The following is a 57,014-nucleotide window of genomic DNA, read 5'->3' as shown; positions in this document are numbered from 1 at the left end:
GTTGTGCAGGCAGGTGCCGCCGAGTTTGCCCTTCTCGACCAGCGCGACCTTCAGGCCCAGCTGGACGGCGCGCAGCGCGGTCGCGTAGCCGCCGCTGCCACCTCCGAGAATGACAATGTCGAAGGTCGCTTCGTTCGGCTCGCTCACGTCCAACTCCCAGGTCGCGTCGCTGCATCGGGGGTCACAGAGGTGTAACACGGACACACCCCACCTCGGTCATCTTGTCACCACTGGGCACAGGGTGCGTACCGAGGTGCCCAACGACACGTCATCGACACGTACCCTTGGCACCGTCGTCGATGACGCAACATGGGGGAGAGATCCGGTGGGCTTGTTCCGGCGCCGCAAACAGACGGCTGTGCCGAGCCATGACCGCGCTGCCAGTCGCGGCGATCTGGACCATTTGGAGAACTTCATCCGCAGTCGGCGCGGCGTCGAGGCGTACATCGAACCCCGCACGACGGTGACGGAGACCACTGTCATCCTGATCGCCGACGACGGGGAGTGGACCCGCCGGCGCATCGACGGCCCGGACGGCGCCCGGCGCTTCGCGTACCGGATGGGCATCCCCGTGTACGACGTCCGGCTGATGGGCTACCCGCAGCGGATGCGCGACTTCAACGAGCGCCGCAAACGTCGCCCCGAGCAGTACTGAACGTGCGGAAGGGCCACCTGCCAACGCAGGTGGCCCTTCCGGAAATCCGTCAGCCGTTGGCGGCGACGTCCTCGACAAGCTGCACCAGGGTGCGGACCGGGACGCCGGTGCCGCCCTTGGTCCAGTAGCCGGTCGGCTCGCCCGAGTGGTAGCCCGGCCCGGCGATGTCGATGTGCGCCCAGGCCACGTCGTCGGTCACGAACTCGCGCAGGAACACCCCGCCCTGCAGCATGTGACCGGCCCGGTCCATGCCGGCGTTGACCTGCGAGATGTCCGCCACGTCGGACTCCATGCCCTTGCGCACGTCGTCGGGCAGCGGCATCGGCCACGCCGGCTCGCCGACCGCGTCGCCGACCGCCTGGACCCGGTCGCACAGCTCCGGGGTGCCCATCACGCCGGCCATCCGCTTGCCCAGCGCGATCACCTGGCCGCCGGTCAGGGTGGAGGTCTCGAACAGGTAGTCGGTGCCGTCCGCGCAGGCGCGGGCCATGGCGTCACCCAGGACCATCCGGCCCTCGGCGTCGGTGTTGAGCACCTCGACGCGCTTGCCATTGAACATGGTGATCACGTCGCCCGGCCGGTAGCTGGTGCCCGACGGCATGTTCTCCGCCATCGGCAGGTACGCGCTGACCGCCACCGCCGGCTTCAGCGCGGCGATCGCCAGCATGGCCGCGCCGACCGCGGCAGCGCCCGCCATGTCGGACTTCATCTCCCACATGCCCTGCGCCGGCTTGATCGAGATGCCGCCGGTGTCGAAGGTGATCCCCTTGCCGACCAACGCGACCCGCTTGCCGTTGCCACCGCTCTGCGGGGTGTAGGTGAGCTTCACCAGCCGCGGCGGGGCTTCCGAACCCTGCCCGACCGCGACGATGCCGCCGTACCCGCCGGCGGCCAGCGCCGCCTCGTCCAGCACCTCGACACCGAGGCCCGCGGCACGGGCGGCCTCGGCGACCGCGTCGGCGAACGACGGCGGACGCAGCTCGTTCGGCGCGGTGTTCACCCAGTCCCGGCTGGTCCGGACCGCGCCCGCCACCGCCAGCGCCCGGGTGACCTCCGCCTGGGCGCCCGCGTCACCGGCGTCCGGCACCGCGATGAGCACCTCGGCGACCGGCTCCCGCCGGGTCGGCTGCGGGCGGGTCTTGTAGCCGGCGAACCGGTACCCGCCGAGCAGCGCACCCTCGGCGACCGCGCGCAGCTCCGCCGACGCGTCCGCGTCGTCCGGCAGCGGCAGGGACAGGGCGACCTTCGGAGCGCCGGCCAAGGCCCGGATCGCCGTACCGGCGGCCCGGCGCAGCGTCTCCGGGGCCGGGGCGGCACCCGACGGCTCCGGGCCGAGCCCGACCGCGACGACCAGCGGCGCGGTCACGGTGCCCAGCGTGGCCAGCTTGACGACCTCACCCGGCCCACCTGTCGCACCGAGCAGCGCGAGGGTCTCGGTCAGCTTGCCGTCGAAGGCGACGGCGATGCTCTCCGCGCCGCTGGCGAGCAGCAGGGTGCCGGCGAGGCCGCTGGTGGCGTCCTGCTCTCCGGTCTGGCTGTGCACGCCGATCACGATCGCGTCGACGGCGAGCTCGGCCGGGTCGGTGTCGACCAGGCTCAGGTTGGTGGTGCGGGGTGATGTCACTGAAGCTACTCCGGGCGGGCCGGGCCGGTCGCGGCGTCGCGTACCGGCGGTGAAGGTCTCCGGCGGAACCTACCCGCCGGACGTCATGGCTGTCCCGCCGACAGCGCCAGCGGGCTCCCGCCGATGCTAACCAGCCACGTTGCCCCCGGTAAGTTGCCACCCATGACCGACGTGACCTCCGACGCCGCCGCGACCCGGCTGCGCCGTTCCCCGCTGCACGAGCGGCACACCGCCGCCGGCGCCAAGTTCGCCCCCTTCGGGGGTTGGGAGATGCCGCTGGAGTACGCCGGCGGCGGTGTGCTCAAGGAGCACGCCGCGGTGCGGACCGCGGTGGGGGTCTTCGACGTGTCGCACCTGGGCAAGGCCCGGGTGAGCGGCCCCGGCGCGGCCGACTTCGTCAACGCCTGCCTCAGCAACGACCTGGGTCGGATCGGCCCCGGCCGGGCGCAGTACACGCTCTGCTGCGACGACGCCACCGGTGGTGTGGTGGACGACATCATCGCCTACCTGTACGCCGACGACCACGTCTTCCTCATCCCGAACGCCGCGAACACCGCCGAGGTCGTGCGCCGGTTGCGCGCCGCCGCGCCCGCGCAGGTCACCGTCACCGACGAGCACGAGGCGTACGCCGTACTGGCCGTCCAGGGCCCCCGCTCGGCCGGGCTGCTGGCCGCCCTCGACCTGCCCATCGAGCACGGCTACATGAGCTTCTCCGCCGCGAGCCTGGCCGGGATGGAGTTGACCGTCTGCCGTACCGGCTACACCGGCGAGTTGGGCTACGAGCTGGTGGTGCCGGCGGAGCACGCCGTGGCCGTCTGGGACGCGCTCTTCGCCGCGGGTGCGGCGTTCGAGCTGCGGGCCTGCGGCCTGGCCGCCCGGGACACGCTGCGTACCGAGATGGGCTATCCGCTGCACGGGCAGGACCTGTCCCTGGACATCAGCCCGGTGCAGGCCCGTTCCGGCTGGGCGGTCGGTTGGGACAAGCCGGCCTTCTGGGGCCGCGACGCGCTGCTCGCCGAGAAGGCCGCCGGCCCCCGGCGTACACTGCGCGGCCTGGTGTCCGTCGACCGCGCGATCCCGCGGCCCGGGATGACCCTGCACGTGGGAGACACCCAGGTCGGCGAGGTGACCAGCGGCACCTTCTCGCCGACCCGCAAGCAGGGCATTGCGCTGGCCCTGTTGAACACCGAGGCCAACCTGGCCGAGGGCGACGAGGTGGAGATCGACATCCGAGGCCGCCGAGCCCCCCTGAAGCTGACGAAGCCCCCCTTCGTAACCCCCTCAGTGAAGTAACCCGCCCCGCCCCGCCTCGGTGATCAAGAGGTTTGCGTCACGTCCGGACGAGATTCTGACGCAAACCTCTTGATCAACTGGAAAAGTGAGGGCTGGTCAGCGCGTGGGGGTTGGGGGTTCGCCGGAATCCAGGACGGCCTGGGTCCAGCCGCCTTCGATGACGCCGGTCGCGTCCAGGACCGCCCAGTCGACCACGTCGGTCGCCTCCACGACGACCGGTGCGCCGATGCGAACCGACGGGTCGGTGTTGGCGTCGCTGGCGCTCACGCCGACGATCCGCTCCGGGGCCTCCCACGAGGTGACGCCCGCCCAGACGTACTCCGGGCCGTCGTCGCCGGGCAGGCCGTACTTGACCACGAGCTGCGACTCGGCGGGAAGGTGGCCGGCGACGAAACGGGCGCGCGCGTCACCCAGCGCGGCCCGCGCGGTGGCGACCGCCCGGCTCATCGCGTCACCCGAGCGGGCGTAGCGCACGTCCGGCTGGATCCCGGAGAACAGGGTCGCGCAGGCGGCGGCGTAGTAGCGCCCGTCCGGACCCGGGTGCCCGGCCGGTGGGCGCAGGCTGAGGAACGAGTCGGCCTCCGGGTCGGTCGCCGGGTCCAGCTCCAGGCGCAGCAGCACCGGGGCGGTCGCGCCGTGCTGCTCCGGGTTGCCGTACGCGACCGCGATGTCGTGACCGGTGACGGTGGCGAGCACCGGGAGCTGCACGAACGCCGGCACCTCCTCGCCGGTGAGCCCGTCGGTCCAGTCCCGCAGCAGCCGGCGTGCCGCCCCGGTCATCACCGCACCCCAGGCGCGGGTGAGGTGGTCGGGCACCCCCTGGGTCTGCAACTCCAGCAGCCCGAAGCGGCGCAGCCCCTTGGTGGTGAACCAGAGCCCCTCGGTGTCCGACGAGTACGGCACCAGGACCCAGTCGACCAGCCGGATGCGGCCCTGCTCGTCGGGGAGTGAGCGCAACGCGGTCGCCGGGTCGAGGAACTGCAGGCCGAACACGTCCACCACGTCGCCGTCGACGGACTCCGCCACGGCAGCCGCGACCGCCCGGGCCGCCCACTCGTGCGCGGGCGGCCAACCCGGCCGGTACTCGGCCTGTACGACCACCAGGTGGGTCGCCGCGGCCAGCCGGGCCAGCTGCTCCTCGGTGGCGCCGAACGCGGTGAGCAGGTCCGGTGGCAGCTCGGGGAACTCGGTGATCGGCCGGGTGTCGACGCTCATCAGCGGGCTGTCCAGCATCTGCCTGGCCAGCCCGTGGACCGGCTCGGCCAGCCGGCCGGTCAGCGCCGCCACAGCGGTCTTCGCGCTGACCTTCGGCAGCCCCGCCATCGGCACCAGGTAGGTCGCGCTGAGCGACTCCGGCACCGGTACGGGCAGGAAGTCGTCCGTGATGAGCATTTCTGGTTCCCCCGGTGGCCGTGCCGGTGCTGTCGAGCCGAACGCTACCCGGCCTGCCGCGCCCGGTTCAGCCGGACAGCACCAGACCCAGGTAGACCAGCGTGGTGACCACCTCGACTGTCGCGCCGAGAACGTCCCCGGTTATCCCGCCGAGCCGGCGTACCACGTGGTTGAGCAGCAGTAACGCGACGGCGAGCGCGACGGCCACGGCCAGCGGCCCCTGCCACGGGCGGCCCGGCACCGCGCCGACCGCCAGCAGCGCGACGGCGACCGCGCCGGCGGTCAGGGCCAGCGGACCGACGGTGCCGGCCACGAGCGCGCCGAGCCCGTCCGGCCGGGCCGCCGGCACTCCCCGCCGGCAGGCCACCGTGACGCCGAGCCGCCCGGCGGCGGTCGCCGTGACCACCGCCGCGACGCACGCCGGCCAGGACCGCCCCGCCAGGTCGGCCAGCGCCGCCGCCTGCACCAGGAGTACGACCACCAGGGCGACCACCCCGAACGGGCCGACGTCCGGCTTCTTCATGATCTCCAGCGCGGCCGCGCCCCGCCGGTACGAGCCGAGCGCGTCCACGGTGTCGGCGAGCCCGTCCAGGTGCAGCCCTCGGGTGAGCAGCGCGCCGGCGCCGACCGTCACACCGGCGGCCACCAGTGGGGGAGCGACAGCGCCGGTCAGCAGCAGGACACCGGCCAGCAGGGCGCCGAGCAGCGCGCCGACCGTCGGGGCGAGCGCCATCGCGGTGCCGGCCACCGGGCGGTCGATCCGTCCGGCGCGCACCGGCAGCGTGGTGAACGTGGTGAGCGCGAGCCGGGTGCCCGCGAGGAACCGCGACTCAGCCGGCACGCCAGCCCGACGCCGGCTGCTCGTCCGCACCGGTGCTGGCCGGGCCCGGCCCGGCCGGTTCCGGTTCGGCGAAGTCGGGCTCGGCGAGGTCCGGGTCGCTGTCGTTCACGTACGGGTCGTTCACGGCGGGGTAGCTGGGCTGCGGCTCGTCGGCGGCCGGGTCCGTTTCGTCGTCGCCGCCGAGCGACGGGTGGACCGGCAGCGCGGCCGACAGCGCCAGCACCGAGCGCAGCAGCGGGAGCGCGACCAGCGCGTTCGCGCCCTCACCGAGATCCATCCGCAGGTCGAGCAGCGGGGTGAGGCCGAGCACGTCGGCGGCGAGCCGCACCGCCGGGTGCCCACCGTGGTCGGCGAGCAGGCACCAGTGCCGGGCCTGCCCGGCCAGGTCCCGGCTGACCATGCCGGCGGCCACCCCGACCGGCCCGTCGAGCAGCACCGGCACCCGGCGCGCGGTGGCACCGAGCAGCACACCGGTGGCGACCGCGATGTCGCCGCCGCCCAGTTCGGCCAGGATGTCCTTGGCGCCGCGCGACGAGCGGCGGGTGCGGTGCAGGGCGTCGCGTACCGCCGCGCAGCGGATCATCCACGCCGCGTCGTCGATCTCACCGGAGTCGGTGATCACCCGGCCCAGCACGGCGGGTGGCTCCGCGCCGGCCGTCGCCGCGAGCACCGCTGCGGCCGCCGCCTCGGTGCCGGCTCCGCACGCCCCCAGGACCAGCAGCTGTACGCTGGCGTCGGCCGCCTGTTCGGCCAGCCGCCAGCCGTAGCGCAGCGCGGACTCCACCTGATCGGGTGAGAGCGCCGGTTGGTCTTCCATCGGGGCGGAGGCCGGGGCGTCCACCACCTGGAGGCTGGCGCCACTCTCGGCGGCCAGCCGCGCCAACGCGCCCTTGCCCGCGCGGGCCTGCGCGGCTCGTCGCGCCGACTCACCGGCGATGGTGCCGGCCGACCCGCCGCCAGCGTGGTCGCCGTGCAGCAGCAACACCCGCACCGAGCTCCAGGCGCGGGGGGTCGAGGTGCCCTGGGTGCCGGCGGCGAAGCCGACCACCCGGTCGAGCACGCCCAGCCCGGCGCCCGGTACGTCCAGCGTGGCCAGCCGGTCCACCGCCTGTGGGCCCGCGTACTCGTCGGGCATCGGCAGCTCCATGCCGGGCTGGATGACCAGCCCGGTGGCCACCATCGGCAGTGCCATGGTCGGCGCGGCCCAGGGGTTGCCGGGCTCCTGGTTCGGGGCGGCCGGCGGCGCGTGCGTCAACACGTCGGGCAGCTGCACCTCGGGGGTGGGCTCGGCGTCGGCCAGGCTCGCGACGACCGGCGCGGTCACGCGGGCCGAAGCCGACGGCGCGGCGGCAGGGGCCGACTGGGCGATCGTGGTGGCGGCCGGCTTCAGCCAGACCGGCTGACCGGCGACGACCAGCGCCACCGCGTCGCAGGCGTCGGCGACCGCACGGTTGGCCGCGCCCAACGCGTCGGTGAACGCCCGGCCCAGCGGGGTGGTCGGCACCAACGACAGCCCCACCTCGGGGCTCACCAGCACCACCCGCGCCGCGCAGCCGCGCAGCGCCTCGGCCAGCTCGGCGATCGTTGCGACGTCGTCAGCGGGCTGGTGGTCCGGGTCGAGCAGCACCGTCACCCAGCCGCCCAGGTCGTCGACGAGCAGCGTCTCGTTCGGCTCGGCGGACTCGAGCACGTCGGCCAACCTGCGCGGGTCCTCGGTGGTCTCCTCGGTGGTCCAGCTGCCCGGCCGCCGGGCGCGGTGCGCCGCCAGCCGGGTGGCCCACTCGGTGTCTTCCGGGTCGCCCTCGGGCGCGGTGGCGACGTAGCGGACCACCGGCGCGTCGGTGACCAGGGACTCGGCGAACTCGGACTTGCCAGACCGGGTACCGCCGAGCACCAGGACCGTGTTCCACCCGTCTACGGACATGCCCGTACCTTAAGGCCGCCCGGGGTGGCGGTGCCTGCCGGCCCGGGTGCTCGCCGGTGATCAGTCGCAGTGTTCGAACCCGCTGCCGTAGCTGACCCCGCCGGTGGCACCGCCCCACTTCACGCACGTTCCTGCGGCGCTGGCCCGCACCGGCCCGGCGTAGTAGTCGAAGGACCCGCTGTCGGTGCTGCGTGCCCGCCCCTGCACCTCCAGGTACGCCGACGCCGCCGACTTCGTCCCGACCGCGGTGTCCTTGAGGGTGACCACGCAGTTGGTGCCGGTGCCGGAGTGGTACATCAGGAAGACCCGGCCCTTGCGCTGCCCGTCACCGCCGGTCAGGGTCGCCGAGTCGACCACCTGGTAGCCGCTGCCGCACGCCTGCGCCGCCGTGTACGGGTTGGGTCGGCTCGACGGGGTGCGACTGGGCGTCGGTCGGCTGCTGGCCGTACCGGTGGGGGTGCTCCCCGGCGCGGCGGTCCGGACCGGTTCGCCGCTGGTCGTCGCGGTGGTGGGGGTATCGGTCGGGTCGGCGGACGTGGTGCGGGCGTCGACCGGTGTCCCGCTGGGTCGGGGACCGGTGGCGATCGGGTCCCCGCCCGGCAGCGCGGCGTCGGTGACCGCCGCCGACTCGCCGGCCAGCGCGGGCGGCGGGTCCGCCGCGCCGCCTTCGGTGCCGGGCCGCAGTGCCGTCACGGCCACCGCGACGACCAGCGCGAGCAGGACGACCGCCCCGGCCCCGAGCAGCAGTGGCCGGCGTCGGGCGGTCGGCCCGGTCTCGAGCACGTCCTCCCGGGTCGGCCCCGGTTCGGTCGTCGGTTCGACCGCGAGGTTCGCCGGTGGGCGCAGGGCAGCCGGCACCGGCCCGGCCGGTGGGGTCGCCGCCACCGGCGACGCGGGGACCGGCACGGCGGGCGGGGTGGCGGCCGGGACGGCCGGGGTGGCGTTCGGGGCGAGCGGGACGCCGACCGCCCACGGTGGGCGGGCGGCGACCGGGATGCTGGCCAGGGTCGAGTCGCGGGCGTCGGCGGCGGCAGCGGACAGCTCGGCGGCGCTGCCGAACCGATCCGCGGGGCGCTTCCCCAGCGCGCGGGCCACCACGGCGGTGACCGCCGGTGGGGTCTCCGGCGGCAGCGGCGCCGGCTCCTCCTGGGCGTGCCGCAGCGCCACCGCGAGGGGATTGTCGCCGTGGAAGGGCGGCTGCCCGGCAAGGCAGAAGTACGCCACCGCGCCGAGCGCGTAGATGTCGGTGGCGGCCGAGACCGGCTGCCCGGTGGCCTGCTCGGGAGACATGTACGAGGCGGTGCCGAGCACCATGTTCGCGGCGGTGAGCCCCGCCATGGCGCGGGACCGGGCGATGCCGAAGTCGACCAGCACCACCGTGCCGTCAGCCTTAACCAGCAGGTTGCCCGGCTTCACGTCCCGGTGGACGATGCCGGCGAGGTGGGCGGTGTGCAGCGCCTCCGCGGCCTGTGACAGCACCGACATGGTGGTGGCCGCGTCCAACCGGCCCGCAGCGCGTACCCGGGCGGACAACGGCTCGCCCTCGACGTACTCCATGACCAGGTAGTCGACCCGGCTGCCGTCGGCGAGCGCGGCCTGCCCCACGTCGTGCACCGGGACCACACCGGGATGCCGCAGCGCCGCCAGCATCCGCGCCTCGGCCCGGAACCGGGCGGTGAACTCGGGATCGGAGACCAGCGACGGCAGCAGCACCTTCACCGCCACCTCGCGTTCCAGCAGCACGTCCGTGCCTCGCCAGACCGCGCCCATCCCGCCCGTCGCCACCCGCTCGCCCAGCCGGTAACGGTCGCCGAGCAGCACTCCCCGAGTCAACACCGAGCCACCGTACCGGCCGCCGCCAACCGGATTGATCCACCTGCGGGTCCCGCCGGGGGCTAGCGAGCGGCCGTTGCGCGCCGGGCCGACTACGCTGGCGGGGGTTCGTCCCACGGGGACTTCAGCGGCGAGGGGAGACGCGGCATGGCGTGGAGCTGGCGGTACGAGGGCACGGACGGTCAGACGGTCGAGGGGCCGGCGGAATCGTTCGGCAGCCAGGCCGACGCCGAATCCTGGATCGGTCAGACCTGGCGGGAGCTCGCGGCGTCCGGCGTCACCTCGGTCGCACTGATGGAGGACGACCGGGTGGACTACCGGATGAGCCTGCTGCCCACGGCCGAGTGATGGCCTACGACCGGCCGGGTGCCGACGGGCTGGTCCTCGGCGTGCCCAAGGCGGCTTTCCGGCCCAGCCCGGTCTTCCTCGGCCTGGTCGCTCTCTTCGTGGCCGGCGGGGTGCTGGCCTGGAACGGGTACGGCAATGCCCGGTTCAACGTGTTCCTCTTCGTGGTGTCCGGCTGGCTGGTGTCGCTCTGCCTGCACGAGTACGCCCACGCGGTGGTCGCCTACCGGGCCGGCGACCGGGACATCGCCCACCGGGGCTATCTGACGCTCAACCCGCTGAAATACACGCACCCGCTGCTGTCGATCGTGTTGCCGGTGGTGGTGGTGCTGCTCGGCGGCATCGGCCTGCCCGGCGGCGCGGTCTGGGTGGACCGGCACGCCATCCCGGGTCGACTGCGGCACACCCTGGTCAGCCTCGCCGGCCCGGCGACCAACGTGTTGTTCGCGCTGGTGCTGGTGGCGGCGGTGCGGATCGGCACCCAGTCGGCGGGTGGCCCGGTAGAGTTCTGGGCCGGGGTGGCGCTGCTCGCCTTCCTGCAGATCACCGCGAGCGTGCTCAACCTGCTGCCGGTGCCTGGTCTGGACGGCGGCAACATGATCCAGCCGTGGCTCAACCCGCAGTGGCGCAAGATGTACGACCTGTTCGCCCCGTACGGCTTCATCCTGCTCTTCGCGCTGCTGTGGAACCCGCGCATCGGCGGCTGGTTCTTCGACGGGGTCTTCGCGGTCGGCGACGCCCTGGGCCTGCCGTCCTGGCTCTATGCCACCGGCCTGGACCTGATCCGCTTCTGGCAGGGCTGAGCTGACCGGCAGGGCTGAGCTGACCGCAACCGGCTGAGCTGACCGGGCCGGCCGGCGCGAACCTCTCGCGTCGGCCGACCCGGAGCGGCGTCAGGGACGCTGCGCGGGGGACTCGGTCTTCGACGGGTCCCGCTCGGTGACCGGCTCGACGATCTCGTCGATCGCCTTGAGCAGCGCGGAGTCGAGCTTGACCCCGGCCGCCTTCACGTTGTCGTACACCTGCTCGGGACGCGACGCGCCGATGATCGCCGACGAGACGTTCGGGTTCTGCAGGACCCACGCCACCGCGAGCTGGGCCATGCTCAGCCCGGCCTGCTCGGCGATCGGCTTGAGCTGCTGCACCCGGGTCAGCACGTCGTCGTTCATGAACCGGGAGATGAAGCCCGCGCCGGACTTCTCGTCGGTCGCGCGCGAACCGGCCGGCGGCGGCTGCCCCGGCAGGTACTTGCCGGAGAGCACGCCCTGCGCCATCGGCGACCAGACGATCTGCCCGATGCCCAGCTCCTCGCTGGCCGGCAAGACCTCGGCCTCGATGACCCGCCAGAGCATCGAATATTGCGGCTGGTTGGAGACCAGCGGGATGTGCAGCTCCCGGGCGAGCGGGTGCGCGGCGCGCAGTTGCGCGGCGCTCCACTCGGAGACGCCGATGTAGTGCGCCTTGCCGGAGTGCACGACGTCGGCGAACGCCTCCATCGTCTCTTCCAGCGGCGTGCTGCTGTCGTACCGGTGGGCCTGGTAGAGATCGACGTAGTCGGTGCGCAGCCGCCGCAGCGAGCCGTTGATCGACTCCATGATGTGCTTGCGGGAGAGGCCACGGTCGTTACGGCCCGGCCCGGTCGGCCAGTAGACCTTGGTGAAGATCTCCAGCCCTTCGCGGCGCTCGTTCTGCAACGCCCGACCGAGCACGTCCTCGGCCCGGGTGCCGGCGTACACGTCGGCCGTGTCGAAGGTGGTGATTCCCGCGTCGAGTGCGGCCTGGACGCAGGCGAAGGCCGCGTCCTCCTCGACCTGTGAACCGTGGGTGATCCAGTTGCCGTACGAGATCTCGCTGACCATCAGGCCGGAACGGCCCAGGTGTCGGAATTCCATGTACCGACCCTAACTCCGGTGGATCACGACCGTCGACCGGCCACTCAGAGCACCGGATTGGCGTCGGTCAGTAGCCGGTCGATCTCCTCCAGCACCTCGTCGCGATCGCGGTGCACCGGGTCGATCAGAGGCAGGCCGCGCCGGTCCAGCGCACCCCACCGCCCGGTCTCGTTGCCGAACAGGAACGCCACCGGGTGAATGACCAGCATCGGGTGCGTCGGGGGGACCAGCACCGCATTGGTGCGGTCCACCACACCGCGCCGGCCCGCCACGTCGACCACGGCGAGCCCCTCGTCGGTGAAACCGTGGACCTGCTGGCCGTCGGCCAACTCGGTGACGAACCCGTGGTAGCGGGTCGGCACGACGATCCGGCCGGTCCGGTCCACCGCTCCCCAACCCTCGCGACGTACCGCGGCCAACCCGCGGCGGAACGGTCGTACCTCGGCGAAGTTGGGCGGCACCTGCACGGTGCCGGTCGCGTCGATCGCCGTCCACCCGCCCTCACCGACCACCCAGGCCAGGCCGTCGCTGAACGGGTGCGCCGCCCGGTAGGACGGCGGGATCACCGTCGTACCGAGCAGGTTGATCAACGACCACCGGTCGGTGTCGGGCCGGCGGACCCAGGCCAACCCGTCGTGGAACGGCTGCGCCTCGGCGTACCGGGCGGGGATGACCATTTCGCCGTCCTGGCCGGTGTAACCCCACAGCGGCCCGTCGCGGTCCGGCACCGGGGGTCGGTCACGGTCGAGCACCTCGTCCCGACTCCGGGGGTACGGCCCGAAGCCGTCCGCCGTGGCCCGGACGCTGACCGCGTCGAGGGCCACCCGGACCCGGTGCAGCAGTTCGGCGTCGCCGGCACCGCGCAGGTTGAGCGCCTGCTCGAAGTGCTCGCAGGCCTCCATGAGCCGTCCCTGGTCGTAACACGACCGCCCGGCGTGCTCGTGCAGCGCGGCCCGCAACCGGTCGGGAAGCTCGACCGAGTTGGCCTGGGCGAAGAGCTGGTCGGCCTCGGCGAAGTTGCCGCGCCAGCGCAGGACGTGCGCCAACCGGGCCTGGGCCAGCGCGGTCCGGCGCAGCTCGCCGGTGGCCTCGGCATAGGTGAGGGCGAGCCGACCATCGGCCAGCGCGTCGTCCAGGTCGCCGAGGATCCGCGAGGCCACCGCCCGGAGGCTCAGCAACCGGGCCCGGGCGCGGTTGTCGTTCGCCGAGCCCAGCTTCTCGGTCAGTCGCCGCCGAATGGCCCGCAGGTCGTCCGGTTCGGTCAGCTCCTCGCGCAGCGTCACCGGGTCCAACCGCCAGCGGTACGCGGCCAGGACCTGCTCCGGGTCGCCCGGGTCGGCCAGCGACGGGCGGGCCACCGCCGGCGCGGTGTCGACGGGTGGTGCGGACACCGGCGCGCTGTCCCCGCTGAAGCCGTTCCTCGGGCCGGGGACGGCCGAGGCGGGTGGCGCGGACATCGGCATGGGTGGCGCGGAGACGGGCGGCGCGAATGCAGGTGGCGCGGAGACGGGCGGCGCGGAGACGGGTGGCGCGAAGGCAGGTGGCGCGGACGTCGGCATTGTCGAAGCGGGTGGCGCGGAGACGGGCGCTGCCGGCATGGGCGCGGGGGAGGTCGGCCCTTCGGAGACGGGCGCCGCGTCGGGCGGTGGCATCGACGCGGGCGGTGCGGACACCGGCGCCAGGAAGGTCGGTTCTGCCGGCACGGGCGGCGCGGACACGGGCGCCGCAGCGAACGGTGACGCGGGCGGTGCCGAGACCGGGGGCGCGGAGACCGGGGGCGCGGGCGGTGCGGAGACCGGCGCTGGCGGTGCGGATACGGGTGCTGAGGCGACCGGTGGCGCGGACACAGGTGGCGCGAAGGTCGAGGGTGCGGGTGGTGCGGATACGGGTGTCGTGGCGACCGGCGGTGCGGACACAGGTGGCCCGGACACAGGTGGCGCGAAGGCCGGTGGCGCGGAGACCGGGGTTGCGGGCGGTGCGGAGACCGGCGGTGCCGAGACGGGTTCGTGCACGCCGTCGTCAGCTGTCTCGGGTCGGGACGGCGGCACAACGGGGAACGACCAGTCGTCGGCCGGCGACACGTCCGTCGGTCCTGTGCTGCTTTGACCGTCCGGCGCGTACCCCGAATGGTCGTGTGTCGTGGCCTCGTCCGTCGGGTCGTGCTCTATCGGGGCGGTGTCCTCGGTGGGACGAGTGGCGACGTCCTCGTGCTGGTGGTGCGGCAGCGTCGTGGCAGGGGTGCCGGAGACCGGCCGGTCGCCCTCCAGCGAACCCGGCTCGGCGGCCGACGGTGTGTCGTCTGGGTCGTCCGCCCAGGTGTGGGTGGCACCGGTGGTCGGGTCCGCGGGTGGCGCGGAGATCGGCTCCGGGAGGTCGGCCGAGGTCGACCCGACTGCGGGCTCGCGGGACGGAGCGTCGTGAGCGAGGGATGTGGGTGTCGACGGGTCCCGGTCTGTCGTGGCCGACGCCGAGAGGTCGAGGTTGTCGGCCGACTCCTCGTCGACCGAGGCGGACGACGGTGGCGCCTCGCTGTGCTCGGGCTCGGCCTGCTGAGCGGGGCTGAACCACGCGTCCGGCCCACGGGCGGCCGAGACCTCGTCGGACTGCCGAACGGGCGCCACCGGCTCTTCCGAGGGCGGCGGGGGCACGTAGCGGCGCGGTGTGCCGGGGGCCAGCGGGAGCGCCAGGTCGACGTCCTCCACGGAGGGCGCCGGGGCCGCAGGGGGCGGGGTGGCTGGGCTCGGCGTGGCAGGGGTGGGTGGTGTCGGGGCCGGCCGGGTGGCCGGCGGTGCCTGCATCTGCCAGGCGGGCGGCGGCGCGACCGGCGGGCGGGCGTCCGCCGTGGGGGCCTGCCGCTCGGACGAGGAAGGCCACTGCGGCGAGTGCGGGTGCTCCGGCGAGTGCGGGTGCTCCCGCGAGCCCGTCTGGGCCGGCGAGTGCGGGTGGTCCGATGGGAGCGGGCGCTCCGGCGGGACCGGCCGGCGGTCGGTCGGCGCGCCGGTGTCCACCGGGTCGTCGACCCGTCGACGGTCCAGGTCCTCGCCGCGCCGTTGGTCCACCGGGCGGTCTCCGACGTCCGGACCGGGGTAACGCGGCGGCGGGGCGGGGTGCGGCCCGGCAGCCGGCGTCGGGTCGGCCGGCGTTCGGCGCTCAGGTGACAGCGGGGTGTCCGACCGTTCGTCGGAGACAGGCGGGTCCACCGGCGCGGGCAGGTACTCCAGCCGCAGGCGTGCGGCAGGTGGACCCGAGACGGGCAGGTCGGCGGCGGGGGAGACCGGGGCTGCCGACACCGGGCGGTCCCGACCGGGCGCGGCGGGGGAGACGGGCGCTGGCGACACCGGGCGGTCCCGACCGGGCGCAGCCGGAGAGACGGGCGCTGGCGACACCCCTCGTTCCGGGGAGACCGGCGTGGCGCGACCCGACGTGACCGGTGGAGCCGTCGCGGCGGGACGTACCGGGCGCTCGTCGTACCGGGAGGGGATGGTTTCCGGGCGCTCGTCCGGGCGCGACGGCGGCACCGGCGGCCGCTCCGGCCGCGCGGCTGGCCGCGACGGGACGCCCGGGTCGGCGCCGCGATACGGGTCGGGGCTGCGGTGTGGGTCGGGGGCGCGGTGTGGGTCGGGGGCACGATGCGGCTCCGCGGCGCGGCGCGGCTCGGTGCGGTGGCTCTGCTCGCGGGTGCGGTCCGGACGCAGCGGACCCGGCGGCGGCCAGGGCAGGCTGCCGTCCGGCGGTTGGCTGGGCTGCGGCCGAGGCTGGCGGTACCCGTTCTCGCGTGGCCCGTCCTCGCGGTGCCCGTCCTCGCGTGGCGCGTGCTCGCGCGGCCCGTGCTCGCGCGGCGCATGCTCGCGGTACCCGTTCTCGCGTGGCGCGTGGTCCCGCGGCCCGTGCTCGCGTGGCCCGTGCTCTCGATACCCGTCCTCGCGGTAGGCGTCCGGTCGGGCCTCCTCGCGGGGGCGCCGATCCGGGTACGACTCGGCGCGGGCTGCCGCCTCACGAGGCTGCTGCCGTTGCGGCTCGGTGTCGGGCCGACGCCGGTCGTCGTCGCGGCGGGGCTGCTCGGGCATCTCCGGCTCGGGTCGTCGCCGTCGTCCACCGTTGGGTGCCTGTGCCGCCTCGACGCCCTCGTCCGCGCGGTAGCGCCGCTCCGGGCGTCGAACGTCGTCGGCCGTCCGGTCCGGGTATCCATCCGAGCGGTACCGCTGGTGGGCGTCCGCGGACGCCCACGGGTCGGCGGCGTCGGGGAGGCGGTCGTCGGCAGTGCGCCCGTTGTGGTCACGGGTGGGTCGTTCGCCGTACCCGTCGCCGGGGTGCCGTTCGTAACCGGCGGCCGGTCGCTCCTGCGTGCCGCGTCGACGCGGTGAGTCGTCCGGCTCGGGCATCCAGCCGGAGTCGGACCGGGGCGCGGGGGAGACCGGGGTTCCGCCCGGGTACCCCCGATCCCGCTCGCTGGGGTCCTGCTGCGGGCGGCGGCCGTCGTACCGCTCGGAGGCGGGCTGGTCGCGGTGCCAGGCGGCCTCCCGCGCCGGCCCCCGCTCGTCGGCGGGGCGTCGGTCGGACCAGGCGGTACGGCGGTCCGACTCGGAGGTGCGGCGCTCGTCGCGCCGAGGTGGCTCGGGCAGGGGCCTGCGGTACGGCTCGTGGTCGTAGTGACGGGAGTCGGCGCTGTCGGACCGCCCGTAGGCGGACGCGTCGACCTCGCTGCGGGGCCGGCCGTAGGTCGGTGTCTCGTCCGGCCCCTCGTCCACCCAGGAGCGGTTGGGGGGCGCCTGTTCCGCCGGCGGTTCGTCGGCCCAGGAACGGCCGAGGTAGGTGCCGTCCGGGCGGGTCGGTGCCAGCGGCGGCACCTCGGCTCGGCCGCTCACAGTGGCGCGGCCACGCGGTGACGGCTGGTGGATGGCGCCGATGTCGCCGGGGTAGCGCTGGCCGGGGAACTGGGGGTGCCACTCGGTGGTCGGTTCGACCACCCAGGACGGCTCGTTCGGGTCTGGCCACCGGTCGTCGTAACGGCCGTTCATCCGCCGAGCCCGTCGCCACACCCGGCCACTCGGCCGATCCTCGACAGAAGCGAGCTGTCCGCAGCCGCAGCGGGGTGACCTCCGGGCGTCCGGTCGCCGCCTGCCACGCCCCGGTGGCCAGCTCGCGTCCGCTCGCTCACGGCGTTTGTCACCTCGTTGCAAATTGTCGCGCTGGTGCCTCGCGTGCCGGTCAGATCGCCCGCTCCGGCAGCCCGTGGCTGCCGATGGAGGGTAACGGCGTGGGCTCGCTCACCGCCACTGTGGCGCCGCCCACGGGCGCAAACGTTATCCCAATGGTTTCGGACATTTGGTCCTATAACAGAATCTGGTCTCCGACCTTACCGCACTGGCCGACCGCCCGTATCGGGCGGGATCACCGGCTTCGGTCAGGGGTGCTCCATGATGAGGACGGCGAACGTGCCGGGCGTGAGCGCCTCGTAGCGGTGCGGTGCATCACCGGGGAAGGTGGCGTAGTCGCCGGGGTTGAGTTCTACCGGAGCCGTCTCGGGGCCCACCCGCAGGCGGCCGGCGGCGAGCACCACGTGCTCGACACTGCGGGGAGCGTGCCCCTCACCGGCGCGGATCGCGCCCGGTTCCAGCTCGATCAGGTAGACGTCCCTGCGCAGGTGTGCCGCGCCCGCGCTGAGCAGTGTGCCGGTGAAGTCGGCCCGCTCGGAGCGGACCCGAGGCCCGTCCCCTGCCCGGACCACCCGTACGCCGTCGTTGGTCGGCTCCACCAGCCGGCTGAACGGCACGCCGAGTGCCACGCCCAGAGCCCAGAGCGTCTCCACGCTCGGGTTGCCGGTGCCCGATTCCAGTTGGGAGAGCGTGGACTCGGCGACCCCCGCCCGCCGGGCCAGCTCGGTGAGCGAGATGCCGACGCGTTCGCGCTCCCGGCGGAGGGCGGCGGCGATGGTGGCCAGCGGGGCCGCGGGTTCCGGAGGCATACGGTCGCTCCACTGGATCAACGTTCGGTTCGGCGAACAGCATCAGCTGTTCAGCATGCTGAACCAGACCCGTCCTCAAGCAAGAACCGCACAACTTCGGGGAAAGTGCTCCCTCCGGTGTGCCGGAGGCAGCGTCATCCCTGATGTTGTGCGGATCTTGTCCAGTGCGTGGGTGACCCTCGGGCCGACCCGGTCAGACCTTGTCGCCGAGCTTGACCTGGGGAGCCGGGGCGCGCATGCGCCGGAAGGTGATCGACCGCATGACCGCGTAGAGGTAGAGCGAGCCCATGCGCTGGTCGGTCTTCGGGAAGCGTTCGCGGACCAGCTTGCTGATCTTGCGGCAGATCAGGATCGAGTCGATGACCACGCCCAGCGCCAGCGCGCCCCAGAGCACGTTCGAGATCAACCGGACCAGGGGCGGCATGGCCGCGTTCGACCCGATCAGCACGATCAGCGCGCCGCCGAAGAACCAGGTGCCGACCGTACGCCGGGAGTCGACCACGTTGCGGGCCAACAGCCGCTCCGGGCCGCGGTCGCGGGGGCCGCCCTCACGGCGGAACTCCGAGGCGGCCTCGGCGCGCAGTTGGCGGCGACGCTCCCGCTCCTCCTCCTTGGTGAGGGGGCGGCTGGGGCCGGCCGGACGGCGACCGACGGTCGGCCGCTTGGGCGTCTCCCGACCCTTGGCAGGGGTGTAACCCCGGGACCGCTCGGCGGTCTCCTCGGGGGTCACCGAGGTGACGGCCTCGTCGACGAGGTCGGTGGACTTGCGGCGAAAGAGCGACGGCACGCGGCAAGGGTAGCCAACGGTCCGCGCCCGGTGCACATCGCGGTACAGCGGCCGACGGCTCCAGGTCGCAGCGCAACCTGGAGCCGTCGTGGTCGAACGATGGGTGAGCGGGGTTACGGACGTTCGGTGTGCGCGCCCAGGTCGGCGAGCTTCGCCTCGAAGTCCTCGTAGCCCCGGTTGATCAGGTCGACGCCGTACACCCGGGAGGTGCCCTCGGCGGCGAGCGCCGCGATCAGGTGGCTGAACCCGGCGCGCAGGTCCGGGATGACCAGGTCGGCGGCGTGCAGCTTGCTCGGCCCGGCGATCACCGCGGAGTGCTTGAAGTTGCGCCGGCCGAAGCGGCACGGGGTGCCGCCGAGGCAGTCGCGGTAGACCTGGATGTTGGCGCCCATCGAGTTGAGCGCCTCGGTGTAGCCCAGCCGCTGCTCGTAGACCGTCTCGTGCACGATCGACAGGCCGCGGGCCTGGGTGAGCGCCACGACCAGTGGCTGCTGCCAGTCGGTCATGAAGCCGGGGTGCACGTCGGTCTCCAGCGCCACCGCGTTCAGCTCACCGCCCGGGTGCCAGAAGCGGATGCCGCCCTCCTGGCCGAGGTCGCCCAGCTTCGGCGCGCGCGCGTCGGTGACCTCGTACTCGCCGCCGACCGACCGGAAGATGTTCAGGAAGGTCATCATGTCGGCCTGCTGAGCGCCGAGCACCTCGACGTGGCCACGGGTGGCCAGGGCGGCGGCCGCCCAGCTCGCCGCCTCGATCCGGTCCGGGATCGGCCGGTGGGTGTAGCCGTGCAGCTTCGGCACACCCTGGATCTCGATCACCCGGTCGGTGTGGACCTTGATGATCGCGCCCATCTTCTGCAGGATGCAGATCAGGTCGATGATCTCCGGCTCCACCGCGGCGTTACGCAGCTCCGTGACGCCCTCGGCCATCACCGCGGTCAACAGCACCTGCTCGGTGGCGCCGACGCTCGGGTACGGCAGGGCGAACTTGGTGCCGTGCAGCCCGTTCGGCGCGGACAGGTGCAGACCCTCGGGCCGCTTCTCGACAGTGGCGCCGAACTCGCGCAGCGCCTGGAGGTGGAAGTCGATCGGGCGCGGGCCGATGTGGCAGCCGCCCAGGTCCGGGATGAACGCGTGCCCGAGCCGGTGCAGCAGCGGGCCGCAGAACAGGATCGGGATCCGGCTGGAACCGGCGTGCACGTTGATCTGGTCGGTGCTGGCGCTCTCCACGTTCGCCGGGTCGAAGACGAGCTCGCCGTCCTCGGCGCCGTCGGTGACCTTGACGCCGTGCAGACCGAGCAGACCCCGGACCACCTCGACGTCGCGGATCTTCGGCACGTCGAACAGTCGGCTCGGGCTGTCGCCGAGGAGCGCGGCGACCATCGCCTTCGAAACCAGGTTCTTCGCGCCGCGCACGCGGATCCGCCCTTCGAGCGGAGTGCCTCCGTGAACGACCAGGACGTCGTCGGTCAACGCAACCTCCAGCGCGTCGGTGCTGCAGTGTTATTGGTGGGGCGCCTGAGCCTTCTCGCTACCCCGGATGCGGCCATGTCGAAACGGCCCGCCTGTCTCTTCGCTCCGGGCAGCATAGCCCTCCGTGACGAAAAAGGACTCGGTCACATCGGCGTGTGTGGCATTAATCGGTGATCCGGCACTTTTGCGTACCAAGAGCGCTACAGATCGTGATCAGGACGCCGTCGGTGGCGGGGTGTCAGCGCCGGGCAGCGCGAGCATCTGGTCCAGCGCGACCCGGGCATGGTGCGCGGTGTCGGGGTCGACCGTGATCTGGTTGACGACCCGGCCCGCGACCAGCTCCTCAAGGGCCCAGACCAGGTGCGGCAGGTCGATCCGGTTCATCGTCGAGCAGTAGCAGACGGCCTTGTCCAGGAACATGATCTGCTTGTCCGGGTGCGCCAGCGCGAGCCGGCGGACCAGGTTCAGCTCGGTGCCGAGCGCCCAGGCCGAGCCGGCCGGAGCCGCCTCGATGGTCTTGATGATGTATTCGGTCGAGCCCACGTGGTCGGAGGCGGTGACCACCTCGTGCCGGCACTCCGGGTGGACCAGGACGTTGACCCCGGGCACCCGCTCCCGGACGTCGTTGACGCTCTCCAGCGTGAACCGGCCGTGCACCGAGCAGTGCCCCCGCCAGAGGATCATCTTGGCGTCGCGCAGCTGCTCCGGGGTGAGCCCGCCGCCGGGCTTGTGCGGGTCGTAGAGCACGCAGTCGTCCAACGACAGGCCCATCTCCAGCACCGCCGTGTTGCGGCCCAGGTGCTGGTCGGGCAGGAAGAACACCTTCGACCCCTGCTCGAACGCCCAGTCCAGGGCGCGCTTGGCGTTGGAGGAGGTGCAGACCACGCCGCCGTTGCGACCGACGAAGCCCTTGATGTCGGCCGAGGAGTTCATGTACGTCACCGGGACGGTCTCGCCTGCGATGCCCAGCTCGGTCAGCGTGTCCCACGCGGCCTCGACCTGGCCCAGAACCGCCATGTCCGCCATCGAGCAGCCCGCCGCCAGGTCGGGCAGGATCACCCGCTGCGCGTCGGTGGTGAGGATGTCGGCGCTCTCGGCCATGAAGTGCACGCCGCAGAAGAGGATGTATTCCGCGTCCGGACGGGCCGCGGCCTCCCGGGCCAGCTTGAACGAGTCACCGGTCACGTCGGCGAACTGGATCACCTCGTCGCGCTGGTAGTGGTGCCCCAGCACGAAGACCTTGCTGCCCAGCTTCGCCTTCGCGGCCGTGGCGCGGGCCACCAGATCCGGGTCGCTGGGCGCCGGAAGGTCGCCCGGACACTCGACGCCGCGCTCGGTGTCGGGGTCGCTGCCCCGGCCGAGCAGCAGCAGAGCCGTCGCCGTGTTGGAGGGTTCCACCCAGGTCGCAGTCACGTAGCCATGGTCCCACAGCGCGAGCGCGACGCAGCTCCCGTCGGTGTGGGCTGCCACACTGCTCGGCATGCGCGTGCTGCTCTGCCCGGACAAGTTCGCTGGCACTCTGCCCGCACCGGAGGTGGCCGCCGCGGTGGCCGCCGGCTGGCGCACCGTCAGCGACGGTGACGACCTGCTGATCCGACCGCTCGCCGACGGTGGTCCGGGCTTCGTGGAGGTGCTCGCCGAAGCGCTCGGCGGCCGGCGGGTGCCGGTGCCGACGGTCGACCCGCTGGGCCGTCCCGCCGCCGGTGAGATCCTGCTCACCACCGACGGCGCGACCGCCTACCTGGAGAGCGCCCAGGCGTGCGGTCTGCACCTGCTCTCTCCGGCCGAGCGCGACCCGAAGACCACCACCTCGTACGGGCTGGGGGTGCTGGTGGCCGCCGCTGTGGAGAGCGGCGCCCGGACGGTGGTGATCGGGCTGGGTGGTTCGGGCACCAACGACGCCGGGGCGGGGATGCTCGCCGCGCTGGGTGTCACACCGCTCGACGCCGGTGGTGCCGCGCTGCCGTACGGCGGGGCTGCGCTCGCCGCTGTCGACGCGGTGGACGGCGTGCCCCGGCTGCGTGGCGTCCGGCTCGTCGCGGCCACCGACGTGGACAACCCGCTGCTCGGTCTGCACGGCGCGAGCAACGTGTTCGGCCCGCAGAAGGGCGCCGACCGCGCCGACGTGCTGCTGCTCGACGCCGCGTTGGAGCGCTTCGCGGCGGTGCTGGAACGCGATCTGGCCGGCTGCCCGGCGGGGCTCGGCACGATGCCCGGGGGCGGCGCCGCCGGCGGCATCGGCGCGGCGCTCCTCGCCCTCGGCGGCGGCTGCGAGTCGGGGATCGGCCTGGTCACCCGGGCCACCCGGCTGGACGCGGCGCTGGACACCGCGGACCTGGTGATCACCGGCGAGGGGTCGTTCGACCACCAGTCGCTGCGCGGCAAGGTGGTCGCCGGGGTGGCCGGTGCCGCCCGCGACCGGGGTGTGCCCTGCGTGGTGGTGGCCGGGCAGGTGAGCACCGGCCGGCGAGAGGCCGCCTCGGCCGGGGTCACCGACGCGTACAGCCTGGTCGAGCACTTCGGTGGGGAAGCGGGCGGCGGGCTCGACGCCGCGCTGAGCAGGCCCGCCGAGGGGCTGCGCGAGTTGGGCGCCCGACTGGCCCGGCAGTGGAGCCGCTGAGCGTTCCGGCCGCCTGACGACCGGGTCCACCTGGGGCGGGCGTCACGCCACGCGGGTGCACCCGGCCGAGGCGGCGTACGATCGGCGGAGGACCACAACCGGGAATCACTGGACGGCGCGCGGCGTTGGCCAGTGCGTCCGGACCCAAACCGCGCAGGGAGACTTCCACGTGACCACGCCAGCGCAGACCGAGTCGACCGAGGCCCAGGCCCCTACTTCCGTCGAGGCCCAGGCCCCTACTTCCGTCGTCCTCACCGACGTTGCGGCGCAGAAGGTCAAGGCCCTGATCGAGCAGGAGGGCCGCGACGACCTACGGCTCCGCGTCGCCGTGCAGCCGGGCGGCTGCTCGGGCCTGCGGTACCAGCTCTTCTTCGACGAGCGCTCGCTCGACGGTGATGTCGTCACCGACTTCGGTGGTGTCGAGGTCGTCGTCGACCGGATGAGCGCCCCGTACCTCTCCGGCGCGACGATCGACTTCGCCGACCGGATCGACGCCCAGGGCTTCACCATCGACAACCCCAACGCGGGCAGCTCCTGCGCCTGCGGTGACTCGTTCAACTGAGTCACGCACCACGCACCAACGACGACGGGGCCGTCCTTCGGGACGGCCCCGTCGTCGTACCGGCCCGGGCGTGATGCCGCCTGGGAGCGGTCCCGACGCTTTCGTGACGGGCCGGTTGCCGTTGTCCGACCGACCGGTCACCGCCGGGTTGTCGGGCCGGTAGTCTGACCGCGCCCTGCTCCCGACCCCGAGGGTTGACATGAAGATCGCCGTCACCGGCTCGATCGCCACCGATCACCTGATGAGCTTCCCCGGCCGCTTCGCCGACCAGCTCATCGCCGATCAGCTGCACAAGGTTTCCCTCTCCTTCCTGGTGGACGACCTGGTGCTCCGCCGAGGTGGCGTGGCGGCGAACATCTGCTTCGGCATGGGGCAGCTCGGTCTGAGCCCGGTGCTGCTCGGCGCTGTGGGGGCCGACTTCGCCGACTACCGCTCCTGGCTGGAGCGCCACGGCGTGGACTGCGACTCCGTGCACATCAGCGAGGTGGCGCACACCGCCCGGTTCGTCTGCACCACCGACACGGACATGTGCCAGATCGCGTCGTTCTACGCCGGTGCGATGAGTGAGGCGCGCAACATCGAGCTCGCCCCGGTCGCCGACCGGCTCGGCGGACTGGACCTGGTGCTGGTCAGCGCCAACGACCCCGAGGCGATGCTCCGGCACTCGGCCGAGTGCCGCACCCGCGGGTACGCGTTCGCCGCCGACCCGTCGCAGCAGCTCGCCCGGATGGGCGGCGAGGACGTGGTGGCGCTGATCGAGGGCGCCGAGTTCCTGATGACCAACGACTACGAGAAGTCGCTGCTGCAGAGCAAGGCGAAGCTGAGCGACGACCAGCTGCTGGACCTGGTCAAGGTGCGGGTCACCACGCTGGGCAAGCACGGTGTGGAGATCGCCGGGCGGGGCATCGACCCGATCCACGTGCCGATCGCGCGGGAGATCCGGGCGGTCGACCCGACCGGGGTGGGGGACGGCTTCCGGGCCGGCTTCTTCACCGCGCTCTCCTGGGGGGTCGGCCTGGAGCGGGCCGCCCAGGTCGGCTCGTTGCTGGCCACGCTGGTCCTGGAGACGGTCGGCACCCAGGAGTACGACGTCCGCCGCGACCTGTTCGTCAAGCGGCTCGCCGAGTCCTACGGTGACACCGCGGCGGACGAGGTCCGCCCCCACCTCCTGCCATAGCTGGTTGCCTCCCGTGATCGTTGGCAGCTGGGCAGCACGACAGGCCGAGCGAACTGCTGCTCAGCAGCCAACGATCACGAACGGGGCGGCCCGTTGCCCGGCCGGGCCGTCGACTGAGGCTGATCTGGATCGACGAATGAAGCGGGCTCAGTGGCGGCGGCGGATGTCGTAGGCCGGGCCGTCCGGGCCCTTGACCGACCCGAGGAACTCCTGGCCGCGCATCCGGCACCAGGCGGGGAGGTCGACCGCCGCCGCCGGGTCGTCGGCGAGCACCCGGACCACAGTGCCCACCGGCAGCTGTGGCAACCGCCGGGCCGCCGCAATCACGGGCAGCGGGCAGCGCTGCCCCCGGCAGTCGATGACCTCGTCCGGCATCGTCACAGCCCCACCACCCCAGCGTCGGCGCGCAGCTCGGCGACGATCCCGGGCAGCTCGTCGAGGAACCGCTCGACGTCCGCCTCGGTCGTCTCCCGGTGCAGGCTGACCCGCACGTTGCCGTGCGAGAGCACCCCCATCGCCTCCAGCACGTGCGAGGGACGCAACGTGGACGAGGTGCACGACGAGCCGGACGACACGGCAAAGCCCCGCCGGTCCAGTGCGTGCAGCAGCGCCTCACCGTCGACGTACAGGCACGAGAAGGTGACCAGGTGGGGGAGCCGGAGCACCGGGTCGCCGACCACCTCCACGTCGGGCACGTCCGCCGCGACCCGCGTCCGGATCCGGTCCACCAGCGGATCCAGCCGGGCCGCCTCCGCCGCCGCGTCGGCCGCCGCGGCCCGCAGGCTCGCCGCCGCCGCCACCACCGCGGGCAGGTTCACCACCCCGGGGGTACGACCACCCTCCCGCTCGTCGGCCGGCCAGGGTGACTCCCAGCGGGTGCCCTTACGGACCGCCAGCACCCCCACCCCGGGCGGACCGCCCCACTTGTGGGCGCTCGCGCTGAGCACCGACCAGCCGGCCGGCAGGGGCACCCGGCCGACCGACTGGGCGGCGTCGACGTACAGCGGCACCCCCGCCTCGGCGCAGATCGCGGCCGCCTCGGCGACCGGTTGCACGGTCCCCACCTCGTGACTGGCCGTGATCAGAGCGGCCAGCGCGGCACCGGGTGCGCGAACGGCGGCCGACCACGAGGTCACGTCCAGCCGACCCACCCGGTCGACCGGCACAACGGTCGCGGTCCCACCCGCCGCCACGTGCCGCTCCGCCGCGTGCAGCACCGCCGAGTGCTCGATCGCCGAGTGCACCAGCGTCGACCCGACCCGGCGACGCCCCGCCAGGCCACCGAGCACCGCGCCGTGAGCTGCGGTCGTACCGCTGGGGGTGAAGGACACCTCGTCCGCGCGGACGCCGAGCGTCAGCGCGGTTGCCTCGCGGGCGGCGTCGAGCAGTTGCCGTGCCCGGCGGGCCTGGCTGTAGAGCTTGCCCGGGTCGGCCCAGCCGTCGTCGAAGGCGGCCAGCAGCGCCTGCCGCGCGACCGGATGCATCGGCGCGGCGGTCGCCGCGTCCAGGTAGACCGGGGATGCGCTCACAGATCCGCCTTTTGTTCGCGATTGCGGGGCTCGCAACCCCGGCTCACTCCTCGCGCTCACAGATCCGCCTTTGTTCGCGATTGCGGGGCTCGCAAACCCGGCTCACTCCTCGCGCTCACAGATCGACACGCTATCGCGGTGGTATGCCCATCATCCCCCCAATGGGGGGTGGACAGTGACCCCACCACGGCCGACTCCGTCATGGTCGAGTAATCTGCGACCGTCGGTGACGCCTTTGCCGTCGGTGCTGAGGAAAGACCCACCGCGGCGCGCTAGGGAGGCAGGACCAGGTGGTCGCAAGGAGTTCGGAGGTACGGCCGTCGGCCGTACGGCACAGCGCTTCCCCAGGGGTCGGTGGCCGCCGGGGGCGTGGTGCTGGTCGGTTGGCCGGGCTCGGTCTCGGTGGCGTGGCGCTGCTGGTCCTGCTCACGGGCTGTGACGTAGGGCAGGCGTTTGACGGCTTCGGCTGGCCGCAGGGCGGCATCTCGCCGGAGTCGAAGCGGATGTACGACCTGTGGATCGCCTCCTGCATCGCCGCGCTCGCGGTCGGTGTCTTCGTGTGGGGTTTGATCTTCTGGTGCGTCGTGCGCTACCGCAAGCGTGGCAACACGCTGCCGGTGCAGACCCGCTACAACCTGCCGATGGAGTTCCTCTACACCATCGCGCCGATCCTGATCGTCTCCGTGCTCTTCTACTACACGGCGATCGTGCAGACCGACGTCGACAAGTTGTCGAAGAACCCGGACGTCACGGTCGAGGTTGTCGCCTTCAAGTGGAACTGGCAGTTCAACTACCGCGACGGCCAGGGCCCGGAGGCCCGCACCACCGCGTCGACGCTCGGCACCAGTGAGGTCATCCCGGTGCTGGTGCTGCCGACCAACCGGTCCATCCGGTTCGAGGAGACCAGCCGCGACGTCATCCACTCGTTCTGGGTGCCGGAGCTGCTGTTCAAGCGGGACGTCATGCCGGGCAAGATCCGCAATGTGTTCGAGGTCTCGAGCCTGGACGCCGAGGGTGCCTACGTCGGGCGCTGCGCCGAGCTGTGCGGCAGCTACCACGCGTTCATGAACTTCGAGCTGCGGGTGGTGTCGCCGGAGAAGTACGACCAGTTCCTGGCGGCCAAGCAGGGCGGCAAGTCCACGCAGGACGCGCTGACCGAGATCGGTGAGGACCCGTACGCGGAGACCACGCGGCCGTTCGACACCCGCCGGACGCAGGGCAACTTCAACCCGGACGACGTTCCGGCCCGCACGGGAAGCTGAGGCAGCCATATGAAGACCGAGTGGCGTATCTTCCTGATCATTGCCGCGTTCCTGCTCGGCGCCACCATCCTCTACGGCGCCTGGACCAACGGCGCGTCCGGTGGCATCGAGTGGGTCGGCACCGTGGCCCTGCTGCTGTCGTTCCTGCTCTGCACGATGTGCGGTGGCTTCTTCTGGTTCGTCTCCCGGCGCATCGACCTGCGCCCGGAGGACCGCCCGGACGCCGAGATCGCTGACGGCGCCGGCGAGGTCGGCTTCTTCAGCCCGGGCAGCTACTGGCCGTTCGGCCTGGCACTGGCCGCCGCGATCGCCGCGCTCGGCATGGTGTTCTGGCAGTACTGGCTGATCGGCGCCGGTCTGGTGGCTGTCGTCTTCTCCGCCTGCGGGCTGCTGTTCGAGTACTACAGCGGCACCCGGCGCACCGCCGAGCACTGATCCACCCGGTCGCTCGCGACCGACCTGCGTGACGAAGGCCCGTTCCCCGAGTGGGAGCGGGCCTTTCGTCGCGCGGGAGCCGGATGGCGCTGCGTGTCAGGCGGCGCTGTGGGTCAGGCGGCGTGGCGGCGGGTGGGCTGGCGGCGTCGACTGCCGGCCAGCTGGGTGACCGGAACGGCGATCGCGGTGACCAGCACCACGGCGGCACCGCAGCCGGTGCAGATGAGCTCAGGACAGTCGGCGCCGTGACCGTCGACGCAGGGCGGCACCTCGAACGGTGCCACGCCCTCACAGACGTCGCAGTACAGCTCGCGGTGCGACACGGGCGTCTCCTCTCGAACCAGGCGACCCGCCCCCGAACGCGACAGCGGCGCACGGACGGAATCGATAACTACTCGCCTGTAGTTTCCCACGCGGGTCCGACAAATCTCCCGTGGCCCGTCGCTGGGACCCCCGGCCGCTGGTGCCGCCAGGGTGATCCACTCGACATCATTGGCATCGGGGTGTCCGGACGGCTCGGACGCCGCAGTTTCAAGGGACCCAGTCGATCAAGGCCCTCGCCGCCGAGCGGCGACGCCGAGGTCAGGCCACTGTGGCAGTGGCGGTCGCGGTGGCGATCCAGCGGTCGAGGGTCACGGCGGCCGCACCGGAGTCGATCGACTCGGCCGCGCGGTCCAGGCCCGCGCGCAGCGCCTCGGTCAGGTCGCCGTCGAGCGGGCCCTGGGTGGCCAGCGCCGCCGCGGCGTTGACCAGCACCGCGTCCCGGACCGGGCCCGTCTCGCCAGCCAGCAGGCGACGGGCCACATCCGCGTTGTACGCGGCGTCACCGCCCCGCAGGTCCGCGAGGGTGGACCTGGGTACACCCAGGTCCGTCGCGTCCAGCAAGGCCTCGCGTACGGTGCCTCCCTGGGCCGCCCAGACGCGGGTCGGCGCGGCGGTGGTGAACTCGTCCAGCCCGTCCTCGCCGCGCATCACCAGGACGGAGTCACCACGGTCGGCGAACACACCGGCCATCACCGGGGCCATCCGCAGGTCGAAGCAGCCCACGGCGCCCGCGCGGGGCCGGGCCGGGTTGGTAAGCGGGCCGAGGAAGTTGAAGACGGTCGGCACGCCCAGCTCCCGTCGAACCGGGCCGGTGTGCCGCATCCCCGGGTGGAACCGGGCCGCGAAGCAGAACCCGATGCCGGCCTCGGTGACGCAGCGGACGATCGCGTCCGGGTCGAGGTCGAGTGGGACACCCATGAACTCCAACAGGTCGGCGGTGCCGCAGGAGGACGACGCGGCCCGGTTGCCGTGCTTGACCACCCGGACGCCGGCACCCGCCACCACGAGGGCGGCCATCGTGGAGATGTTGACCGTGTGGGCGAGGTCACCGCCGGTGCCCACCACGTCCAGCGCGGTGGAACGCAGCTCGTCGGGGAGGTCCACCGGGACCGCCCGGCTCAGCATCGTCTCCACCAGCCCGGCCAACTCGGCGGACGTCTCACCCTTGGCCCGCAACGCCACAGCGAAGCCGGCGACCTGCGCGGCACCCGCCGAGCCGGCCATGATCTCGCCCATCGCCCAAGCGGTGTCGGCGGTGGACAGCTCGTCGCCGCGCAGCAGCGAGTTGAGCAGGTGCGGCCAGGTCCGATCGCCCATGACGGGCCTCCCGAGCGTGCGAAGTGCGGGTGGGCTGGAGCCAGCGCCGAGTGTCCGGCGCCGTGGCGGTGCCGGAGGAGCGTGGGACGTCAGGCGGGTGCGTGCGTCCGCAGCAGCTCGGCCACCGTGCCGCCGGTGGTCACCGGGTCGAGCGGGTGCACCAGCGTCGCGTCGACCTCGGCGTACGCGGCCAGCCATCGGTCGGCGGCGCGGGCGATCACCAGGCAGGTCGGGGGGGCGTCGTCCCGGTCGTCCTTGATCTGCCGGGCGATGCCGATGCCGCCACCCGGGCTCGCCTCACCGTCGAGCACCAGAAGGTCGATCTCGTAGTCGTCGACCAGTCGGATGGTCTCCGCGTAGGTCGACGCGTCGACGAACTCGATCTGCAGACCGGGCGCGGGCCGGGTGCCGACGGCCATCCGCATCCGATCACGGACCTTCGGGTCGTCGCTGTAGAGCAGGACGGTGCAAAGACGATCGCTCATGCCGGCACTCCGCTTCGCCGAACGGTCCGGGTACCGGCCGTTTCGTGATATCCCATAGCCTCGATACGGCCTCGGCCGGGAGCCGGACTGTGAGCAGTGCCGTCATGAGGCACCATCGCACTGCGCTTGATGATTCGTTCGCTGCGCTCACTCATTGCGGCACTGACTCCCACCTCGTAGCTGCCCGCCGATCGTACCGGTCGGGGTGACGTAGCCGACATCCCGCCCGCCACCGATCGTCGGGGCGTACCGTCCGGGCAGCTCAGGTGGCCGCGGCGTCGGCGGCGCGCTCGCGGGCCTCCTGGCGGTCCAGCTCGCGGTCGACCCGGCGGGCCTCGCGTTCGGACTGCTTGACCCACTGGACGACGAGCACCGCGAGCATGGTCACACTGACGAACTCACCACCCGCCCAGAGGATGCCGCCGGCGACCACCTGGTCGTCCCAGGGGTCCGACCAGGCGAGGTTGAGCGACGGGTACCAGTCGCCGCCGAAGAGCGTGGTGCTCTGCATGATGGTGAGGCCGAGCACGGTGTGGAACGGCACGGAGAGCAGCATCAGCAGCGCGCGCGCCGGGTACGGCCAGCGGCCGGGCAGCGGGTCGAGCCCGAGCAGCGGCCAGAAGAACACGCAGCCGGTCATGATGAAGTGCGCGTGCACCAGCTCGTGCGCCCAGGCGTGTTCGAGGGTGAAGCGGTACAGATCACTGAAGTACAGCACGAACGGGTTGACCACGAAGATGGCGAACGCCACCAGCGGGAAGCTGTAGACCCGGGCGACACGGCTGTGCACGATCGCCAGCAGGCGCTTGCGCGGCCCGACCGGCAGGGTGCGCAGGGCCAGGGTCATCGGCGCGCCCAGCGCCAGGAAGATCGGCGCCACCATGGACAGCACCATGTGCTGGATCATGTGCACGGACAGCAGCGCGGTGTCGTAGGCGTGCAGTCCGCTGACCGTGACCAGCGCGATGCCGCCCAGGCCGGGGCCGATGAAGAACACGGTACGGGCGATCGGCCAGCGGTCGCCCCGCAGGCGCAGCCGGTACACCCCGTAGAGGTACAGGCCGGCGGCGAGCACCAGGCCGAGGGCCAGCCAGCTGTCCAGCCGGGTCTCGGTCAGCACCGTGCCGACGGTGAACGGCGGCGGGGCCGAGGTGGCGGCGAGGATCGGATCGACGTGCAGCACGCTTTTCAGGCTAGGCCAGGCGAACCGGACCCTGACGGTGGGGCCACGGAAGGCGCAGGTTTGCCACCCCGCTGATCGCCGCCCCCGGTCAGGGGCAATAATGACGGCGTGACTGCGGCCCCAGCCATTGACAAGAGCCGGATCCACTCTCTGACTCGACCGAACATGGTCAGCGTCGGGACGATCGTGTGGCTCTCCAGCGAACTCATGTTCTTCGCGGCGTTGTTCGCGATGTACTTCTCCATCCGCGCAGCTGCGCCGGAGCAGTGGGAGAAGCACACCGAAGCGCTGAACATCCCGTACGCGACCACCTTCACGGTGATCCTGGTGCTGTCCTCCGTGACGTGCCAGCTCGGCGTCTTCGCGGCGGAGAAGGGTGACGTGCACGCGCTTCGGCGCTGGTTCACCATCACCTTCGTGATGGGCCTGATCTTCGTGCTCGGCCAGCTGAACGAGTACCGGCACCTGGTCGCCGACGGCATCAAGATCAACGGAGACGGTTACGGGTCGGTGTTCTACCTGACCACCGGCTTCCACGGCCTGCACGTGACCGGCGGTCTGATCGCCTTCATCATCTTCATGGTCCGTACGACCATGGGCCGGTTCACCCCGGCGCAGGCGACCTCGGCGATCGTCGTGTCGTACTACTGGCACTTCGTCGACGTCGTGTGGATCGGGCTGTACGCCATGATCTACTGGCTTCAGTGATCTTGCGCGTCACATTCCGCGCTGCTGCTCCGTCCCCTGAGACAGGTCCAACCGGTTAAGGACACCGCTCATGACTTCTGACAACGACCGCCGACGCGGTCTGCTCGCGCGGTTGCGCGAGCGGCCCGCCGCGCGCAGCAGGGGCCGCCGCCGGCTGGGCGCCGCGGTCCGGCTGATCGCCGCGCTGATGCTCGCCGGCGGCGCCTACACCGTCTTCGCCCCGGGTGCCCAGGCGCAGGACAACCCGCAGCTGACCGGCGCAGCCGCCGAGGGCAAGGCGCTGTTCGACGTGAGCTGTGTAACCTGCCACGGTCGCAACGCCCAGGGTGTCGAGGGCCGCGGGCCGAGCCTGATCGGCGTCGGCGAGGCCTCGGTCGAGTTCCAGGTCAGCTCCGGGCGGATGCCGATGGCCCGCCAGGAGGCCCAGGCTCACCGCAAGCCCCCGGTCTTCACCGACGAGCAGACCCGTCAGCTGGCCCAGTACATCCAGGAGTTGGGCGGCGGCCCGGTCGTGCCCGAGGGCGACGACCTCGGCGAGGACGGCAACATCGCGTCCGGCGGTGAGCTGTTCCGGATCAACTGCTCGCAGTGCCACGCGTTCGGTGGTGGCGGCGGTGCGCTCTCGTCGGGCAAGTTCGCCCCGAGCCTGCACCCCGCGACCGACCGCCAGATCTACGCGGCGATGCTGAGCGGTCCGCAGAACATGCCGGTGTTCGGCGACAACCAGCTTCGGCCGGAGCAGAAGGCCGACATCATCGCCTACATCCAGGAGACGCTGAAGCACGACCAGGACCCGGGCGGCTTCAACCTCGGGCGGTACGGCCCCTCGACCGAGGGCCTGGCGATCTTCCTGGTCGGCATCGTGGCGCTCGTCTTCGCCAGCCTGTGGATTGCGGGCAAGTCGTGACCGAGCGGATACTCCCCATCAGCGCTGTGGTGCCGCTCGGCGCCACCCGTAGCGAGGTGACGGCATGAGCACCCCCACCGAGCACTCGACCCCCCAGGGCCGGGAGCCGCTCGACGTCAACGACCCCAAGCTGACCCGGTTCGACATCGTTCGTGAGGGCGCGCGTCGGGACGACATCGAGATCGTCCACTACGAGCCGCAGGTGCTGCCCGGCACCAAGGCGGAGCGTCGGCTGACCCGGGTGGTCGCCGGCTTCTTCCTGCTCACCGGTCTGGCCGCGACCGCCTTCATGGTCATCTACATCGCGTGGCCGTGGCAGTACGAGCCGGGCCGGGGCGGCGACAAGTTCTACACCCCGCTGCTCGGCTTCACCCTCGGCATCGCGCTGCTCGCCGTCGGCTTCGGCATCCTGACCTGGGGCAAGAAGTTGCTGCCCAAGGAGGTCTCGATCCAGGACCGGCACGAGGGCCAGGTGGACTCCGAAGGTCGCACCATCACCGGCCAGACCATGCTCTACATGGCGGACGAGCTGGGCGTGAAGCGTCGCCCCCTGCTCGGCATCTCGCTGCTGGCCGGTCTCGCGCCGGTCGGTGCGGTCATCGCCGCGCCGCTGGTCGGTGGCCTGATCTCACAGCCGCACAAGAACAACCAGATGTTCACCACCGGGTTCGCCGCCGCCGAGGGCGGCGAGCGGATCCGCCTGGTCCGCGAGGACGGCCGTCCGGTCCGCCCGGCGGACATCAGCGCCGGTGGCCAGCTGACCGTCTTCCCCGGCATCGACCACGGCGTGAGCAACCGACACGCCGACTCGCCGACGCTGCTGATCCACCTCCGCGACTCCGACGCGCAGGAGTCGCGTCGGGCCAACGAGAAGATCGGCCACGGCGACTACATGTGGGGCAACTACGCGGCGTTCTCCAAGATCTGCACGCACGCCGGCTGCCCGGCCAGCCTCTACGAGCAGCAGACCAACCGGCTGCTCTGCCCGTGCCACCAGTCCCAGTTCCTGATCACCGACAACGCCAAGCCCATCTTCGGCCCTGCCAGCCGGCGGCTGCCGCAGTTGCCGATCGAGGTGGACTCCGAGGGCTTCTTCGTGGCGAAGTCCGACTACACCGAGACCGTCGGGCCTGACTTCTGGGAGCGGCCATGAAGCGTCGAAAGATTGACCTAGCGGCGACGCCGGGTAAGGCCGCGGTGGGAGTTGACGACCGCTTCGCGGTGGCCACCCCGCTGCGCAAGCTGCTGAACAAGGTCTTCCCGGACCACTGGTCCTTCCTGCTCGGCGAGATCGCGCTGTTCTCGTTCGTCGTGCTGCTGCTGACCGGTGTGTTCCTCACCTTCTTCTTCGAGCCGGCGATGACCGAGGTGGTCTACGACGGCAGCTACGCGCCGTTGCAGGGCACGCCGATGTCCGCCGCGTACGCCTCCAGCCTGGACATCTCGTTCGACGTCCGCGGTGGCCTGGTGATGCGGCAGATGCACCACTGGGCGGCGCTGCTGTTCATGGCCGCGATCGTCGTGCACATGCTGCGGGTGTTCTTCACCGGCGCCTTCCGCAAGCCGCGCGAGACCAACTGGATCATCGGTTCGCTGCTGTTCTGGGTCGGCTTCCTGGCCGGCTTCACCGGCTACTCGCTGCCGGACGACGGCCTGTCCGGCACCGGCCTGCGGATCGCCTCGGCGATCATGCTGTCCATCCCGGTGATCGGCTCCTGGCTCACCTCGTCGATCTTCGGCGGTGAGTTCCCGGGAACGATCATCATCAGCCGGTTCTTCATCGCCCACGTGCTGCTCATCCCGGGTCTGCTGGTCGCGTTGATCAGCGTCCACCTGGGCCTGGTCTTCAAGCAGAAGCACACCCAGTGGCCCGGCCCCGGCCGGACCAACAACAACGTGGTCGGCGAGCGGATGTTCCCGCGGTACGCGCTGAAGCAGGGCGGCTTCTTCATGGTCGTCTTCGGCGTCATCGCGCTGATGGGCGGTCTGTTCCAGATCAACCCGATCTGGCTGTTCGGCCCGTACGAGGCGTGGGTGGTCTCGGCCGCCAGCCAGCCCGACTGGTACGTCATGTTCCTGGACGGGTCGACCCGACTCATGCCGGCCTGGGAAATCAACATCCCGCTCGGCGACGGTTACGTCATCCCGCCGCTGTTCTGGCCGACTGTCGTGCTGCCCGGCATCCTGGTGGGCCTGTCGACGATGTACCCGTTCCTGGAAGCCCGGCACCTCAAGGACCGCAACAGCCACAACCTGCTCCAGCGGCCCCGTGACGTTCCGGCCCGGACCGCCGTCGGCGCCATGGCCGTCGCGTTCTACATCGTTCTGACGCTCTCCGGCGCCAACGACGTGATCGCCGACAAGTTCCAGATCAGCCTGAATGCGATGACCTGGGCTGGTCGGATCGGTCTGCTGGTGGTCCCGCCGATCGCGTACTACATCACCTACCGGCTCTGCCTCGGTCTGCAGCAGCACGACCGGGAGGTCCTCGCGCACGGCGTGGAGACCGGCATCATCCGGCGCATGCCGGACGGCCGGTTCGTCGAGGTGCACCAGCCGCTCAGCTCGTCGAACGGGCACGCGGACGGTCACGGCGAGCTCGAGTACGTCGGCTGGGTCGTGCCGAAGAAGATGAACCGGCTGGGCGCCCTCGGGCCGGCCATCCGGGGCTTCTTCTACCCGATCGAGAAGCCGGTCGAGGCGCCGGTCTCGCCGGGGCACCCGCCGGTCGAGGCCCGGCCCGAGCGCGAGGAGATCGGCAGCGGAGAGAGCCGCCGCTGATCGCCCGATCGCACCGTTACGTGGCGCCCGCCGGATTCCGGCGGGCGCCACGTCGTATCCGTACCCGCCGCCCAGGCGAGGCGGAGTCGGACGGCCACGACGGGACCGGTAGACCCCGCGCGACGGGCGATCGCAGGAATAACCCCGGTGAGCCGGGTATCCGTGCGGTCCAACGTCTCAAGGGGGGGAAGCATGTTGGGTATCAAACGCCTCGGCCTGTTGGCCGCGCTTGTACTCGTCGGTGTCGCGCCGGCTGCGGCCGCGCAGGCCGCGGCACAGCCGTCAACGCAGGACACGCAGTACCTGCAGGCGGTTCACCAGGTCAACCTGTTCGAGATCACCGCCGGTGACCTGGCTCAGCAGAAGGGTCAGGACCAGGGGGTCAAGGACCTGGGTGCGATGCTGAAGACCGACCACACCCAGCTGGACCAGACGGTGCAGCAGACCGCGTCCCAGCTCGGGGTGGAACTGCCGAACGAGCCCAGCGCCGATCAGCAGGCGGTCATCGACAAGCTGAACAACGCCAGCGGTGCGGAGTTCGACCGGCTCTGGGTGACCAGTGAGCTGGCCGGTCACGTCCAGGCCATCCAGGCCACCCAGACGGAGATCTCGCAGGGCTCCGAGCAGTCGGTGGTCCAGTTGGCGCAGACGGCTCTGCCGACGTTGCAGGCGCACTACGACGAGCTGGTGCAGCTCGCCAACAAGTTGGGCATCCCGGTTCCGCAGACCAGCGCCAGCGGTACGCCCAGCCCGGGCGGCACCGGCACTGAGTCGCCGGCTCCGGGCGGCACCGGCACCGAGTCGCCGGCTCCGGGTGGCAACACCGAGTCCCCGGTTCCGGGCGGCGGCACCACCGAAACGCCGGCTCCCAGCGAGAGCTGACGTAGCGACAGCAGACGGCCGGTCCACCCGCGCGGTGGACCGGCCGCCGTGCGTGCGGGTGTCAGTCGGCGCTGGCCAGCCCGATCGCGAACGCTTCTTCCAGGTCGGTCTGCGAGTATGCCCGGAACGCGATGTGCGACTCGGTGTTGAGCACACCCGGCACCTTGGAGATGCTGCCCGCGATGACCTGGGCGATCTGGTCGAACTCGCGGACGCGGACGATGGCGATGAGGTCGACGTGCCCGGCGACCGAGTAGACCTCGCTGACGCCGGGGAGGTTGGCCAGGGTCTCCGCCACCTCGGGAATCGCATCGGTGGCGCAGTCGATCAGCACGATCGCGGTGATCACGGGACATCTCTCCGTTCGTCGGCGTCGTCGCCCATGCTAGATGTTTCGGTCGGGAACTGGAGGCGGGAGCCGTCGGGCCTCAGCCGTGCGCGGCGCAGGGCACGGTCAGGTCGTCCCCGACCCGGATCGCGTCGTGCAGCCGCTCGCCGTCGCGCACTGTCGCGCCCGGCCAGACCACTGCCCGGCGGACGTCGCCGCCGACCCGGGCGCCCGCGCCGACCACCGACTCCACGCAGTGACCGGTCACCGTGGCCGACGGGTCGACGAGGACGCCACCGGCCGCGGCGTGCAGGTTGGCCGCCAGGTAGTCGGCCGGGGTGCCGGTGTCGTAGAACGTGCCCGGGAAGGGCACCACCTCCAGGGCGCCCGCCGCCTCGGCGGGGCGCCACACCGCTCGGACCAGGTCGGAGACGACGACCGGCAGGTCGCGGACCAGCCGCCAGGGCAGCAGCGAGAACCCGGTGAAGCAGTGCCCGGCGAAGGTGCCCGGCGCCGCCGGGTCCGCTGCGGGCTGGCCCAGCAGGCGTACGGTGTGCCCGTCCCACCCGTCGAGCATGGCCGCCACGTCCGGGCCGGGCGCAGCCGCCGGATCGGCGAGGTACGCGTCGGCGTTGCCGACCAGCACCGGCCGCCCGTCGATCCAGTCCCGCAGACGGGCCACCCCGCCCGCGGTGCCCAGCGGGTCACCCGGCTCGACGGACAGGTGCGCGCGCTCGCCGACGTGGGCGACCACCTGGTCACCGAGGTAGCAGGCGTTCACCGCGACCCGGGCGGGACCGGTCAGGCCGAGCCCTGCCAGCCGGGCCAGCGCGAGGTCCAGCAGCGGCACGTTGCCCACCGGGCAGAGCGCCTTGGGGACCCGTTCGGTGAGCGGGCGCAGCCGGATGCCCTCGCCGGCGGCGAGCACCACCGCGCACAGCTCCGCCGGCACGCCAGCCGCGCCGGTCATGGCAGGTTGTCGGGAACCGGTGGCGGGAACTGCCCGGCCAGCGGCCCGATGTCGTAGTAGGCGAGCAGCCGGGCCGTGGCCCAGCTCAGCTTGGGCAGGTCGTCCAGCGGGTGCCAGGCGGCCTCGAAGACCTCCGCGCCGTCGACCGCCAGCTCGGTGGTGGACGCTGGGACCTCCGTCTCGAAGACCATGTCCACCCAGCCCTTGGCGTGCACGATCGCGTTCGGCACCGCCGGGCGCAACCGGGACGGGGGGAGCCGGATGCCGGACTCCTCGAACAGCTCGCGGGCCGCTCCCACCACCGGGGGCTCGCCACGGTCCAGCAGGCCGGCGGGGAGTGACCAGCCCCGGCCGGGCGGCTGGCGCAGCATCAGCAGACGGCCCGCGCCCGTCGCCTCGCTGTCGCGGACCAGGGTGACCGCGCCGACGATGTACTTGGGCACGGCCAGCCGGACCAGGCGCCGACGCACCGGCAGCGGCAGCCGGTAGAAGGCCTGGTAGAAGATGGCCCGACCGGTGGCGCGGGAGCGGGGGATCATGACTCCAGGCTAGTGGTCACGAATGTCATTCGGACGCGCCGGGGCCGGCCCGGTCACTGCCGGTGGTCGACCAGGTCGATGAGCTGGCGTACGACGGTGTCTGGTTCGATCACCCGGTCGAAGACCGCGACCAGCAGGGTCTCCAGGTCGGGATAGCCCAGCTCCTCGGAGAGGCGCAGCAGTGGCAGGTCGCTGGCGAGGCCACGATTGTGCTGACGCAGGGTCAGCCCGATGGTGGCCCGCCCGAGCCGGACCTTGTCGCTGATCGTGATGCCCGGCTCGGTGTGCTCGGCGAACCACCGGTTGATCTGCATCTGCGCGTGCGGTGACTTGACGAAGCTCAGCCACTCCCGGCGGGGGCCGCGCGGCGCGACACCGGCCTCGAAACCGTTGTCGCCGTCGTTCTCGGTGAAGATCTCCACCACGTCGCCCTCGTCCAGCTCCGAACTCAGCGGGGCGAGCCGACCGTTGATCCGTGCGGCGAGGCAGTGGTCGCCCCGCTCGTTGCCCAGCTCGTACGCGAGGTCGACGGGCGTCGCGCTGGCCGGGAGCACGATCTGCCGCCCCTCGGCGAAGACCTGGATCTGGCCCTCGGCGAGGTCGCACCGCAGCGACTCGAGGAACTGCGCCGGGTCGGCCGCACCCGGCTCCCAGTCGAGCACGCGGCGCAGCCAGTCCAACTGCTCGGCCCGCGCCGCGGCGCTGCTGGCCCCCGAACGGGGGAAGCGGAAGTCGGCGGCGATGCCGTACTCGGCCGAGCGGTGCATCTCCTCCGTGCGGATCAGCACCTCCACAGTTCGGTCCTGCGGGCCGCAGACGCTGGTGTGCAGCGAGCGGTAGAGGTTGTTCTTGGGAGAGGCGATGAAGTCCTTGAAACGGCCGGGGATCGGCCGCCAGGTGCCGTGGATCGCGCCCAGCGCGGCGTAACAGTCGGTGGCCGGGCCGTCGACCACCACCACGATGCGGGGCAGATCGTACGGGGCGGTGTGCTCGCCGGCGATTGTGTCTTTCCAGATCGAGTAGAGGTGCCGGGGACGAGGGCTCACCTCGGCGTCGACCCGGCTGCGCTTGAGTGCCACCTTGGCCCGGGTGACCACCGAGTCGAGGTACGCGTCCCACCCCGGCCGGTCGTGCACGTGCCGGGCCAGCCGGGCGTGCTCGTCGGGCTCCAGGTGCAGCAGCACCACGTCGTCCAGCTCGCGCTTGAGGGTCTGGATGCCCAGCCGGTCACAGAGCGGGACCAGCACCTCCTGGGTCTTGCGGGCGATCCGCTCCCGGGAGGAGGCCGAGCGCACCCCGAGGGTGCGCATGTTGTGCAGCCGGTCGGCCAGCTTGATGATCAGCACCCGGACGTCCTTGGCGGCCGCGACGATCATCTTGCGGATCGTCTCCGCCTCGGCGGCCTTGCCGTAGAACGCCTTGTCGAACTTGGTCACCCCGTCGACCAGGTGGGCCACCTCGCCGCCGAAATCCTCGGAGAGCGCCTGGAGGGTGTAGCGGGTGTCCTCCACGGTGTCGTGCAGCAGCGCCGCGACCAGGGTGGTGGTGTCCATCCCCAGCTCGGCGCAGATCTGCGCCACCGCGAGGGGATGGGTGATGTACGGTTCCCCGCTCTTGCGGAACTGCCCGCGGTGCATGTTCTCCGCGATCGTGTACGCCCGTCGCAGCACCGCTGGGTCGGTGCCGGCGTGGATGCCCCGGTGGGTGCGCACCAACTGGGTGACCGGGTCGGAGTCGGTGGTCGGCCAACTGAGCAACGACCGCAGCCGGCGGGCGAGCGGCAGCTCACCCGGCTGTGTCGGCAGGGCGCCCCCCAGGGCGGCGCCGTGTCCGGCGTCGACGTCCACGAGGGACACCTCCTCACCCCGGCTCCGCATCGCCGAAAGCCGGCGGCGGGGAGCAGGCCCACGAATCGGGCAGGACTGCACTTCTCTAACAGCCTAAGCGAGTCGACGTAGTCCGATCGGTCAGTTGGTCATGAGCGTTCGGTCGAGAGTTGATGGGACGCGCCGTTCTCGGCCTTCGCCAGCAGGTCACGGAACCGCCCCGCACCACCGGCCGGGGAGGACCAACCGGAGGACATCTCCACCAGCCGGGTCTCCGGTCGTTCCAACCAGGACAGAATTCGCTCGGACTCCTCGGCGGTGGCCGCCGGCACCGGGCCGTGCCCGCCCGAGACCGTCTCGGCGGTCGCCCGGATGGTGGTCAGGGTGGGCCGTGGGTGCACACCCGGCGGGGACACCCCCGCCCCGGCCAGCCGGCCGTGCCGCACCAGCGCCAACTCCCAACCGCCCCGGGCGGCCGGCCGTGCCGCGGCCAGCTCGACGATGCCGGTCAGCGCGGCCAGCCGCTGCATCCGCACTGTGGCCCGCAGCACCGCAGCCAGCCGGGACCGCATTACCGCAGCTTCCTCGTAGCGCTGGTCGCGGGAGAGCACGTCGATCCGGGCGAGCAGCGCGTCCACCACCGGCTGCGGGTCGCTGGCAGTGGCGGTGCGGAAGGGCTCGGCGGCCTGGTGGTCGTACTCCTCGGGGGTGATCTTGTGCTCGCAGGGTGCCGGGCAGCGACCCAGCTCGGCCAGCGCGCAGGCCGGCGTGATGGTGCGCAGCGAGAGCCGGTGCGTGCACTGACGCAGCGGCACCGCGTCGTGGAAACCGGCGGCGGCCAGCTCCGCGGCCCGCCGGGAGGTGAACGGCCCGAGGTACGCGGTGTCGGTGGGGGAGAGGCCGCGCACGATCGACAGCCGAGGGTACGGACCGTCGGTCAGCTTGAGCCAGAGCATGCGCTCCGGGTATTTCGACCGTCGGTTGTACGGCGGGGCGTGCGCGGCGATCAACCGCAGCTCGCGGACCTCCGCCTCCAGCGAGTGGGCGCACTCCACCGCCTCGACCCGCTCGGCCGCCGCCAACATCTCGGAGATCCGGGCGCGCTTCTCCCCGGCGGTGAAGTAGCTGCGCACCCGGGTGGCGATGTCGACGGAGGTGCCCACGTAGAGCGGGCGGTTGTCGGCGGCCCGGAAGATGTAGACCCCGGGGACCTTGGGCAACCCCTCGGCCAGGTGCCGTTTGCGGCGCTGGGTCGGCGTGACCGCCCGGGCGAACTCGATGGCGTCGCCGACCGTGTCCACCCGGTGCCCGCCGAGCCGACCGATCAGCCCGTGCAGCACGTCGACTGTCGCCTTCGCGTCGTCGAGCGCCCGGTGGGTGGGCTGGGTGGTGGTGCGGAAGTAGGCGGCCAGGGTGCCGAGCTTGCGGTTGGGCACCTCGTCGCGGGTCAGCACCCGGCGGGCGAGCGCCGCCGTGTCCAGCACGCGGGGATTGGGCCAGCGGTAGCCGTGCTTCGCGCAGGCGGCCTTGAGGAAGCCCACGTCGTACGGGGCGTTGTGGGCCACCAGCACCGCGTCGGCGATGAACTCCAGGAAGCTCGGCAGCACCTGCTCGATCGGCGGCGCCGGCAGCAGCATCGCCTGGGTGATGCCGGTGAGCACGGTGATGAAGGGCGGGATCGGCTGCCCCGGGTTGACCAGGGTGGCGAGCACACCCAACTGCTCACCACCGCGCACCTTGACCGCGCCGATCTCGGTGATGCCGCCGCCGTCCGGCGCGCCGCCGGTCGTCTCCAGGTCGACCACCACGAAGGTGGTCGCGTAGAGCGGCAGCGCCGGGTCCACCCCGCCCACCGCCGGGTCGAGACCGGCCAGCGACTCCTGGACGTACTCCGCCTGTGCCATCGGCGGCACGCTAGCGCCTCGGTCCGACACTCCCGTCGCAGCCGTCCCACCAGTCACCATGGGGCTAGGATGAGAGATCGGCTCACTCACCGGGCGGTGGGCCCGGTCGCGGTGGGAGACTTGCCACATGCCCCTCGCCGAGCCGCACGACGACCACCTCCCACAGGAGGATCTGGTCGCGCTCGACGGGGCCGTCAGCAACCCGGACGACAACGTAGTCAGCGAGACATCCGGGGCATCCGACCCCACGGCGGCAGGCGATGGCCCGGGCACCGAGTCGGAGTCGGCCGAGTCGGAGTCGGCCGTGTCCGAGCCGGAGCCGGCCCTGCCGGAGCCGGAGCCGACCCTGCCCGAACCGGTCCGGCAGCGGATCGTCACGCTGACCGCCGCCGTCCTGCCCACGCTGCCCGCCGACGAGGTGCCCGTGCCGCTGCGCCGGGTGGCCAAGTTCGCCCCCAACCGGCGGGCCCGGCTCGGCGCGCCGGTCATCGCCGCCCAGCTCACCGCCGACCCGCTGTTCCGGCAGCGGGTCACCGCCCGCGTCCTGGCCGACGCCGGTGACCTCGGGGCCGCCGTCGTCGAGGGCACCGCGCCCGCCGCCGCCGACCCGGTCGAGGTCGCCGCGCTGGCCTACCTGGCCAGGCCGCGCGGCTGGCGGGAGCTGATCGACGCCAGCGGCGCCGCCGTTCGCGCCGAGGCGGACAGCGCTGTCGTCGCCGAGCTGGTCCGGGAGGCCGAGCAACGGGCCACCCGCGCCGAGCACGACCGGGCGGTGGCCCGGGTCGAGGCGGAGAAGCTGCGCGACGAGCTGGCCCGCGTCCGTGAGGAGCTGGGTCAGCTCCGCGAAGAGTCCCGGCAGGTCGCCCGTACCCTGCGGGAGACCCAGGCCCGCGAGCGCAAGGCCACCGAACTGCTGGCCACCGAACGCGGCAGGGCCGCGCGGGCCAGCGCCGACGTGGACGCCGAGCTGCGCCGCGCCCGGGCCCGGCTGGCCGAGGCGGAGGCCGCCGCCGGAGTGGCCCGCGCGAGCGCCAAGGAGTCCCGCTCGGTCGACGACGCCCGCCTCTGGCTGCTGCTGGAGACCATCGGTCAGGCCGCCGTCGGCCTACGCCGGGAGCTGGCCCTCGACCCGGTGGACAAACTCCCCGCCGACTTCGTGGCCGACGCGTTCGCCGAGCAACCGGGCACCGCCCCGGCCAGCCCCGCCGCACGCGCCCGCGACACCGACGACCCGGCCCGGCTCGACCAGCTTCTCGCCCTGCCCCGGGCGCACCTCGTGGTGGACGGCTACAACGTCACCAAGCGCGGCTTCGGTGACATGTCCCTGGAGCAGCAGCGCAAACGTCTCATCACCGGGCTCGGCGGGATCGCCGCGCAGACCGGCGACGAGATCACCGTCGTCTTCGACGGCGCCGAGCGGATGCACGGGTTGCCGCCCGCGCCGCGCGGCGTCCGGGTGCTCTTCTCCCGCAAGGGCGAGACCGCCGACGAGCTGATCCGGCGGCTGGTCCGTGCCGAGCCGGCGGGTCGCCCCGTGGTGGTGGTCTCCTCCGACCGCGAGGTCGCCGACGGGGTACGCCGGCACGGCGCCTACCCGCTGGGCGCCGACTCGCTGCTGCGGCGGCTCGCCCGCTCCTGAGAGACGCGTGGCCCCGCCGCACCGTGTCGTCGCCAGCCCGGCTGTCGTACCCGAGCGTTAGCGTCGTTGCTGTCGCCGACGGGAGGGGATTCGCCATGACCCAGGACAACGTCAGGGTCTTCGTCGACAGTGACCTGCGGGGTGCCCGGTTCAGCCGGTCGACGCTGGCCGGTGCGGTGATGCGCGGCGTCGATGTGAATGCTCTGGACATCGACGCGCCCTGGTTGGCCGAGGGCACGCTCCTGGTCAACGGCGTCGATGTCGCGCCGCTGGTCGAGGCCGAGCTCAACCGGGGGTTCCCCGGGCGCGATCTCCGGCAGGCCAAGGATCCGGACGGCCTGCGCGTGGCGTGGGCGGCACTCGAACGGGCCTGGGCGGCGGCGGTCGACCGGGCGCTGTCCATGCCCGAGGGTGCGGTCGACGTCTCGATCGACGGGGAGTGGTCGTTCGCGCAGACGCTGCGCCATCTCGCGTTCGCCGCCGACACCTGGTTGGGCAAGGCGATCCTGCGCCTGCCGCAGCCCTTCCACCCGCTCGGGCAGCCAGATGCTGAGTACGATGCCGCGGGCTTCGACATGTCGATCTTCGCCGCCGAGCAACCGACGTTCGCCGCGACCCTGGAGCTGCGGGCCGAGCGGCAGGCGATGGTGCGCGACTTTCTCGCGGCCGTCACGCCGGACCTGCTCGCCGAGACCCGGCCGGCCGCCTGGTGGCCCGAGCAGCAGGTGTCCGTCCTGCACTGCCTTCACGTGATCTTCGACGAGGAGTGGCAGCACCTCCGCTTCGCCCTGCGTGACCTCGACGCGCAGGGCGAGGCGGCGAAAGCGCAGTCCCGCCCGGCCACCGGGTCAGGTGGTCGGTAGCCGCCGGGCCAGCTCACGGCGCAGCACGTCAGGGCCGGGCGTCATCCAGGCGAGCCGGGCGACCAACTCGTACGGGCCGCGTCCGGGGGTCGACCACTGGCCGGGCCGCATCGGCGGCCGGGTCTGCTGCGGATCGAGTGGCGTGACCACCAGTCGCGGTTCCAGGCGGCCACGGACCTGAGCGCGCGCCAGGTTGGCCCAGTCGATGCGGAGCTTGCTGCCGTGCGGACCGGTCAGTTCCAGCGCTTCGTCGGTCAACCGCAGCGGCAGCCGAGGCTGACGGCGCAGCTGCCAGGCGGTGGTCAACGCGAGGCCGACGCCGATCGCGCCGAACCGCAGCAGCACCTGCCACCACGGCTCATCGAACAGCGCCGCGTACACGGCGACGAGGGCAGCGGCGCCCAGCACAGCGAGGAGCTTGGCGATGCGATGTCGGCGCGACGAGTAGTGGAACTCCACGACGGGCGAGGCATCGAGGCTGGTCACCACTGTCCTGTGCCCGAGTGGCCGGTCGGCCAAACGATGTCCCTCCCGTCGGGCGATCGACACGAGTTTCCTGATGTCGGGTGTTCCGGCGGGTCGGGATGGCCCGGTTTCGCGGAGCTGGAGTCGATCTCACCCCAAACGGTCGGTCGGAACTGGTTTCTGTCGTACCCGGTGGTTAGCGTCGATGTGACCGACGGTGCTCGGTCGGCGACGACAGGGCGCCGGCCCTGCGCCGCGAGCCGATCAGGAGGTGTGATGCTCATCGACTGCGACGGGTGCGCGAAGCGGGCCGACGGCTGCTCCGGCTGCCCGCTGACCGCCCTGTTCGACGAGACGTCCCCGGCGGCCGGGCTGGTCGCCGCCGAGGTCGAGGCCATCGAGGTGCTCGCCCGAGCCGGCTTCGACGTGGAGGTGCTGGCCGCGCCCGCGCGGCCCGGGACCGCTCACCGCCGCGCCACCCGCCGGGTCGCCTGAGCGCGAGACCGCGCCCGGGAGCGCGCTTTCCGCGGGCCATAGGATGAGCGGTCACGGCGGGAGGAGCGGCGCGATGAGCGGGGTACGACGGGTGGTGACGCGGTGACCCCGCGCGGGTGGGCGTTGCTGACCCTGGCCGGCTTGACCGTCGCGTTGGTCGTGCTCGCCGCGCTGCTCATTCCGTGGCACCGACCTCCGGCACCCCGCGCCGACCAGCTCGCCGCGCTGGGCGACCTGCCGGCGGAGCAGGTGGCCAAGGGGCGGGAGTTCCGGGCCGCGCTGCGCCCCGGCGGCTACACCGCGCTCGCCGTCGGGCTGTTGGTCGCCCTGGCGCTCGGGCTCACCCCGCTGGGCAGCCGTCTGATCGAGCTGGTGGCTCGGCCCTTCGGCGGGCACTGGGCCGCGCAGGCCGTGCTCGGTGGGCTGGCCGTGGTCCTCGTCGCCGACCTCGTCACGCTCCCGTTCGCCGCCTGGCGTCAGAGCGTGCTCACCCGCTACGGGTTGAGCACCAACGGTTGGAGCGGCTGGGCGGTCGACCTGCTCAAGTCGTACGCGGTCAGCGCGGTGATCGGCGCGGTGGCGCTGTTCGGCTTCTACGCGGTCATCCGGCTCGCGCCGCGCTGGTGGTGGGCGTTCGGCGCGGGTGGTGCGGCGCTGCTGGTGGTGCTGCTGTCGTTCGTGCTGCCGGTGCTGGTCGAGCCGGTGTTCAACCGGTTCACCCCGATGGAGCAGGGCCAGTTGCGCACCGAGCTGATGAGCATGGCGGCCCGCGACGGGGTGCCGGTGCGCGACGTGCTGGTCGCCGACGCCTCCCGGCGCACCAAGGCGGTCAACGCGTACGTCTCCGGTCTCGGCCCGACGCGGCGGGTCGTCGTCTACGACACGTTGCTGACCGAGGCGACCCCGGCCGAGGTGACCGCCGTGGTGGCGCACGAGTTGGGGCACGCCAAGGACTCCGACGTGGCGGCCGGCACGCTGACCGGGGCGTTGGGTGCCGCCGCCGCGGTGGTGGCGCTCTACCTGCTCGGCTCGTGGGGGCCGCTGCTACGGCTGGCCGGTGTCGACTCGGTCGCCCAACCGAGCGCGTTCCCGCTGCTGCTGGCCCTCGTCACGGTGGCCGGGCTGGTCGCCGCGCCGGTCCAGGCACTGATGTCGCGGCGGGTGGAGGCACGAGCCGACGCCCATGCGCTCGCGCTCACCCGCGACCCGGAGGCCTTCGAGTCGATGCAGCGCCGGCTCGGCTCGGTCAACCTCGGCGACCCCGATCCGCCGCGCTGGGAATACCTCTACTCGGCCTCGCATCCGTCCACCGTGGAGCGGATCGCCGCCGCCCGCGCGTACGCCCGGGAGTCTGGCCGATGAGCCGCACACTGCTGATCACCAACGACTTCCCGCCCCGCCCGGGCGGGATCCAGTCCTTCGTGCACAACCTCGCGGTGCGTCAACCGGCCGGCTCGGTGGTCGTGTACGCGTCGAGCTGGCGCGGTGCCGCGAAGTTCGACGCCGACCAGCCGTTCGAGGTGATCCGGGAGCGCACCCGGGTGCTGTTGCCCACCCCGTTGATCGCCCGCAGGGCGGCGCGGCTGGCTCGCGCGTACGACTGCGACACGGTGTGGTTCGGGGCGGCGGCGCCGTTGGGGTTGCTCGCCGCCGGTCTGCGGCGGCGGGCCGGCGTACGCCGGGTGGTGGCGCAGACCCACGGCCACGAGGTCGGTTGGGCGGCGCTGCCGGCGGCCCGGCCGGCGCTGCGGCGCATCGGCCGGGGCGTCGACGTCACCACCTACCTCGGCGAGTACACCCGCAGCCGGTTGGCCCGTGTGCTGGACGGGGTGACCGAGCTCCGCCGCTTGGCGCCCGGGGTCGACGTGGACACCTACCACCCGACAGTGGACGGTGAGCAGGTCCGGGCCCGGCTCGGGCTGACCGACCGGCCGGTGGTGGTCTGCGTGTCCCGGCTGGTGCCGCGCAAGGGTCAGGACATGCTGATCCGGGCACTGCCGGAGATCCGTCGCCGGGTGCCCGAGGCGGCGCTGCTGATCGTCGGCGGCGGGCCGTACCGGGCCACCCTGGAGAAGCTGGCCCGGCAGATCGGTGTGGAACGGGACGTCGTGTTCACCGGCTCGGTGCCGTCGGCCGAGTTGCCGGCGCACTACGCGGCGGGCGACGTCTACGCGATGCCCTGCCGCACCCGCAACCGCGGTCTCGACGTGGAGGGGTTGGGCATCGTCTACCTGGAGGCCTCCGCGACCGGCCTGCCGGTGGTGGCCGGTGACTCCGGGGGCGCACCGGATGCGGTCCGTGAGGGGGAGACCGGCTACGTCGTCCGCGGTCGGGACGTCGCGCAGCTCGCCGACCGGGTCGCCCGGCTTCTCGCCGACCGGGACCTGGCTCGCCAGTTGGGTGCTGCCGGCCGGGCGTGGGTGGAGCGGGAGTGGCGCTGGGAGGCGCAGGCGGACCGGATGGCGGCGTTGCTCGCCGGCTGACCGCAGCGCCGTGCTCAGCTCTCCCGGGTCGGTGCGTAGCGAGGCACGTACTCCTGGCCGGTGAGCTTCTGGATCGCCGCCATGACCTCGTCGGTGACCGTCCGGATGTCGCGTGGGCCGTTGATCCGTTCGGCGACCGGGATCGGCGGGCCGAACCGCAGGGTGACGGGGTGCCGGCGGGGCAGCCGCGCGTCGACCGGCAGCACCTCGGCGGTGCCGGTGACGCCGACCGGGATGATCGGCACCTCGGCGTCGCGGGCCAGGCGGGTCATCCCGACGCGGCCCCGGTAGAGCCGTCCGTCCGGCGAGCGGGTGCCCTCCGGGTAGACGGCGACCAGGCCGCCGGCGCGCAGCACCGGTACGGCGGCGTCGAGGGCGCGCAGGGCGGCTCGGCCGTCGGCGCGGTCGACCCGGATGGCACCCATGCCGGCGACGATGCGCCGGTTGAGCCAGCCGCCCGGACCTCGGCCGGTGAAGTACTCGGCCTTGGCCCAGAAGGTCACGTGTCGGGGCGCCGCGGTGACGAGGAACAACTCGTCGGCGACGGACAGGTGGTTGCCGGCGAGGATCGCGCCGCCGTGCCGGGGCAGATGCTCCAGCCCTTCCACGCGGGGCCGCCAGCCCAGCCGCAGCGTGGTGCCGACGGTCAGCTTGGTGAGGTCGTACAGCAGGGGCACGTGTTCTCCGGGTTCGGGTTCAGGTGGGGTTCGGGCCGAGATGGGCGTCGAGCGCGGCGCGCAGCAGGGTGTCGTCCTCGGTGGCGCCGGTGGCCAGCGGCAGGCTGCCCCAGGCCCAGAGCTGGGCGATGCCGTGCAGGTTGGCCCAGAGCGCGCCGGCGAGCACCGGGGCAGGGGCGTCAGTCGGCCGGCGTACCTGGGCCACCAGGTCGGCGAGCACGTCGAACAGCGGCAGGCTCGTCTCGCGCAGCCGCAGCCGGCCGCTGTCCAGCAGGTCGTGACGGAACATCAGCTCGAACATGCCGCGATGGGCCGCCGCGAAGTCCAGGTACGTCCGGGCCAGCGCGGTCAATCGGGTACGCGGGTCCGGGTCGACGTCGCGCATCGTCTCCTCGACGCGGGCGGTGAGGTCGGCGAAGCCCTCCCGGGCGATGGCGGAGAGCAGGTCGACGTGGGTGGGGAAGTAGCGGCGCGGGGCGCCGTGTGAAACCCCGGCGCGGCGGGCGATCTCCCGCAGTGACACGGCCGACTGGCCCTCGCTGAGCACCAGGTCCACCCCGACGGCGACCAGCCGCGCCCGTAGCCCCTTCTCGTCCCCGTCCATAGACAGTGTCTACCAGCAACCGTAGACGCTGTCTACTCGGATCCTCGATCACTCCCTCACGTGATCCACTCCGGTTTCAAAAAGTCGGGGTGTCCTGATGCCAGGGATACCCCGCCATCATGGAAGACGAGTGGATCATGCCCGGCCGCCGCGGCCCGAGGTCAGCGGATGCGGGCCAGGATGCGATCGGCGGGGGCCGGGCGGCCGAAGTGCCAGCCCTGGGCGGCGTCGCAGCCGATCGCCCGCAGTCGCTCAGCCTGCCCGGCGGTTTCCACGCCCTCGGCAGTGACGGTCAGGTCCAGCGCGTGCGCCAGCGAGACCAGCGAGGCGAGGATCCGCTCGTCGGTGCGGCCGACCGACGGCGACCGCAGGCCGGCCACGAACTCCCCGGCCACCTTCAGTTCGGTCACCGGCAGGTCCCGCAGGTACGCCAGGTTGCTGTAGCCGGTGCCGAAGTCGTCGATGGCGATCCGCACTCCGAGGTCGGCCAGGACCCGCAGGGCGCGTACCGGCTCCTCGGCGGTGCTCATCATCGTGCTCTCGGTGATCTCCAGTTGCAGCCGCTCCGGCGGTAGGCCGGTCTGCCGCAGCAACGCGCGGACCTCCTGCACCAGCCCGGGCCGGTGCACCTGGCGTACCGCCAGGTTGACGCTGACGAACGGTGCGGCGGCGCTACCGGCCGACCAGGCCTCCGCCTCGCGGCACGCCTCGGCCAGCACCCACCCACCCAGCTGCACGATCAGGCCGGTCTCCTCGGCCAACCCGATGAAGCTGTCCGGTCGAAGCACACCCAGCTCCGGGTGCCGCCAACGGACCAGCGCCTCGACGCCGACCAGGCTGCCGTCGCGCAGTGAGGTCAGCGGCTGGTAGTCGAGGTAGAACTCGCCGCGTTCCAGGGCGGCCGGGATGGCGGCGGAGAGCGCGTACCGGGCCAGTTCACGTTGGTTGCGCTCGGCGTCGTAGAGAGCCCAGCGGGCCCCGCCAGCGGCCTTCGCCCAGTGCAGCGTGCTGTCGGCGGCCCGCATCAGGTCGCTGGGGTTGGCACCGGCCACCTGGCGCTCGACGATGCCGATGCTCGCCGAGATCTGCAGCTCGTGCCCGTCGACCAGCGCCGGTGCCCGCACCGCGGCCAGGGCGGTCTCGGCCACCTCCAGCATGTCGTCGGTGCCGCCGCTGCGCTCCACCAGGATGACGAACTCGTCCCCGCCCAGGCGGGCCAGCAGGTGCTCACCCATGGCCTTGCACAACCGCTCGGCCACGGTGACCAGCAGATGGTCGCCAACCTGGTGCCCCAGGGTGTCGTTCACGACCTTGAAGCGGTCCAGGTCCAGGAAGCACACCCCGACCCGCTCCGCGCCCCGGCCCGGCTCGTTCAGCGCGGCGGTGAGCCGCTCGGTGAACAGCGTCCGGTTGGGCAGGCCGGTGAGGGGGTCGTGGGTGGCCTGATGCCGGAACCGGGCCTCGCTGGCCCGCAGCGCCCGCTCGGCCTGGGTGCGGGCCCTCATCGCGGCCCGGCGGATCGACTCCTGCTCGTCGAGCGTCCGGTCCCGCAACGCGCGGGCGTAGCCGGTCGCCACCGCCGCGAGCAGCCGGGCCATCCGATCCTCGACGTCCTCGGCCACCAACCCCAGGTCGCGCACAAGGCGGAGCTGGATGACCTCGACGGTACGACCGAGGCCCTCCGCGGAGGCGATGTGTGCGGCGACCAGCTCGGCGCCGACCCGGTGCCCGGCACGCAGGTCGAACGGCTCGGTGAGCAACGCGCCGGCCAGTTGCCCGGTGAGCCGGTGTAGCAGGGTTTCCAGCTGGGCCTGGGTCATCGGCAGGTAGCTGGTGCCGGAGACCGCTTTGGCCCAGGCGCGCGCGAACGTGCCCGGGTGGGTGGCCACCTCGGGCAGCTCAGTCACCGAGTCGCCCGACGCCGCCCATGAAGACCGCGCGCTCGGCGTCCTCCGCGCTCTCCGGGGTGTCCGGTCGCCACTCGGGCACCCAGACCACGCCGGGGTCGAGCAGCTCGAACCCGTCGAACAACTCGGTCAACTCGGCGCGGCTGCGCACCCACAGCGGGTTGTCGGTACGCCGGTAGACCCGCTCGGCCTCGGCGCGTTCGTCGTCGCTGCGCCCGTCGTCGCTGGCCTGCGACAGCACGAGGTAGCTGCCGGGGGCCAACGCGTCGCGCAGCGTCCGCAGCAGCTCCGCCGGTCGGTCGTCGTCGGAGACGAAGTGCAGGACGGCCACCACCATCACGGCGACCGGCTGGCTCAGGTCGAGCAGCTTGCGGACGTCGGGGTGGGCCAGGATCGCCTCCGGGCGCCGCAGGTCCTCCTGGACGACCACGGCCCGCTCGTTGCCGGCGAGGATCTCGCGGCTGTGCGCCACGGCCACCGGGTCGACGTCCACATAGACCACGCGTGACTGCGGGTCGAGCCGCTGGGCGATCTCGTGCACGTTGCCGACGGTCGGGATGCCCGAGCCGATGTCCAGGAACTGCCGGATCCCCGCCTCGGCGAGGTGGTGCACGGCCCGGCGCAGGAACGCCCGGTTGGCCTGGGCCATCAGCGGCGCCTCCGGCACCGCCGCGACCATCGCCTGCGCCGCGGCTCGGTCAGCGGCGAAGTTGTGGGAGCCGCCGAGGTAGTAGTCGTACATCCGCGCGACGCTCGGGCGCTCGATGTCGATGGTGTCGGGTGCCCAGTCCGGCCGCTGCATGCGTCAACCCCTCGAATCCGCGACGCGAGCGTCGTCGCCCGCGCGGGTATTGTGCACCCGCCACGCACGCCAGACCATAGCGCGCCGGAGGTTGCCCGCCGACGTCGGTCGATACGCGACGGTCCGCGCCTGGCCGAAGCTGGCGCGGACCGTCGGTCGCGACGTCCCGCTCGACGAGCGGGGACAGGTCAGAACTTGGGAGCGTCCGGTGCCTCGAGCAGGCCGAGCCGGAGTGCGGTCATCAGGGCCTGAGCCCGGTTGGCCGCGCCGAGCTTCTCGTAGAGCTTGGAAATGTGCGTCTTGGCCGTGGACTCGCTGACGAACAGCTGCTTCGCGATGCCCGCCACGCTCATTCCGTCGGCGAGCAGCCGCAGCACCTGCCCCTCCCGCGGTGACAACTGCGGGCCGGACGGGGCGAGCCGACGCTTCATGGCCTCAGCCAGGTCGGCGGCGGTGAACGCGCTGGGGGAGGAGGCGGCGTGCCGTGCGGCGGCCACCACCTCGTCGGCCGGGGCGGTCTTCGGCACGAAGGCGCTCGCCCCGGCCTCCAGGGCGCCGAAGAGCTGGTCGTCGCCGGCGTACATGGTCAGCACCACGATGCCCATCGACGCGCTGGACTTACGCAGAGCGCGGGTGGCCTCCAGGCCGCTGCCGTCGGGCAGCCGCAGATCCATGATCACCACGTCCGGCTGCAGGGCGCCGGCCTGGCGTACGCCCTCCGCCGCCGTGGCCGCCTCACCGACGACCTCGAACTGGCGGTCGCGCTCGAAGGCGTGCCGCAGGCCCTTGCGAATCAGGTCATGATCGTCGACAAGGAGGACCTTGGTGCGGGTGGCCGGTGTCGGACTTGTGGTCATCCTCGGGTTACTCCCCTTCTGATGGTGCTGCGCTGTCGCGCACTTTGTCGCGCCGGGCCGAGGTGCCGAGAACCACCGCCACGGTCGTGCCGCTGGGTTGCCGCGGCCTGATCTCCAACCGGCCCCGGATACGTTCCGCCCTCTCGGCCATGATCGCAAGACCGTACCGTCCGTCGGGGCGCTGGTCAGCCATCCCCTGACCGTCATCCGACACTTCTATTTGTGCATACGGCGGGTCGACCTCACACGTGACCCACAGATTCGAGGCTCCGGCGTGCTTGCGGGCGTTGGTCACCGCCTCCTGGGCGATGCGCAGCAACTCGGCCTCGGTGGCGGCCGGCAGTCGCGCGGTGGACTCGTCCAGCGAGAGGTGCACCCGCAACCCTCCGGACGCGCCGACGGTGCGCGCGTACTCGGCGATCGCCGCGGCCAGCCCGCCCTGCCGGTCCACCTCGCTGCGCAGCTCGAAGAGGCTCAGCCGCAGCTCCTGGATCACCCGGGTCACCTCGGCGCGCAGCGTACGCAGGGCCTCGGCGGTCTCGTCGGCGTCGTCGAAGACGGTGGCCAGGGCGTTGTCGATGCCGTAGCCGACCATCACCAGCTCCTGCGCCACCCCGTCGTGGATCTCCCGGGCCAGCCGCTGCCGCTCCTCGTTGGTGGCGAGCGAACGCACCTCGTCGAAGAGCAGCGCCGCCTCCAGCCGCAGCGCGGCCGGGCGGGTCAGCGCTGTCACCCGCGACACCACCGGCGGCGGGTACGCGTGCGCGGCGTCCGCCTCCAGCACCACCAGCCCCACCGTGCGTACCCCGGCGACCAGCGGAACGATCAGCGCGGACACGTCGCCGCCACGGTGTGAGCGGGACTGCGAGCGCGCGGCCGTCGTGGCCTGCTGGCTGGCCCAGGCGTCGGCGATGGCCGAGTCCGCGTCGAGTGTCGTCTCCCAGTCCACCCGGTCGACGCCGGCCTGGGCGAGCACCACGAGCCGGCCCCCGCCACTGGCCGACAGCACCGCGCCCCGGTCGGCCTGGGCCACCGTGCGCAACTCCTCCAGCAGGTGCTCGGAGATGCCGCCCGGATCCAGGGTGGCCCCGGGCAGCTGCCGGGCGACCGTCCGCAGCTGGGTGAGCAGTCGGGTGGCCTCGGCGTACGGCTGGGGTTTGCCCTCGTTGCGGACGGCCATCACCCGGTGCAGGGTGCCGGCGGCGTAGAGCCCCAGCGCCGCCAGGATGAGCCACTGCGCGCAGACCGCGAGGTATCCGAGCTGGCCGAGCTGGGGCCCTCCGTCGACCTGGGTCAGCGCGCCGCTGACCAGCAGGGTGGCGGCGGTGACCGCGAGCAGGGCGGTGCCCTCGGAGAAGCGGCGGCGCAGCGCGGTGACGGTCACCGGGACCGCCAGGTAGGGCAGCACCGCCGAGGCGCCGAGGCCGCCGACGGTGCCGCCGATCGACGCGACCGCCGCCACGTGACTCGCGGCGAGGCCCAGCACCACCACCTCCGCCACCCGGCTCACCGGCGCGATCAGCCGGTGTTGCGGGGCCAGCAGGGACGGCAGCCCGGCCACCGCCAGCAACGCGATCCACCACAGCTGGCCGACGTCACGGGTGGCGAAAAGGGTCAGGACGGCGATCAGCGCCAGCATCACCAGGCGGGCGGCCGCGGCGAGGGGATGCGGGTGCGGTGCGGTTGCTGTGGATGCGGGCACGTGACGGATGGTAGTCAGCCTCGGTAGATATCGGCGATCTCCGCCGCGTACGTCTTGTGGACAACCTGGCGTTTGACCTTGAGCGACGGGGTCAGTTCGCCGGTCGCCTCGGTGAAGTCGCGGGGCAGGACCCGGAACACCTTGATCGCCTCGGCCTTGGAGACGGCCTGGTTCGCCGTGTCGATCGCGGTCTGGATCTCCTGACGCAGGCCCTCGTGCTCGCGTAGCTGCTCGACCGTGGTGTCGGCGGGCATCCCGGCGCTCTGCAGCCAGGCCGGCAGCGCCTCCTCGTCGACGGTGACCAGTGCCGCGATGAACGGCTTGGCGTCACCGACCACGACGCACTGGCTGATCAACGGGTGCGCCCGGACCAGGTCCTCCAGCACCGCCGGGGCGACGTTCTTGCCGCCAGCGGTGACGATCAGCTCCTTCTTGCGGCCGGTGATGGTGAGGTAACCGTCGGTGTCGAGGTGACCCAGGTCGCCGGTGCGGAACCACCCGTCGGCGCTGATCGCCTCGGCGGTCGCCGTCTCGTTGCCCCAGTAGCCCTGGAAGATCAACTCGCCGGAGATCAGGATCTCGCCGTCGTCCTCGATGCGGATGGTCACGCCGGGCAGCGGGCGGCCGACGGTGCCGATCCGGGTGCCGTCCGGCAGGTTCGCGGCGGCTGCGGGTGACGTCTCGGTGAGGCCGTAGCCCTCCAGGATCGTCACGCCGATGCCGCGGAAGAAGTGCCCCAGCCGGGCGCCGAGCGGCGCGCCGCCGGAGATCGCGTCCCGGCACCGGCCGCCGAGCGCGGCGCGCAGCTTGCGGTAGACCAGCCGGTCGAAGACCACGTGCTGGGCGCGCAGCGCCAGGCCAGGTCCGCCCGGGGTCTCCAGAGCCTCGCTGTACGCGATGGCGACCTGCTCGGCGCGGGCGAAGATGCGCCCCTTGCCGTCCGATTCGGCCTTCTGCTTGGCCGCGTTGTAGACCTTCTCGAACACCCGGGGTACGGAGAGCACGAAGGTCGGCCGGAACTCCTGCAGCTCGGCGACCAGGTTCTTGGTGTCGGCGCAGTGCGCCATGGTGGCCCGGGCCTGCACGACGCCGATCTGGATCAGCCGGGCGAAGGCGTGCGCCAGCGGGAGGAAGAGCAGGGTGCTCGCGCCGGGGTTGAACAGGTTCGGCAGCACCGGGATCGCGTTGGCGATGTCGGCGTACATGTTGCGGTGGGTGAGCACGCAACCCTTGGGGCGGCCGGTGGTGCCGCTGGTGTAGATGATCGTGGCGAGGTCGCCGGCGTGGACGGCCTTGCGCCGCCGCTCGACCTCGGCCAGCTCGACGCTGGCACCGCTGGTGACCAGATCGTCGACCCCGCCCTGGTCGATCTGCCAGACGTGGTCCAGCTCGGGCAGCCGGTGCCGGACGCCGGCGACCAGGGTCGCGTGCGCCTCGGTCTCCACCACGACGGCGACCGCGTTGGAGTCTTCGAGGATCCACGCGGCCTGTTCGGCGCTGGAGGTCTCGTAGATCGGCACGGTGACCGCGCCGACGGTCCAGATGGCGTAGTCGAGCAGCGTCCACTCGTAGCGGGTGCGGCTCATCAGGCCGACCCGGACACCGGGCTCGATGCCGGCGGCGATGAGCCCGCGGGCGACGGCGGCCACCTCGTCCCGGAACTGGAGGCAGGTCACCTCGGTCCAGGCGGTGACGGCGCCGTCGGCGCTCGCGGCGGGGCGGGCGAACTGGACGGTGTCGGGCGCGGCCTCGGCGTTGTCCCAGACCGGATCGGTGAGGTTGGCCGCGTCGCCAACGGTGACGATCGGCGGGACGGAGAACTCGCGCACCTGCACTCCTTCGTGCTCGCACTGGTCGGGCCAGCCGTCACCCGTGGGTGTCGGCTGTGTCGAAACCTACCTGGTGAACACCGGCACACCGCCAACGACCGGGGCTGTTCCGGCCGCCTGCGGGCCTCGGGACGTGCCGACGGGGGCGGCGCGGCACACCGGCGGTACCCGCCGGGTAGCCTCGCCCCATGGCGGACTCCTCCACCCAGTCGATCATCATCGGCGCCGCACCGGACCGGGTGGCGGCGGTCATCTGCGACTTCGGGCGCTACCCGGAGTGGACCGACGCGTTGCGCCGCGCCGAGGTCGTCGAGGAGTACGAGGACGGCTACGCCAGCCAGGTGCGCTTCACCATCGACGCCGGGGTGATGGCCGACGAGTACGTGCTCGCCTACGAGTACGCCGAGGACCTGTCCCGCATCGAGTGGCACCTCGTCGCGCCCTCGAAGATGCAGAAGAGCCAGCGCGGGTCGTACGACCTGGTGGGCAACCCGGACGGCAGCACCACGGTGACCTACACGCTGGAGGTCGACCTGTCGGTGGGAATGCTCGGGATGTTTCGCCGCAAAGCCGAGAAGATGATCATGGACACCGCGTTGAAGCAGCTCAAGCGCCGGGTAGAAGCAACCGGTGCGGCGCAGTGACGTGTCCGGTGGCACGGTAGAGGAGCCGAGGGTGGGCGGAACGGATCCGGGTTCGGCCCGGGAAGAGGCGGAGCGGCTGGTCGCCACACTGCTGGCGGGGGCGCGACTGGCCTCCGCAGGCTCGGCGGGCGGCGCGTTCGGCTCGCTGGGCGGGGTGCTGGCCGGTGTCCTCGGTCACAGTGCCGGCCCGGACGGGCGTCCCGGCCCCGGAGGTGCTTTCGCCACCGGATCGGCCGAATGCTGCGTCTGCCCGGTCTGTCGGGGCATCGCCGCGTTGCGTGACCCGAG

Annotated in this window: 52 protein-coding genes (2 of these 52 running past the window's edge); 21 read left to right on the top strand and 31 right to left on the bottom strand. The window is 72.5% G+C overall.

The features are described 5' to 3' along the window. On the bottom strand, positions 1–147 hold the 5' portion of the coding sequence (lpdA, locus tag GA0070619_RS19990; protein ID WP_088949478.1) for a dihydrolipoyl dehydrogenase. The gene continues 1,245 nt to the left of window position 1, outside the view; 147 of the gene's 1,392 nt are visible here — the first part of the coding sequence; it begins with the start codon at positions 145–147; the stop codon falls past the left edge of the window. Between the two features lie 178 nt (positions 148–325). Between lpdA and GA0070619_RS19985 the strand changes: the two genes are divergently transcribed. Then, on the top strand, positions 326–655 hold the full coding sequence (locus GA0070619_RS19985; protein WP_088949477.1) for a hypothetical protein: 330 nt from the start codon (positions 326–328) through the stop codon (positions 653–655). A 49-nt stretch (positions 656–704) separates the two neighbouring features. On the opposite strand, the gene GA0070619_RS19980 is transcribed toward GA0070619_RS19985, so the two are convergent. Further along, positions 705–2,279 carry a leucyl aminopeptidase gene (locus GA0070619_RS19980; protein WP_088949476.1) on the bottom strand — a complete coding sequence of 525 codons (1,575 nt, stop codon included), beginning with the start codon at positions 2,277–2,279 and terminating at the stop codon, positions 705–707. 162 nt (positions 2,280–2,441) lie between these two features. Here GA0070619_RS19980 and gcvT point away from each other — a divergent pair, with 162 nt between their 5' ends. After that, a complete protein-coding gene (gene gcvT / locus GA0070619_RS19975; RefSeq protein ID WP_088949475.1) occupies positions 2,442–3,572 on the top strand; it encodes a glycine cleavage system aminomethyltransferase GcvT in 1,131 nt (376 codons plus the stop codon). A 96-nt stretch (positions 3,573–3,668) separates the two neighbouring features. Here the strand turns inward: gcvT and GA0070619_RS19970 are convergent, their stop codons facing one another. The 4 genes from GA0070619_RS19970 to GA0070619_RS19955 form a co-directional block, all read right to left on the bottom strand. Then, positions 3,669–4,964 carry a DUF2314 domain-containing protein gene (locus GA0070619_RS19970; RefSeq protein WP_088949474.1) on the bottom strand — a complete coding sequence of 432 codons (1,296 nt, stop codon included), beginning with the start codon at positions 4,962–4,964 and terminating at the stop codon, positions 3,669–3,671. A 67-nt stretch (positions 4,965–5,031) separates the two neighbouring features. Beyond that, entirely contained in the window at positions 5,032–5,805 is a 774-nt protein-coding gene (locus GA0070619_RS19965; RefSeq protein ID WP_088949473.1) for an adenosylcobinamide-GDP ribazoletransferase, read from the bottom strand. Further along, positions 5,795–7,729 carry a bifunctional adenosylcobinamide kinase/adenosylcobinamide-phosphate guanylyltransferase gene (locus GA0070619_RS19960; RefSeq protein WP_088949472.1) on the bottom strand — a complete coding sequence of 645 codons (1,935 nt, stop codon included), beginning with the start codon at positions 7,727–7,729 and terminating at the stop codon, positions 5,795–5,797. Before GA0070619_RS19960 ends, GA0070619_RS19965 begins: the two co-directional genes overlap by 11 nt. Positions 7,730–7,789: 60 nt before the next feature. Then, positions 7,790–9,565 (bottom strand): serine/threonine-protein kinase, encoded by a 1,776-nt coding sequence (locus tag GA0070619_RS19955; RefSeq protein ID WP_088949471.1) that lies wholly within the window; start codon positions 9,563–9,565, stop codon positions 7,790–7,792. A gap of 144 nt (positions 9,566–9,709) precedes the next feature. Here GA0070619_RS19955 and GA0070619_RS19950 point away from each other — a divergent pair, with 144 nt between their 5' ends. Next, a complete protein-coding gene (locus tag GA0070619_RS19950; RefSeq protein ID WP_088949470.1) occupies positions 9,710–9,910 on the top strand; it encodes a hypothetical protein in 201 nt (66 codons plus the stop codon). Continuing rightward, a complete protein-coding gene (locus tag GA0070619_RS19945; RefSeq protein WP_088949469.1) occupies positions 9,910–10,710 on the top strand; it encodes a site-2 protease family protein in 801 nt (266 codons plus the stop codon). Before GA0070619_RS19950 ends, GA0070619_RS19945 begins: the two co-directional genes overlap by 1 nt. Before the next feature lie 90 nt (positions 10,711–10,800). On the opposite strand, the gene GA0070619_RS19940 is transcribed toward GA0070619_RS19945, so the two are convergent. The 6 genes from GA0070619_RS19940 to nadA all read right to left on the bottom strand — a co-directional run bounded on the left by GA0070619_RS19940 (position 10,801) and on the right by nadA (position 21,433). Continuing rightward, a complete protein-coding gene (locus GA0070619_RS19940; RefSeq protein ID WP_088949468.1) occupies positions 10,801–11,799 on the bottom strand; it encodes an aldo/keto reductase family protein in 999 nt (332 codons plus the stop codon). 44 nt (positions 11,800–11,843) lie between these two features. Continuing rightward, the gene (locus GA0070619_RS33560) at positions 11,844–16,817 is read right to left on the bottom strand and encodes a WG repeat-containing protein (RefSeq protein ID WP_231927112.1); all 4,974 of its coding nucleotides are present in this window, start codon (positions 16,815–16,817) and stop codon (positions 11,844–11,846) included. A gap of 386 nt (positions 16,818–17,203) precedes the next feature. Further along, positions 17,204–17,764: a helix-turn-helix domain-containing protein gene (locus GA0070619_RS19930; protein WP_088949467.1), complete on the bottom strand. Its 561-nt coding sequence runs from the start codon at positions 17,762–17,764 to the stop codon at positions 17,204–17,206. A 193-nt stretch (positions 17,765–17,957) separates the two neighbouring features. After that, complete coding sequence (locus GA0070619_RS19925) at positions 17,958–18,551, bottom strand: DUF3043 domain-containing protein (protein ID WP_088949466.1); 594 nt, start codon at positions 18,549–18,551, stop codon at positions 17,958–17,960. A 113-nt stretch (positions 18,552–18,664) separates the two neighbouring features. After that, complete coding sequence (murA, locus tag GA0070619_RS19920) at positions 18,665–20,020, bottom strand: UDP-N-acetylglucosamine 1-carboxyvinyltransferase (RefSeq protein ID WP_088949465.1); 1,356 nt, start codon at positions 20,018–20,020, stop codon at positions 18,665–18,667. Positions 20,021–20,233: 213 nt separating this feature from the next. After that, on the bottom strand, positions 20,234–21,433 hold the full coding sequence (nadA, locus tag GA0070619_RS19915) for a quinolinate synthase NadA (RefSeq protein ID WP_088951920.1): 1,200 nt from the start codon (positions 21,431–21,433) through the stop codon (positions 20,234–20,236). Between the two features lie 67 nt (positions 21,434–21,500). Between nadA and GA0070619_RS19910 the strand changes: the two genes are divergently transcribed. The 3 genes from GA0070619_RS19910 (at position 21,501) to GA0070619_RS19900 (ending at position 24,379) form a co-directional block, all read left to right on the top strand. Further along, complete coding sequence (locus GA0070619_RS19910; RefSeq protein WP_088949464.1) at positions 21,501–22,640, top strand: glycerate kinase family protein; 1,140 nt, start codon at positions 21,501–21,503, stop codon at positions 22,638–22,640. 169 nt (positions 22,641–22,809) lie between these two features. After that, a complete protein-coding gene (gene erpA, locus GA0070619_RS19905; protein ID WP_088949463.1) occupies positions 22,810–23,202 on the top strand; it encodes an iron-sulfur cluster insertion protein ErpA in 393 nt (130 codons plus the stop codon). Between the two features lie 199 nt (positions 23,203–23,401). Next, entirely contained in the window at positions 23,402–24,379 is a 978-nt protein-coding gene (locus GA0070619_RS19900) for a carbohydrate kinase family protein (protein ID WP_088949462.1), read from the top strand. Between the two features lie 147 nt (positions 24,380–24,526). Here the strand turns inward: GA0070619_RS19900 and GA0070619_RS19895 are convergent, their stop codons facing one another. Next, positions 24,527–24,760, bottom strand: coding sequence for a sulfurtransferase TusA family protein (locus tag GA0070619_RS19895; RefSeq protein WP_088949461.1), 234 nt, complete (start codon positions 24,758–24,760; stop codon positions 24,527–24,529). Beyond that, positions 24,757–25,908 carry a cysteine desulfurase family protein gene (locus tag GA0070619_RS19890; RefSeq protein WP_088949460.1) on the bottom strand — a complete coding sequence of 384 codons (1,152 nt, stop codon included), beginning with the start codon at positions 25,906–25,908 and terminating at the stop codon, positions 24,757–24,759. Before GA0070619_RS19890 ends, GA0070619_RS19895 begins: the two co-directional genes overlap by 4 nt. Positions 25,909–26,198: 290 nt before the next feature. On the opposite strand from GA0070619_RS19890, the gene ctaC reads away from it, so the two are divergent. Both ctaC and GA0070619_RS19880 read left to right on the top strand, forming a co-directional pair. Then, a complete protein-coding gene (ctaC, locus tag GA0070619_RS19885; RefSeq protein ID WP_088949459.1) occupies positions 26,199–27,170 on the top strand; it encodes an aa3-type cytochrome oxidase subunit II in 972 nt (323 codons plus the stop codon). Between the two features lie 9 nt (positions 27,171–27,179). Further along, on the top strand, positions 27,180–27,605 hold the full coding sequence (locus GA0070619_RS19880) for a cytochrome c oxidase subunit 4 (RefSeq protein ID WP_088949458.1): 426 nt from the start codon (positions 27,180–27,182) through the stop codon (positions 27,603–27,605). A gap of 113 nt (positions 27,606–27,718) precedes the next feature. Here GA0070619_RS19880 and GA0070619_RS19875 read toward each other — a convergent pair whose 3' ends face one another. The 4 genes from GA0070619_RS19875 to GA0070619_RS19860 all read right to left on the bottom strand — a co-directional run bounded on the left by GA0070619_RS19875 (position 27,719) and on the right by GA0070619_RS19860 (position 30,914). Beyond that, positions 27,719–27,928 carry a hypothetical protein gene (locus tag GA0070619_RS19875; RefSeq protein WP_088949457.1) on the bottom strand — a complete coding sequence of 70 codons (210 nt, stop codon included), beginning with the start codon at positions 27,926–27,928 and terminating at the stop codon, positions 27,719–27,721. A 259-nt stretch (positions 27,929–28,187) separates the two neighbouring features. After that, positions 28,188–29,246, bottom strand: a complete 1,059-nt coding sequence (gene trpD / locus GA0070619_RS19870) for an anthranilate phosphoribosyltransferase (RefSeq protein ID WP_088949456.1) — start codon at positions 29,244–29,246, stop codon at positions 28,188–28,190. Between the two features lie 89 nt (positions 29,247–29,335). Further along, a complete protein-coding gene (locus tag GA0070619_RS19865) occupies positions 29,336–29,731 on the bottom strand; it encodes a hypothetical protein (RefSeq protein WP_088949455.1) in 396 nt (131 codons plus the stop codon). A gap of 262 nt (positions 29,732–29,993) precedes the next feature. Continuing rightward, positions 29,994–30,914, bottom strand: a complete 921-nt coding sequence (locus tag GA0070619_RS19860; protein ID WP_371409485.1) for a cytochrome c oxidase assembly protein — start codon at positions 30,912–30,914, stop codon at positions 29,994–29,996. Between the two features lie 108 nt (positions 30,915–31,022). Here GA0070619_RS19860 and ctaE point away from each other — a divergent pair, with 108 nt between their 5' ends. The 5 genes from ctaE (at position 31,023) to GA0070619_RS19835 (ending at position 36,192) form a co-directional block, all read left to right on the top strand. Continuing rightward, positions 31,023–31,622 (top strand): aa3-type cytochrome oxidase subunit III, encoded by a 600-nt coding sequence (gene ctaE / locus GA0070619_RS19855; protein ID WP_088949454.1) that lies wholly within the window; start codon positions 31,023–31,025, stop codon positions 31,620–31,622. A 70-nt stretch (positions 31,623–31,692) separates the two neighbouring features. Next, positions 31,693–32,529: a cytochrome bc1 complex diheme cytochrome c subunit gene (gene qcrC / locus GA0070619_RS19850; protein WP_088949453.1), complete on the top strand. Its 837-nt coding sequence runs from the start codon at positions 31,693–31,695 to the stop codon at positions 32,527–32,529. 64 nt (positions 32,530–32,593) lie between these two features. After that, entirely contained in the window at positions 32,594–33,682 is a 1,089-nt protein-coding gene (gene qcrA, locus GA0070619_RS19845; RefSeq protein ID WP_088949452.1) for a cytochrome bc1 complex Rieske iron-sulfur subunit, read from the top strand. Then, entirely contained in the window at positions 33,679–35,310 is a 1,632-nt protein-coding gene (gene qcrB, locus GA0070619_RS19840; protein ID WP_088949451.1) for a cytochrome bc1 complex cytochrome b subunit, read from the top strand. Before qcrA ends, qcrB begins: the two co-directional genes overlap by 4 nt. Positions 35,311–35,502: 192 nt before the next feature. Next, positions 35,503–36,192, top strand: coding sequence for a DUF4142 domain-containing protein (locus GA0070619_RS19835; protein WP_088949450.1), 690 nt, complete (start codon positions 35,503–35,505; stop codon positions 36,190–36,192). A gap of 61 nt (positions 36,193–36,253) precedes the next feature. On the opposite strand, the gene GA0070619_RS19830 is transcribed toward GA0070619_RS19835, so the two are convergent. From GA0070619_RS19830 to GA0070619_RS19810, 5 genes are all read right to left on the bottom strand, one after another. After that, positions 36,254–36,541 carry an Lrp/AsnC family transcriptional regulator gene (locus tag GA0070619_RS19830; protein ID WP_088949449.1) on the bottom strand — a complete coding sequence of 96 codons (288 nt, stop codon included), beginning with the start codon at positions 36,539–36,541 and terminating at the stop codon, positions 36,254–36,256. Positions 36,542–36,620: 79 nt separating this feature from the next. Beyond that, positions 36,621–37,490, bottom strand: coding sequence for a sugar phosphate nucleotidyltransferase (locus tag GA0070619_RS19825; RefSeq protein WP_088949448.1), 870 nt, complete (start codon positions 37,488–37,490; stop codon positions 36,621–36,623). After that, positions 37,487–38,029, bottom strand: a complete 543-nt coding sequence (locus tag GA0070619_RS19820; protein ID WP_088949447.1) for an NUDIX hydrolase — start codon at positions 38,027–38,029, stop codon at positions 37,487–37,489. Before GA0070619_RS19820 ends, GA0070619_RS19825 begins: the two co-directional genes overlap by 4 nt. Before the next feature lie 53 nt (positions 38,030–38,082). Beyond that, positions 38,083–39,876, bottom strand: coding sequence for a RelA/SpoT family protein (locus GA0070619_RS19815; protein ID WP_088951918.1), 1,794 nt, complete (start codon positions 39,874–39,876; stop codon positions 38,083–38,085). Positions 39,877–40,004: 128 nt separating this feature from the next. Continuing rightward, positions 40,005–41,759: a DEDD exonuclease domain-containing protein gene (locus GA0070619_RS19810; protein ID WP_088949446.1), complete on the bottom strand. Its 1,755-nt coding sequence runs from the start codon at positions 41,757–41,759 to the stop codon at positions 40,005–40,007. Between the two features lie 304 nt (positions 41,760–42,063). On the opposite strand from GA0070619_RS19810, the gene GA0070619_RS19805 reads away from it, so the two are divergent. Together GA0070619_RS19805 and GA0070619_RS19800 are read left to right on the top strand one after the other, a co-directional pair. After that, on the top strand, positions 42,064–43,398 hold the full coding sequence (locus tag GA0070619_RS19805) for an NYN domain-containing protein (RefSeq protein WP_412769098.1): 1,335 nt from the start codon (positions 42,064–42,066) through the stop codon (positions 43,396–43,398). Between the two features lie 95 nt (positions 43,399–43,493). Continuing rightward, positions 43,494–44,261: a DinB family protein gene (locus tag GA0070619_RS19800; protein ID WP_088949444.1), complete on the top strand. Its 768-nt coding sequence runs from the start codon at positions 43,494–43,496 to the stop codon at positions 44,259–44,261. Here the strand turns inward: GA0070619_RS19800 and GA0070619_RS19795 are convergent. Next, positions 44,247–44,747, bottom strand: coding sequence for a hypothetical protein (locus GA0070619_RS19795; protein WP_088949443.1), 501 nt, complete (start codon positions 44,745–44,747; stop codon positions 44,247–44,249). The genes GA0070619_RS19800 and GA0070619_RS19795 overlap by 15 nt on opposite strands. 255 nt (positions 44,748–45,002) lie before the next feature. On the opposite strand from GA0070619_RS19795, the gene GA0070619_RS19790 reads away from it, so the two are divergent. The 3 genes from GA0070619_RS19790 (at position 45,003) to GA0070619_RS19780 (ending at position 47,704) form a co-directional block, all read left to right on the top strand. After that, positions 45,003–45,221 carry a hypothetical protein gene (locus tag GA0070619_RS19790; protein WP_088949442.1) on the top strand — a complete coding sequence of 73 codons (219 nt, stop codon included), beginning with the start codon at positions 45,003–45,005 and terminating at the stop codon, positions 45,219–45,221. A gap of 102 nt (positions 45,222–45,323) precedes the next feature. Beyond that, positions 45,324–46,583 (top strand): M48 family metallopeptidase, encoded by a 1,260-nt coding sequence (locus GA0070619_RS19785; RefSeq protein WP_088949441.1) that lies wholly within the window; start codon positions 45,324–45,326, stop codon positions 46,581–46,583. Beyond that, entirely contained in the window at positions 46,580–47,704 is a 1,125-nt protein-coding gene (locus GA0070619_RS19780) for a glycosyltransferase family 4 protein (RefSeq protein WP_088949440.1), read from the top strand. The genes GA0070619_RS19785 and GA0070619_RS19780 overlap by 4 nt, the downstream gene beginning before the upstream one ends. 14 nt (positions 47,705–47,718) lie before the next feature. Here the strand turns inward: GA0070619_RS19780 and GA0070619_RS19775 are convergent, their stop codons facing one another. From GA0070619_RS19775 to GA0070619_RS19745, 7 genes are all read right to left on the bottom strand, one after another. Then, a complete protein-coding gene (locus tag GA0070619_RS19775; protein ID WP_088949439.1) occupies positions 47,719–48,381 on the bottom strand; it encodes a lysophospholipid acyltransferase family protein in 663 nt (220 codons plus the stop codon). A gap of 19 nt (positions 48,382–48,400) precedes the next feature. Continuing rightward, the gene (locus GA0070619_RS19770; protein WP_088949438.1) at positions 48,401–48,985 is read right to left on the bottom strand and encodes a TetR/AcrR family transcriptional regulator; all 585 of its coding nucleotides are present in this window, start codon (positions 48,983–48,985) and stop codon (positions 48,401–48,403) included. A 161-nt stretch (positions 48,986–49,146) separates the two neighbouring features. Next, complete coding sequence (locus tag GA0070619_RS19765; protein ID WP_231927492.1) at positions 49,147–50,805, bottom strand: putative bifunctional diguanylate cyclase/phosphodiesterase; 1,659 nt, start codon at positions 50,803–50,805, stop codon at positions 49,147–49,149. A gap of 79 nt (positions 50,806–50,884) precedes the next feature. Then, positions 50,885–51,694, bottom strand: coding sequence for an SAM-dependent methyltransferase (locus GA0070619_RS19760; protein WP_088949437.1), 810 nt, complete (start codon positions 51,692–51,694; stop codon positions 50,885–50,887). Between the two features lie 188 nt (positions 51,695–51,882). Next, positions 51,883–52,551: a response regulator transcription factor gene (locus GA0070619_RS19755; RefSeq protein WP_007072219.1), complete on the bottom strand. Its 669-nt coding sequence runs from the start codon at positions 52,549–52,551 to the stop codon at positions 51,883–51,885. A gap of 7 nt (positions 52,552–52,558) precedes the next feature. Further along, positions 52,559–54,253: a sensor histidine kinase gene (locus GA0070619_RS19750; RefSeq protein WP_088949436.1), complete on the bottom strand. Its 1,695-nt coding sequence runs from the start codon at positions 54,251–54,253 to the stop codon at positions 52,559–52,561. 14 nt (positions 54,254–54,267) lie between these two features. After that, positions 54,268–56,082 carry an AMP-dependent synthetase/ligase gene (locus GA0070619_RS19745; protein WP_088951916.1) on the bottom strand — a complete coding sequence of 605 codons (1,815 nt, stop codon included), beginning with the start codon at positions 56,080–56,082 and terminating at the stop codon, positions 54,268–54,270. A gap of 188 nt (positions 56,083–56,270) precedes the next feature. On the opposite strand from GA0070619_RS19745, the gene GA0070619_RS19740 reads away from it, so the two are divergent. Together GA0070619_RS19740 and GA0070619_RS19735 are read left to right on the top strand one after the other, a co-directional pair. Further along, positions 56,271–56,726, top strand: coding sequence for an SRPBCC family protein (locus GA0070619_RS19740; RefSeq protein ID WP_088949435.1), 456 nt, complete (start codon positions 56,271–56,273; stop codon positions 56,724–56,726). A gap of 31 nt (positions 56,727–56,757) precedes the next feature. Continuing rightward, positions 56,758–57,014, top strand: the start of a protein-coding gene (locus tag GA0070619_RS19735) for a hypothetical protein (RefSeq protein ID WP_088949434.1). The gene runs 448 nt beyond the window's last position; only the first 257 of its 705 coding nucleotides appear in the window; it begins with the start codon at positions 56,758–56,760; the stop codon falls past the right edge of the window.

This window comes from Micromonospora zamorensis (assembly GCF_900090275.1).
Classification (GTDB): domain Bacteria; phylum Actinomycetota; class Actinomycetes; order Mycobacteriales; family Micromonosporaceae; genus Micromonospora; species Micromonospora zamorensis.
This window is presented reverse-complemented; position numbering and strand designations above follow the sequence as displayed.

Excerpts from the sequence above, each read along its gene's own strand:
- GA0070619_RS19780 (WP_088949440.1), top strand. The coding sequence starts at position 46,580 with ATGAGCCGCACACTGCTGATCACCAACGACTTCCCGCCCCGCCCGGGC.
- GA0070619_RS19755 (WP_007072219.1), bottom strand. The coding sequence starts at position 52,551 with ATGACCACAAGTCCGACACCGGCCACCCGCACCAAGGTCCTCCTTGTC.
- qcrB (WP_088949451.1), top strand. The coding sequence starts at position 33,679 with ATGAAGCGTCGAAAGATTGACCTAGCGGCGACGCCGGGTAAGGCCGCG.
- GA0070619_RS19810 (WP_088949446.1), bottom strand. The coding sequence starts at position 41,759 with ATGGCACAGGCGGAGTACGTCCAGGAGTCGCTGGCCGGTCTCGACCCG.
- GA0070619_RS33560 (WP_231927112.1), bottom strand. The coding sequence starts at position 16,817 with ATGAACGGCCGTTACGACGACCGGTGGCCAGACCCGAACGAGCCGTCC.
- GA0070619_RS19970 (WP_088949474.1), bottom strand. The coding sequence starts at position 4,964 with ATGCTCATCACGGACGACTTCCTGCCCGTACCGGTGCCGGAGTCGCTC.
- GA0070619_RS19790 (WP_088949442.1), top strand. The coding sequence starts at position 45,003 with ATGCTCATCGACTGCGACGGGTGCGCGAAGCGGGCCGACGGCTGCTCC.
- GA0070619_RS19760 (WP_088949437.1), bottom strand. The coding sequence starts at position 51,694 with ATGCAGCGGCCGGACTGGGCACCCGACACCATCGACATCGAGCGCCCG.
- GA0070619_RS19950 (WP_088949470.1), top strand. The coding sequence starts at position 9,710 with ATGGCGTGGAGCTGGCGGTACGAGGGCACGGACGGTCAGACGGTCGAG.
- qcrC (WP_088949453.1), top strand. The coding sequence starts at position 31,693 with ATGACTTCTGACAACGACCGCCGACGCGGTCTGCTCGCGCGGTTGCGC.
- GA0070619_RS19960 (WP_088949472.1), bottom strand. The coding sequence starts at position 7,729 with ATGTCCGTAGACGGGTGGAACACGGTCCTGGTGCTCGGCGGTACCCGG.
- GA0070619_RS19820 (WP_088949447.1), bottom strand. The coding sequence starts at position 38,029 with ATGATCCCCCGCTCCCGCGCCACCGGTCGGGCCATCTTCTACCAGGCC.
- GA0070619_RS19835 (WP_088949450.1), top strand. The coding sequence starts at position 35,503 with ATGTTGGGTATCAAACGCCTCGGCCTGTTGGCCGCGCTTGTACTCGTC.
- GA0070619_RS19910 (WP_088949464.1), top strand. The coding sequence starts at position 21,501 with ATGCGCGTGCTGCTCTGCCCGGACAAGTTCGCTGGCACTCTGCCCGCA.
- GA0070619_RS19825 (WP_088949448.1), bottom strand. The coding sequence starts at position 37,490 with ATGACCGGCGCGGCTGGCGTGCCGGCGGAGCTGTGCGCGGTGGTGCTC.
- gcvT (WP_088949475.1), top strand. The coding sequence starts at position 2,442 with ATGACCGACGTGACCTCCGACGCCGCCGCGACCCGGCTGCGCCGTTCC.
- GA0070619_RS19930 (WP_088949467.1), bottom strand. The coding sequence starts at position 17,764 with ATGCCTCCGGAACCCGCGGCCCCGCTGGCCACCATCGCCGCCGCCCTC.
- GA0070619_RS19880 (WP_088949458.1), top strand. The coding sequence starts at position 27,180 with ATGAAGACCGAGTGGCGTATCTTCCTGATCATTGCCGCGTTCCTGCTC.
- GA0070619_RS19765 (WP_231927492.1), bottom strand. The coding sequence starts at position 50,805 with ATGACCCAGGCCCAGCTGGAAACCCTGCTACACCGGCTCACCGGGCAA.
- GA0070619_RS19865 (WP_088949455.1), bottom strand. The coding sequence starts at position 29,731 with ATGAGCGATCGTCTTTGCACCGTCCTGCTCTACAGCGACGACCCGAAG.
- GA0070619_RS19900 (WP_088949462.1), top strand. The coding sequence starts at position 23,402 with ATGAAGATCGCCGTCACCGGCTCGATCGCCACCGATCACCTGATGAGC.
- trpD (WP_088949456.1), bottom strand. The coding sequence starts at position 29,246 with ATGGGCGATCGGACCTGGCCGCACCTGCTCAACTCGCTGCTGCGCGGC.
- GA0070619_RS19740 (WP_088949435.1), top strand. The coding sequence starts at position 56,271 with ATGGCGGACTCCTCCACCCAGTCGATCATCATCGGCGCCGCACCGGAC.
- GA0070619_RS19770 (WP_088949438.1), bottom strand. The coding sequence starts at position 48,985 with ATGGACGGGGACGAGAAGGGGCTACGGGCGCGGCTGGTCGCCGTCGGG.
- GA0070619_RS19800 (WP_088949444.1), top strand. The coding sequence starts at position 43,494 with ATGACCCAGGACAACGTCAGGGTCTTCGTCGACAGTGACCTGCGGGGT.
- qcrA (WP_088949452.1), top strand. The coding sequence starts at position 32,594 with ATGAGCACCCCCACCGAGCACTCGACCCCCCAGGGCCGGGAGCCGCTC.
- GA0070619_RS19945 (WP_088949469.1), top strand. The coding sequence starts at position 9,910 with ATGGCCTACGACCGGCCGGGTGCCGACGGGCTGGTCCTCGGCGTGCCC.
- GA0070619_RS19940 (WP_088949468.1), bottom strand. The coding sequence starts at position 11,799 with ATGGAATTCCGACACCTGGGCCGTTCCGGCCTGATGGTCAGCGAGATC.